58 protein-coding genes and 1 pseudogene (1 of these 59 running past the window's edge) are annotated in these 57671 nt (G+C 41.0%); 23 read left to right on the top strand and 36 right to left on the bottom strand.

What is annotated here, in order from left to right; translation table 11 throughout:
• The 8 genes from M8998_RS07235 to M8998_RS07200 all read left to right on the top strand — a co-directional run.
• On the top strand, positions 1 to 3059 hold the 3' portion of the coding sequence (locus tag M8998_RS07235; RefSeq protein ID WP_249991817.1) for a phage tail tape measure protein. The gene continues 1903 nt to the left of window position 1, outside the view; only the last 3059 of its 4962 coding nucleotides appear in the window; its start codon lies off the left edge, out of view; its stop codon occupies positions 3057 to 3059.
• Positions 3049 to 3561 (top strand): hypothetical protein, encoded by a 513-nt coding sequence (locus M8998_RS07230; RefSeq protein WP_249991815.1) that lies wholly within the window; start codon positions 3049 to 3051, stop codon positions 3559 to 3561. The genes M8998_RS07235 and M8998_RS07230 overlap by 11 nt, the downstream gene beginning before the upstream one ends.
• Positions 3561 to 6293: a phage tail family protein gene (locus M8998_RS07225; protein ID WP_249991812.1), complete on the top strand. Its 2733-nt coding sequence runs from the start codon at positions 3561 to 3563 to the stop codon at positions 6291 to 6293. The genes M8998_RS07230 and M8998_RS07225 overlap by 1 nt, the downstream gene beginning before the upstream one ends.
• 7 nt (positions 6294 to 6300) lie before the next feature.
• Complete coding sequence (locus tag M8998_RS07220; protein ID WP_249991810.1) at positions 6301 to 8802, top strand: alpha/beta hydrolase family protein; 2502 nt, start codon at positions 6301 to 6303, stop codon at positions 8800 to 8802.
• Between the two features lie 2 nt (positions 8803 to 8804).
• Entirely contained in the window at positions 8805 to 9326 is a 522-nt protein-coding gene (locus M8998_RS07215) for an N-acetylmuramoyl-L-alanine amidase (RefSeq protein WP_249991808.1), read from the top strand.
• Positions 9327 to 9336: 10 nt separating this feature from the next.
• Positions 9337 to 9666 (top strand): hypothetical protein, encoded by a 330-nt coding sequence (locus tag M8998_RS07210; RefSeq protein ID WP_249991806.1) that lies wholly within the window; start codon positions 9337 to 9339, stop codon positions 9664 to 9666.
• A 160-nt stretch (positions 9667 to 9826) separates the two neighbouring features.
• Positions 9827 to 10354 (top strand): hypothetical protein, encoded by a 528-nt coding sequence (locus M8998_RS07205; RefSeq protein WP_249991804.1) that lies wholly within the window; start codon positions 9827 to 9829, stop codon positions 10352 to 10354.
• A 400-nt stretch (positions 10355 to 10754) separates the two neighbouring features.
• A complete protein-coding gene (locus M8998_RS07200) occupies positions 10755 to 11759 on the top strand; it encodes a hypothetical protein (protein ID WP_249991802.1) in 1005 nt (334 codons plus the stop codon).
• A 1203-nt stretch (positions 11760 to 12962) separates the two neighbouring features.
• On the opposite strand, the gene M8998_RS07195 is transcribed toward M8998_RS07200, so the two are convergent.
• From M8998_RS07195 to M8998_RS07185, 3 genes are read right to left on the bottom strand one after another with little or no spacing between them, the layout of a single operon-like run.
• Positions 12963 to 13268 carry a hypothetical protein gene (locus tag M8998_RS07195; protein WP_249991800.1) on the bottom strand — a complete coding sequence of 102 codons (306 nt, stop codon included), beginning with the start codon at positions 13266 to 13268 and terminating at the stop codon, positions 12963 to 12965.
• Positions 13269 to 13322: 54 nt separating this feature from the next.
• A complete protein-coding gene (locus tag M8998_RS07190) occupies positions 13323 to 13532 on the bottom strand; it encodes a DUF6965 family protein (RefSeq protein ID WP_249991798.1) in 210 nt (69 codons plus the stop codon).
• Between the two features lie 12 nt (positions 13533 to 13544).
• Positions 13545 to 14024, bottom strand: coding sequence for a hypothetical protein (locus tag M8998_RS07185; protein ID WP_249991797.1), 480 nt, complete (start codon positions 14022 to 14024; stop codon positions 13545 to 13547).
• A 712-nt stretch (positions 14025 to 14736) separates the two neighbouring features.
• Here M8998_RS07185 and M8998_RS07180 point away from each other — a divergent pair.
• A complete protein-coding gene (locus M8998_RS07180; RefSeq protein ID WP_249991795.1) occupies positions 14737 to 16176 on the top strand; it encodes an MAC/perforin domain-containing protein in 1440 nt (479 codons plus the stop codon).
• Positions 16177 to 16479: 303 nt separating this feature from the next.
• Here M8998_RS07180 and M8998_RS07175 read toward each other — a convergent pair whose 3' ends face one another.
• From M8998_RS07175 to M8998_RS07135, 9 genes are all read right to left on the bottom strand, one after another.
• On the bottom strand, positions 16480 to 16845 hold the full coding sequence (locus tag M8998_RS07175; protein ID WP_249991793.1) for a hypothetical protein: 366 nt from the start codon (positions 16843 to 16845) through the stop codon (positions 16480 to 16482).
• 102 nt (positions 16846 to 16947) lie between these two features.
• Positions 16948 to 17457 carry a hypothetical protein gene (locus M8998_RS07170; protein ID WP_249991791.1) on the bottom strand — a complete coding sequence of 170 codons (510 nt, stop codon included), beginning with the start codon at positions 17455 to 17457 and terminating at the stop codon, positions 16948 to 16950.
• Positions 17458 to 17579: 122 nt separating this feature from the next.
• Positions 17580 to 18623 (bottom strand): hypothetical protein, encoded by a 1044-nt coding sequence (locus M8998_RS07165; protein ID WP_249991789.1) that lies wholly within the window; start codon positions 18621 to 18623, stop codon positions 17580 to 17582.
• 30 nt (positions 18624 to 18653) lie between these two features.
• The gene (locus M8998_RS07160; protein ID WP_249991787.1) at positions 18654 to 18875 is read right to left on the bottom strand and encodes a hypothetical protein; all 222 of its coding nucleotides are present in this window, start codon (positions 18873 to 18875) and stop codon (positions 18654 to 18656) included.
• 2 nt (positions 18876 to 18877) lie between these two features.
• A complete protein-coding gene (locus M8998_RS07155) occupies positions 18878 to 19891 on the bottom strand; it encodes a PcfJ domain-containing protein (RefSeq protein WP_249991785.1) in 1014 nt (337 codons plus the stop codon).
• Positions 19892 to 20154: 263 nt separating this feature from the next.
• On the bottom strand, positions 20155 to 20526 hold the full coding sequence (locus M8998_RS07150) for a PcfK-like family protein (RefSeq protein WP_249991783.1): 372 nt from the start codon (positions 20524 to 20526) through the stop codon (positions 20155 to 20157).
• Positions 20517 to 20762, bottom strand: coding sequence for a hypothetical protein (locus M8998_RS07145; RefSeq protein WP_249991782.1), 246 nt, complete (start codon positions 20760 to 20762; stop codon positions 20517 to 20519). Before M8998_RS07145 ends, M8998_RS07150 begins: the two co-directional genes overlap by 10 nt.
• Complete coding sequence (locus M8998_RS07140) at positions 20755 to 20922, bottom strand: hypothetical protein (protein ID WP_249991780.1); 168 nt, start codon at positions 20920 to 20922, stop codon at positions 20755 to 20757. The genes M8998_RS07145 and M8998_RS07140 overlap by 8 nt, the downstream gene beginning before the upstream one ends.
• Entirely contained in the window at positions 20919 to 21212 is a 294-nt protein-coding gene (locus M8998_RS07135; protein WP_249991779.1) for a hypothetical protein, read from the bottom strand. Before M8998_RS07135 ends, M8998_RS07140 begins: the two co-directional genes overlap by 4 nt.
• A 440-nt stretch (positions 21213 to 21652) precedes the next feature.
• On the opposite strand from M8998_RS07135, the gene M8998_RS07130 reads away from it, so the two are divergent.
• Positions 21653 to 22270, top strand: coding sequence for an IMPACT family protein (locus M8998_RS07130; protein WP_249991777.1), 618 nt, complete (start codon positions 21653 to 21655; stop codon positions 22268 to 22270).
• Positions 22267 to 23121 (top strand): nucleoside phosphorylase, encoded by an 855-nt coding sequence (locus tag M8998_RS07125; RefSeq protein WP_249991775.1) that lies wholly within the window; start codon positions 22267 to 22269, stop codon positions 23119 to 23121. The genes M8998_RS07130 and M8998_RS07125 overlap by 4 nt, the downstream gene beginning before the upstream one ends.
• A 34-nt stretch (positions 23122 to 23155) precedes the next feature.
• Here M8998_RS07125 and M8998_RS07120 read toward each other — a convergent pair whose 3' ends face one another.
• Positions 23156 to 24019 (bottom strand): universal stress protein, encoded by an 864-nt coding sequence (locus tag M8998_RS07120; RefSeq protein ID WP_249991773.1) that lies wholly within the window; start codon positions 24017 to 24019, stop codon positions 23156 to 23158.
• A 139-nt stretch (positions 24020 to 24158) separates the two neighbouring features.
• Between M8998_RS07120 and alaS the strand changes: the two genes are divergently transcribed.
• From alaS to M8998_RS07095, 5 genes are all read left to right on the top strand, one after another.
• Complete coding sequence (alaS, locus tag M8998_RS07115; protein ID WP_249991771.1) at positions 24159 to 26774, top strand: alanine--tRNA ligase; 2616 nt, start codon at positions 24159 to 24161, stop codon at positions 26772 to 26774.
• A 7-nt stretch (positions 26775 to 26781) separates the two neighbouring features.
• Positions 26782 to 27885: a TlpA family protein disulfide reductase gene (locus tag M8998_RS07110; RefSeq protein WP_249991768.1), complete on the top strand. Its 1104-nt coding sequence runs from the start codon at positions 26782 to 26784 to the stop codon at positions 27883 to 27885.
• Positions 27886 to 27987: 102 nt separating this feature from the next.
• The gene (locus tag M8998_RS07105) at positions 27988 to 28680 is read left to right on the top strand and encodes a response regulator transcription factor (protein WP_249991767.1); all 693 of its coding nucleotides are present in this window, start codon (positions 27988 to 27990) and stop codon (positions 28678 to 28680) included.
• Positions 28681 to 28861: 181 nt separating this feature from the next.
• On the top strand, positions 28862 to 30703 hold the full coding sequence (glmS, locus tag M8998_RS07100) for a glutamine--fructose-6-phosphate transaminase (isomerizing) (protein WP_249991766.1): 1842 nt from the start codon (positions 28862 to 28864) through the stop codon (positions 30701 to 30703).
• A gap of 6 nt (positions 30704 to 30709) precedes the next feature.
• Entirely contained in the window at positions 30710 to 32878 is a 2169-nt protein-coding gene (locus M8998_RS07095; protein ID WP_249991764.1) for a DUF4954 family protein, read from the top strand.
• Between the two features lie 112 nt (positions 32879 to 32990).
• On the opposite strand, the gene M8998_RS07090 is transcribed toward M8998_RS07095, so the two are convergent.
• The 4 genes from M8998_RS07090 to M8998_RS07075 form a co-directional block, all read right to left on the bottom strand.
• Entirely contained in the window at positions 32991 to 33197 is a 207-nt protein-coding gene (locus M8998_RS07090) for a heavy-metal-associated domain-containing protein (protein WP_349665651.1), read from the bottom strand.
• Between the two features lie 54 nt (positions 33198 to 33251).
• Positions 33252 to 35681: a heavy metal translocating P-type ATPase gene (locus M8998_RS07085; RefSeq protein ID WP_502957355.1), complete on the bottom strand. Its 2430-nt coding sequence runs from the start codon at positions 35679 to 35681 to the stop codon at positions 33252 to 33254.
• Positions 35682 to 35752: 71 nt separating this feature from the next.
• Positions 35753 to 36325 (bottom strand): helix-turn-helix domain-containing protein, encoded by a 573-nt coding sequence (locus tag M8998_RS07080; protein WP_249991759.1) that lies wholly within the window; start codon positions 36323 to 36325, stop codon positions 35753 to 35755.
• An 87-nt stretch (positions 36326 to 36412) separates the two neighbouring features.
• A complete protein-coding gene (locus tag M8998_RS07075; protein ID WP_249991757.1) occupies positions 36413 to 36739 on the bottom strand; it encodes a DUF4342 domain-containing protein in 327 nt (108 codons plus the stop codon).
• Positions 36740 to 36962: 223 nt separating this feature from the next.
• Here M8998_RS07075 and M8998_RS07070 point away from each other — a divergent pair, with 223 nt between their 5' ends.
• Positions 36963 to 37847: an OmpA family protein gene (locus tag M8998_RS07070; protein WP_249991755.1), complete on the top strand. Its 885-nt coding sequence runs from the start codon at positions 36963 to 36965 to the stop codon at positions 37845 to 37847.
• Positions 37848 to 37943: 96 nt separating this feature from the next.
• Positions 37944 to 39266 (top strand): mechanosensitive ion channel family protein, encoded by a 1323-nt coding sequence (locus M8998_RS07065; RefSeq protein ID WP_249991753.1) that lies wholly within the window; start codon positions 37944 to 37946, stop codon positions 39264 to 39266.
• A 35-nt stretch (positions 39267 to 39301) separates the two neighbouring features.
• Here the strand turns inward: M8998_RS07065 and M8998_RS07060 are convergent, their stop codons facing one another.
• The 4 genes and pseudogenes from M8998_RS07060 to M8998_RS07045 form a co-directional block, all read right to left on the bottom strand.
• Positions 39302 to 40537 carry a porin gene (locus M8998_RS07060; protein WP_249991751.1) on the bottom strand — a complete coding sequence of 412 codons (1236 nt, stop codon included), beginning with the start codon at positions 40535 to 40537 and terminating at the stop codon, positions 39302 to 39304.
• 141 nt (positions 40538 to 40678) lie between these two features.
• Complete coding sequence (locus tag M8998_RS07055) at positions 40679 to 41473, bottom strand: (Fe-S)-binding protein (RefSeq protein ID WP_249991749.1); 795 nt, start codon at positions 41471 to 41473, stop codon at positions 40679 to 40681.
• Positions 41474 to 41547: 74 nt separating this feature from the next.
• Positions 41548 to 42840: a 4Fe-4S dicluster domain-containing protein gene (locus M8998_RS07050; RefSeq protein ID WP_249991747.1), complete on the bottom strand. Its 1293-nt coding sequence runs from the start codon at positions 42838 to 42840 to the stop codon at positions 41548 to 41550.
• A 140-nt stretch (positions 42841 to 42980) separates the two neighbouring features.
• Positions 42981 to 44085, bottom strand: a pseudogene (locus M8998_RS07045) (IS3 family transposase).
• Positions 44086 to 44136: 51 nt separating this feature from the next.
• On the opposite strand from M8998_RS07045, the gene M8998_RS07040 reads away from it, so the two are divergent.
• Both M8998_RS07040 and M8998_RS07035 read left to right on the top strand, forming a co-directional pair.
• Positions 44137 to 44898, top strand: a complete 762-nt coding sequence (locus M8998_RS07040) for a hypothetical protein (RefSeq protein WP_249991745.1) — start codon at positions 44137 to 44139, stop codon at positions 44896 to 44898.
• Between the two features lie 101 nt (positions 44899 to 44999).
• Positions 45000 to 45197: a hypothetical protein gene (locus M8998_RS07035; protein ID WP_249991744.1), complete on the top strand. Its 198-nt coding sequence runs from the start codon at positions 45000 to 45002 to the stop codon at positions 45195 to 45197.
• 36 nt (positions 45198 to 45233) lie between these two features.
• On the opposite strand, the gene M8998_RS07030 is transcribed toward M8998_RS07035, so the two are convergent.
• From M8998_RS07030 to M8998_RS07005, 6 genes are all read right to left on the bottom strand, one after another.
• On the bottom strand, positions 45234 to 46664 hold the full coding sequence (locus M8998_RS07030) for an MAC/perforin domain-containing protein (RefSeq protein ID WP_249991742.1): 1431 nt from the start codon (positions 46662 to 46664) through the stop codon (positions 45234 to 45236).
• A gap of 160 nt (positions 46665 to 46824) precedes the next feature.
• The gene (locus tag M8998_RS07025) at positions 46825 to 47028 is read right to left on the bottom strand and encodes a hypothetical protein (protein ID WP_249991739.1); all 204 of its coding nucleotides are present in this window, start codon (positions 47026 to 47028) and stop codon (positions 46825 to 46827) included.
• 170 nt (positions 47029 to 47198) lie between these two features.
• Positions 47199 to 48641, bottom strand: a complete 1443-nt coding sequence (locus M8998_RS07020; protein WP_249991740.1) for an MAC/perforin domain-containing protein — start codon at positions 48639 to 48641, stop codon at positions 47199 to 47201.
• Positions 48642 to 48801: 160 nt separating this feature from the next.
• Positions 48802 to 49005, bottom strand: coding sequence for a hypothetical protein (locus M8998_RS07015; protein ID WP_249991739.1), 204 nt, complete (start codon positions 49003 to 49005; stop codon positions 48802 to 48804).
• 172 nt (positions 49006 to 49177) lie between these two features.
• A complete protein-coding gene (locus M8998_RS07010) occupies positions 49178 to 50173 on the bottom strand; it encodes a hypothetical protein (RefSeq protein WP_249991737.1) in 996 nt (331 codons plus the stop codon).
• Positions 50170 to 50451 (bottom strand): retrotransposon gag family protein, encoded by a 282-nt coding sequence (locus tag M8998_RS07005; RefSeq protein WP_249991735.1) that lies wholly within the window; start codon positions 50449 to 50451, stop codon positions 50170 to 50172. The genes M8998_RS07010 and M8998_RS07005 overlap by 4 nt, the downstream gene beginning before the upstream one ends.
• Positions 50452 to 50888: 437 nt before the next feature.
• Between M8998_RS07005 and M8998_RS07000 the strand changes: the two genes are divergently transcribed.
• Together M8998_RS07000 and M8998_RS06995 are read left to right on the top strand one after the other, a co-directional pair.
• Positions 50889 to 52250 (top strand): hypothetical protein, encoded by a 1362-nt coding sequence (locus M8998_RS07000; protein WP_249991733.1) that lies wholly within the window; start codon positions 50889 to 50891, stop codon positions 52248 to 52250.
• Entirely contained in the window at positions 52219 to 53145 is a 927-nt protein-coding gene (locus M8998_RS06995) for a hypothetical protein (RefSeq protein WP_249991731.1), read from the top strand. The genes M8998_RS07000 and M8998_RS06995 overlap by 32 nt, the downstream gene beginning before the upstream one ends.
• Positions 53146 to 53226: 81 nt before the next feature.
• Here M8998_RS06995 and M8998_RS06990 read toward each other — a convergent pair whose 3' ends face one another.
• Entirely contained in the window at positions 53227 to 53445 is a 219-nt protein-coding gene (locus tag M8998_RS06990; RefSeq protein WP_249991729.1) for a hypothetical protein, read from the bottom strand.
• Between the two features lie 20 nt (positions 53446 to 53465).
• On the opposite strand from M8998_RS06990, the gene M8998_RS06985 reads away from it, so the two are divergent.
• Positions 53466 to 53687, top strand: coding sequence for a hypothetical protein (locus M8998_RS06985; RefSeq protein WP_249991727.1), 222 nt, complete (start codon positions 53466 to 53468; stop codon positions 53685 to 53687).
• Between the two features lie 3 nt (positions 53688 to 53690).
• Here the strand turns inward: M8998_RS06985 and M8998_RS06980 are convergent, their stop codons facing one another.
• The 8 genes from M8998_RS06980 to M8998_RS06945 all read right to left on the bottom strand — a co-directional run bounded on the left by M8998_RS06980 (position 53691) and on the right by M8998_RS06945 (position 57442).
• The gene (locus M8998_RS06980) at positions 53691 to 54776 is read right to left on the bottom strand and encodes a PcfJ domain-containing protein (protein WP_249991726.1); all 1086 of its coding nucleotides are present in this window, start codon (positions 54774 to 54776) and stop codon (positions 53691 to 53693) included.
• 184 nt (positions 54777 to 54960) lie between these two features.
• The gene (locus tag M8998_RS06975; protein ID WP_249991724.1) at positions 54961 to 55332 is read right to left on the bottom strand and encodes a PcfK-like family protein; all 372 of its coding nucleotides are present in this window, start codon (positions 55330 to 55332) and stop codon (positions 54961 to 54963) included.
• Positions 55323 to 55565 carry a hypothetical protein gene (locus tag M8998_RS06970; RefSeq protein WP_249991722.1) on the bottom strand — a complete coding sequence of 81 codons (243 nt, stop codon included), beginning with the start codon at positions 55563 to 55565 and terminating at the stop codon, positions 55323 to 55325. Before M8998_RS06970 ends, M8998_RS06975 begins: the two co-directional genes overlap by 10 nt.
• Positions 55558 to 55992 carry a hypothetical protein gene (locus tag M8998_RS06965; RefSeq protein ID WP_249991720.1) on the bottom strand — a complete coding sequence of 145 codons (435 nt, stop codon included), beginning with the start codon at positions 55990 to 55992 and terminating at the stop codon, positions 55558 to 55560. The genes M8998_RS06970 and M8998_RS06965 overlap by 8 nt, the downstream gene beginning before the upstream one ends.
• The gene (locus tag M8998_RS06960) at positions 55985 to 56404 is read right to left on the bottom strand and encodes a hypothetical protein (RefSeq protein WP_249991718.1); all 420 of its coding nucleotides are present in this window, start codon (positions 56402 to 56404) and stop codon (positions 55985 to 55987) included. The genes M8998_RS06965 and M8998_RS06960 overlap by 8 nt, the downstream gene beginning before the upstream one ends.
• Positions 56397 to 56786: a YopX family protein gene (locus M8998_RS06955; RefSeq protein ID WP_249991716.1), complete on the bottom strand. Its 390-nt coding sequence runs from the start codon at positions 56784 to 56786 to the stop codon at positions 56397 to 56399. Before M8998_RS06955 ends, M8998_RS06960 begins: the two co-directional genes overlap by 8 nt.
• On the bottom strand, positions 56779 to 57045 hold the full coding sequence (locus tag M8998_RS06950) for a hypothetical protein (RefSeq protein WP_249991714.1): 267 nt from the start codon (positions 57043 to 57045) through the stop codon (positions 56779 to 56781). Before M8998_RS06950 ends, M8998_RS06955 begins: the two co-directional genes overlap by 8 nt.
• Before the next feature lie 103 nt (positions 57046 to 57148).
• A complete protein-coding gene (locus M8998_RS06945) occupies positions 57149 to 57442 on the bottom strand; it encodes a hypothetical protein (RefSeq protein ID WP_249991712.1) in 294 nt (97 codons plus the stop codon).
• Between the last annotated feature and the right edge of the window lie 229 nt (positions 57443 to 57671).

Below are 57671 nucleotides of genomic sequence, written 5' to 3'. Positions count from 1 at the left end.
TTGAAAATGGGCAGGGTGTTATCGGAAAATCCAGTGTAGCAGTGATAGGCTTTTTTGCTGATATCATAGAAGCGATTACACCAGCAGGTTCGGCAACTCAAGCTCTTACAGAGGAATACATCAAGCAACGTAATGAAGTGGCTGCTACAGAAGGTAAAATAAAGCCACTTTTAGAGCGATACGATGAGTTAAAGCATAGCGGTCACTTAAACACTAAGCAACAGCGAGAATTGAAAGATATTATTCAGCAAATCGCCGCTGTAATGCCGTCGGCCGTATCTGGATGGAACAGTTTGGGAGAAGCCTTGGATATTAATCGATCGAAGGTTCTAGGGCTTACAGAAGCGCATCGTGAGTTACTAAAGGAAATGAACCTGTCAACCACTCGTGAACTGAATCAGCAGTTCGAGCAGCAGGCTAAAATGGCCGATAGAGCATTTAAAATCCTAAACAATAACAAATTCGACGAACTTGGATTAGAAAGGCACCGAGAAAGATTTGCCACTGTTAAAAAGGAACTCCTGACAACTGCTGAAGAACTTCGAAGCATTGGAAACACACTTACTAGCGAGCAGCGTGATGTCCTAGATAGGTACGGATTCTTTAATGCTGGAATAATGGACGTCGAACTACCAGCACGTTTTAAGAAGGTAGATAATACAGTCGTTGGTGATGTAGATGAAGCGGCTCGTAAGAAAGCCGAAGATGCCGCTAAACGGGCCGAAGAGCAGCGCAGACAAGCATTCGAACGCCATCGTGCTTTACAACTCTCTATTGATGCGATGAATGAGCAGGCTTCGCGAAATGCCATGAGCCGTGATGAACAGGAGGTAGCTTCTATTCGTGATAAGTATGCTAAGATTAAAGAAGAGGTCCGCAAGTTCTATAACGATCCAAAGAATAAAGATTTCAAAGTCGATATGGGCGCATTACAGCGCTCTGAGGATTTTGAGGTGTCGGAGGCGACAACTAGACAGGGATCCGTCGAGCTTGCTAAATCACTCGACAAGCAAAAGACACTAGTTGACGAATATAACGCATATGTGGAGGCTACCTCTGTAGAAGCAGCGGATAAGCGTTTTGCTAAAGAGCTGGAACTCATCAAAAGTTACCGCCAGCGAATTGTGCAGGAGCGAGCTAAGATTGGTGCGGCACAAATGACTGCTTCAGCCTTTGGGATGTTCGGTGCTCCGGCCGCATTGACACTGGCGCAGCAAGAAGCTGATAAGGCTTTAAAAGAGAGAGGAGAGGCTTTTGATAAAGAAGAGCGTCAGCGTGGTAATCAACGATTGATTGAAGCCGTTAAACTAGCCGAAACGATTGGCGAAGCTGAATTGCGGATCCGTAAAAAGTATACTGATGCGTATGCGGAGCTAGGAAAGGATGCTAGTGAGGAGCAAAAGGAAAATCTGAAACGTGCTTACCTCAAAGATCTTGAAGCACTAGTCGACAATACACCTCAATTTAAGGAGGCTTTGGAAAACATAGAAAAATCATCTGAAGCTATGCTAGGCAATGCCTTCCGTAAAGGCAAAGAGGTGATTCTGTCAATGATCGACGGACTTAAGGAAGCAACTGATGATCAGAAAATGCAGCTCAAAAAGATTTTCGGAGACTTCTTCGATGAAGGGGCAAAGAATGCTGATCTAGGTAAATGGGACGCTATTTCTGGGGCTGCACGGGATTTTCAGGTATTGGTTGAAGCTAGTTTGCAGTTTGCAACCAACACAGGTGAAGCATTACAGTCATTGACATCGATGATAACTGCATCTACTAATATTGCAAGAACACTTGGAGATTTGTTTAATAGTAAGCAGATGCTCAACATATCTTCGAAGATTGGACTTTTTGCTCCACTGCTAGGTGTTGGGAATGCAATCAGTAATTTCTTTAATGAACGCAGAGAATCTAACAACCAACGAGTACAAGAACAAGTTGAACTTGCTAATCAGAGACAACTTAAGAGCACTGAAGCGGTAACCAGAATGCTTGAGGCGCAATTGAACCTTATCAATGAGATATATGGTGATAAGCGACTAGAAGAATATAGCAAGAGCTTAGGAGATATTGCATCGAATTATTCTAACATCAATAAGCAGCTTGATGGGATGTACAAGATGACTGGCGACGCTTTCACCGATAATATTCTGGAGAGGTTGAACCGTGGCGAAACAGCTAAAGAGATTGAAAACTCATTTCGCAAATTTGATGCTGAATGGTACAAGGCGAGGGACATTCTAAACAAAAAAAGCTTAGATAGGCAAGATCGATTTTCGTCACTTCCATCGGATATTGAGGATGCTCGAAAGGAGTTGATCACATTGAAAGCAGCAGCAGCTCTTACCGGTGATGCTAAAACACAAGAGTTGATTAATCAATTAGAGTCTCAGATTGATCTATACGAAAGAACAGCTAACCGCCTCCGCGAAGAAAACACCGGAAACGCTTTTTCCTCAATCTTAAGTAACGTAAAATCTATCTTCTTAAACAGTGGTGAAGATGCTGCGGACGCATGGTCCAAAGGATTCGATAAGATCATGGAAGATTACATGATGCAGAAGTTTTCTCGCGATTGGTTGGAGGAGAAGTTGCAAGTTTTTTACGAGCAGTTTGATCAACTGGCTGACAGCGGAGGTGAATTGACCGATAAAGAACGTGATCAGCTAAAGCAAAGTTGGGATGATATACAGAAGGAAGGCGAAAAGCGTTTGCAGAATTTACGTGATACTTTGAAGCTTGAAGCAGGAGATTCTTCCTCATCCCTTAAATCAGAATCGATTGGCAGGCAGCTAACCGAAGCGACAGGCAATGAGATCGTCGGCATGTACCGCGCTGGTTATGATATCGCCAAGCAGCAGCTAAACATTTTGCATAGTCAGCAAGCAACGCAAGTTAATCTTCTGGCGATTGCTCAAAATAAGTTGATTGCTTTGAATGCAATTCAGATTAATACCTACAACACCGCAAGTGAGGCTCTAAATATCGCCAATAATACGGCTAGCATGCTGAGCGAACTCAAAGCCGTAAACAGAAATTTAGGAGGTAAGTATGCCAACTAACCTGAACTCCCTCCGAGCAACATCGCTTGGCCTCTACTTTCGAAAGGGATCATTGTATAGCGAATTGCTAAAGCTGCCCAAACCGAAAGAGCGTTTTTTTAACGAGTGGCCCGATCAACATGGCAAAGAATACGACACCACCAGCCCTACAGTTTACGAGTCTATGCAGTATAGCATAGTATGTTACCTGGTAGCGGATAACGTGCAAGATCTTCAGGAGAAACGCACAGCAATTCTTCAGCTAATATCAGCGCCAACTGGATTCAGCTTTTTCAGCGAAACGTTAAGTCGGGGATACGCGCTGCGGTATGTCGAAAGTCCTTCATTCAACACGCTTACACCAATCTGGAGCAATGGCAAACTCTATTGTGAGTTTACGCTAACTCTAGAAAACAACTTCGCTGCTACAGAGCAACTAAATGTATTGCAGGATATCAACAGCATCGTGCTTACTGAAAGAGGAGAGCAAATTTTAGTCATGACTTATGCAAGGCAATTTTAATGAATATTCAAGTATACAGACGCAACGTGCCAACAATAGAACTACCTTTAAATGCAGCTACCTACACGCGCAAGCTGATGGCTGAGCATGAACTGGTATTTTCTTTTGCTACGCCGGTGAACCTTGATTTGCGTGTTGGTGATACCCTTACATACAAAGGTGAGTTAATGACGCTCAATAGCGATCCAGAGCGAACACTAACTCATCTAAAAGAATACAATCTAACATTTCAAGGACAGCGGCATACACTAGAACGGTTCATCCTGAAAGATGAAGGCAAAGCTACCTTTGATTATTTCGGCGAACTGGATGTATTCATGTTGATGTTTTTGGAGTACGTCAATAGCTTGGACGAAGGTTGGTCAATTGGTGAATTAGATGCAACCGAGCCAATATCACTACGTTTTGATAAGGTAGATTGCTATTCAGCGCTTAATGATATCGCCCAAGCATTTGCCTACGAGTGGCAGATCAAAGGAAAGGCCATCAGTATCAAAAAGACAATCGGAACAGCGACGACATTATCTTTCAGCTACGGCATGGGTAATGGCCTATATAGCCTTACTAGAAATCTGTTGGAGAATAGCCGCATAATCACCAGAGCATACGCGTATGGTGGCACGCAGAACCTGCCTAAGGATTACCCTTACGAGCAGTTAACGATGCCGGGTTTTTTGGAAGATCCGGCATTAGTTGAGCGTTATGGCCATCGCGAAGGATATGTAGAAGATTTGGAGATCTATCCGAACCGTACATCGACCGCTACTAACGTAGGCCAAATCAATGAAGGAACATTTGAGTTAATTGATACCGCTTTAGATTTTGATCTAAACGGGCAAAGGATTACTGGCGAAGATGCTTACATCGTTTTCAAGACTGGGATTCTATCAGGCATGCAATTCAAAATCCTGTCGTATAGTCCTAGCCGCAAATCGATCAGGTACGAAGCCAACAAGGAGACCAACGGCACATTAATGCCGAGATCGGGTTTAGTTGCAGAGATAGGTAATCAGTACACACTGATTGGCATTCGTATGCCTGAAACATACGTCACCGCTGCGCTCGCTAAACTGGAGGAGAAACGTACAGAGTATTTCGCAGACAATAGCGTGCCGCGCGTGGCTTACGATCTAGATATCGATGTTTTGCATTTGAAACGTCTAGCAGTTGAACCAGGAGAAGGCGATATCATCAACATCAAAGATGCAAGTGAAGGAATTGATGAGGATGTCCGAGTAACCTCTATTTCCTATCCAGCGCATTTTCCAGATGTACTAGAGCAAGGTATGAACTTCACATGCGAAGTGGGAAATGATGTTACCTACACTCGTGTTCAAAAGATCGAAAAGGATATTAAAGACACGCGAAACGTTGTGACGCAAGTCAGTCGCGAGAGCTGGGAGAATGATCGTCGCAACGTATTGGCGTTAAACGAATTTAAGAGCATGGTTTTCGATCCCGATGGCAATTTGGAGAACCCATTGATCCAAGCTATAGCAGGGCTTTTCGGTACAGATAGCCAGTATTATGATTTGGTTGATGTTTCCATGTCGGTAAATGCAGGTGGTGATCCAAATGCCTTTACAATGACTGGTGGCCGTTTGGTACACAAGCGCTATTCAATCGATGGGACTAACTTCATCTGGCAGCTTTCCCCTTTTTCCGTGTCTGATCTCGTGCCAACTCAAGCTTACTATCTAGCAGCGAAATGTAGCCGGACTTCGCTAACGGGAGAATGGGTGCTCAGTGAAACGCAAATTCCTACAGATGCAGAAAGCAACTTTTGGTACTTCAATCTAGGCGTACTATCCAGCGTGCTTGATGGTTCGAGGAGCTTCCGGCCGACTAAGATGTTTACGATGATCAGCGGCGGCAATATTGAGACGGATACCATAACTGCCTATTTTATCAATGTAGTGCGTTTGTTTGCTCAGGTCATTACTGTCGGTTCAGATGGGTTTGTCAATGCTGGGATATCCGGATTATCCGATAACGCAAATCAATCTGTGCGATTCTGGGCTGGGGCAGATGCTCAAGGTAAAGATGCGGCACCATTTAGGGTGCTCAATAATGGTAGCATGTATTCCACTCGAGGCTTTATTGGAGGTTTCGACATCAATCAGGATTCACTTCGCGCAGGAAGAGATGATACCTGGGAAGTGAACGGACAGTCTGTATTCATGACTCCAAACTATTTTCTGCTCAGAGACAATGGAACTATCAGAGGTCAACGAAGAGAGTTCGCGTGGAACTTATACAAAGAAGTTAGTGGGAGCAGAAGATCTGCAGCTGCATCCATTTTTAATACGGTTGCAACGGCTGATGCACAGTTTCCATACACTAACATAGCGCTAGAGCTTGAAGCAAGAAATGGTAACCACAACTATGCACTTGTAATCGCGAATGGAACATCTAAAATGCGCGCTATATGCCACGACTTTCAAACTATATCCGGGCAAAATCAAACGATTGATGATGGGGTGTCGATAGTATTGATTTCCGAATCAACGCATGCAGGGCGAGTGAATCTGCCTACGTTTCCCAAGTTGGGATATCAGGTCACAATAAAAAATCTAAGTCCTAACGATTTCGAGTTACATTCTACAAATGGATCAATCATACAAAGCGATGGATCACCTGCAATGAGTAATTTTTTCAGAAGGCGAGCAATCAAGACATTTTTTAATAATGGACAGTACTGGATTGAAATGTACAGCCAGACAACTCAATAAACAATATATGGCAAATGAAGGAAAAATATGGCCGGCAAGCTATAAGAAAATACAATCGAATAAGGTTGATAATTTCATGGTATCTAATAAAGACACTAAGGAGATCGGTTACATTGATCGGAATGAGTTGGTTAATAGCATTGAAATAACTGGTGAACTTATAGATCCAATAGTACCAGGAACACAGACTAATCCAGCTGCTATACCGGCTGGGCCAACAGGGCAAAGGCGTAAATTCACTCCGCAGCCGGGTTTCTATCTAGTAGGTGGTCAGACGAGAGAAGTCACTTCTGATAAGAGGTGGGATTTTTTTTGGAACACCAACTCCTGGCAGTTGATTGATTTAGGGCCACTACCGAAAATACCCATAGATCAACCTAAAGGAGCTGCTAGTTATGAGAGTGTGAAGGATCTAGAAAATATTGTCGGTGATGTTAAGGGTTACGGGGATACCGCTCATAATGCAACTCAAACATTGCGGTTACATAGTGCAAAGTACATAGTGCAAAATATTGAGTCAAAAGTTTCGGGACAATTGGTTGATATATCGATACGTCATGGTGATGTTGCTTTGGGAACTCCGATCACTTTCGTCCAATTAAGGAAGTTGCAGAGCGGTCAATTTTCTGTTATAAAATCTGTAACAAAAAATACAACTGCTCGTAATGGGGTATCCAGGTACTCTTTTGATAGCTTCGAAATTTCTGCTGGAGACTATATCGGATTCGTAGGTGATGTTGCAGGATTGTGCACCTATAGCGCAGATGGCTTAGATGTCGGCTTCTTACTATTGAATGAGGATGGATCTGTCAATTCTGGATCTGCTCAATTTTCAGATAATAATTTGTCGTTATCCTACTCGGTATCCGTTGCAGAAGGATATATGTCTAAGGAAGTAAAAGAGATAGGAAAGGGGCAAATTACCATCAATGATAAGTTAGGTGATCTTAAACTTTCTGAAGATGTTATTAAAGAAATTGGTGACAGCAGAGTGGGTTCTGTCGAAGTTTTGCAATCCAGTGCAGGCAACAGGTTCTACGTTAATAATTACACAAGCTCCCGCAATGGGCTTATAAGCTCTATAAGGATCAGGCATGCGAGTGCAGCGGTGGGTACAGACTTTGTGATTTCACAATTGAGATTCGATAGCGAAGGGCAGCTATGGAGAGAGATTAATACGATATCCCTTAAGTCGACTGTTCGTCAAAACTGGGCGACTTACCCATTGCCCAATTGGAATTTCAGAGCTGGTGACGTTATCGCTATTGCGGCTGACATGCCGATCACTGGGATAGGCACTAGGAATACAGAAAACGGTGCCGGAATCATTGTTGTATCTCCTACCATGTCCACTGCTTCAACGCAAGCTACCGCTTCCGTATCGATGACATTCACTCTGAACTACAGAGTAGAAGAAAAAACAGTAGCTGAACGATTATCAACACTAGAGAGTGGTGGGGGCGAAAACAAATTCAAGCCACGGCCATCCAATGGTGTTGTGAATTTTCAAGTTCCAATTAACGTAGACTTTGCTGACGTTAGTTCAGAAACGTTGAATAAGCAAGATTCTAATAGAATCCTAAATGATTGGGGTTTGCTACTCCTTCCAGAAAATTATAGCCAATCAGGCAAGCCGTTGCAACTTATTATTGCATGTCACGGCACCGGTACGTACATCGACGGAATCAGCAATGCTATAACGGCATCTGCCTTTTGGTTAAGTCAGGGATATGCCATTATGGACATGAATGGTCTGCCCAACGGTGTGATTGGCGACGGTAGCACCAATAATCAAATTAGACATTACGGATCACCAATAGCGTTACAAAGCTACCTAAAGGGATATCATCATGTTGTAGATAATTATAACCTACAAAAAGAGGTTTTTCTATGGGGTATATCTATGGGCGGTTTAGCTTCCTTCATGCTTGCTCAGAGTGGGAGCATTCCTATTAAAGCGCAAGCTGGATTTTGTCCGTGCATAGATCTATATAAGCAAGCATATTCGATGCCTTGGAATGGTGCAAACCAAAGGATATACATCAGGCGGCTTTTTGGATTCACAGGAGCTTTACCAGCATTCACAAATCAAGTTCCACCAACGGCAGCGGAGCAGAATTATTTCAAAAGTAATCGCTCGAAGGTCATTGGATTTGAGAACATGTTGAAAAATGTCTCTAATGTAGACGACTTGGAAACACTTTATAGCGTTTTCTCGGGAGAGCAGGAACAGTCACAATATTTGAATTTAAGAAAGTATCACCCTATACCGCTGAAGATATGGCATAACATCGACGATACTGTCGTTGCCTTACGATACTCACAGTATTACGTCAGAATGATTAATAACAATGGAGGTTTAGCTCAACTAAGAACGTTTCCTTCTGGCGGTCACAATGCATGGCTTAACGGGGAGATGGTTAACGATATACCAACGATATCAGGTGGTGTGACAAGTATAGAAGCTAGTATGTACGAATGTATGCTATGGTTTAATAGGTTTCAATAAATATGAGAAAGATTAACAGAATAGTCCTGCATACTACTGCAGGTTGGGCGCATGAGACGCCAGAATCAATACAGCGGATGTGGCGTGTAAACCTGGGATGGAAAAACCCAGGTTACCATATCCTAATCCCGACCGATGGCAATCTCGTTCATTTAGCCGACATCATTAAAGTGACTAATGGAGTGGCTGGCTATAATTCGGATAGCGTGCATGTATCATACATCGGTGGATTGGTGGAAATCAAGAATGGCAAGTATATCTATGGAGACACGCGTACATCAGAACAGAAGGATGGATTTTGGTCGGCAATTGAGTATTTCTACAAAGAAATCAAGAAACACCAGGACATCGGCCACATCACCATAGTTGGCCATCGTGATCTTTCACCTGATTTGAATGGTAACGGCATTATTGAGCAGCGCGAATGGATTAAAGTATGTCCAACATTCAACGCAATGGAAGAGTATGGATGGATTGCCGGTCATAAGGCGTTGGAGCGAATGAGGCACAGGAAAACATATTGACATAAGAGTAATGAAACAAGAAGAGCAAGGCTGTAAGCAACAGGACCAGGGAAAGCAGAAGCCATCCTTCATGCAGGTTGTCAATCATCCGGTGACGTATGCACTAATCACCATCGTGTCTGTATTCTGGTATGTTCTTTACTACGTTACCGATCGTAGTGATACACACACTAAGCAAATGACAGAGATGCAAGATAAGCTGTACAAGCAGATGATCGAGGAAGTCCGCAAGCAAGTAACGCCTGCAGTAGACAAAGTGAAGGAGGCGGCCATCAAAGTAGATAGCGCAGCGGTAAAGGTGGATAGCGTTGCTCAACAACAGAAAGGAGCTAAAAAATGAAATGGTTAATTCTAATTGTACTCATCGTCACAGTTGGCGATGAGCCGCAAAGCCGGCCTGTACCGACGCAGAGCATTGCCCAGCCACTCGACGAGCTGGTGCCATTACTGGATTCGCTGTCTATCAAATTAACAGATGTATCAACTAAGATTGAAAAGTTATGAGTAGGATAATATTAATCGTGTCGGCTTGCCTAGTGTTATCGAGTTGTGGCATCTTCCGGAAATCCAAGAGATCGGAAAAGTCTTTGGAGAAAGTTGAGTCTACCAAGGATGTCCAGGTGAAAACTGATTTGACGGTAAAGGAGACCGGGCGCATCGAGGAGAATGCACGCACGGTGACTTCCAGTGATGGCCAGACAAAAGTATTTCCATCCAAAGGTGCGCCTGTCGTAATAGCGCCAGACGGGACCATAACCACCGAAGCGGATAGCGTAGTGCAGAATACTAAACGGCAAACGGATGCAGCTCGGAATATGGTTGGTGAAGTGGCGCGCGATCTCAATCAAAAAAAAGATAGTGTCGAGCAGGAAGGGAAGAAGCAGGAACAGCGGAAGGAAGAGAAAATGAGCGAGAGCAAACCTTCATTCTGGGCTATCTGGGGAATGTGGATAGGGATAGCGTGCGCGGTGGTTATTGTAATTGGATTTTCGATGTGGAGGTTTCGTAATTCTATCCCACGAAGTTAATAGTGTTTATTACAACTCTTTAATAGTGTAACCTCGTAAAAATCACACAAAAAATATTTTTCACATATTTTTTCCTATGTTTGCACAAAAATTTAAAAAAACTATCCAAATTCAAATGAAAAAACATTTATTAAAGTTATTAACACCACTATTTTTCGTCTTATTAGTTTCGTGCAATAAAGAATATTCAGAAAATGATGATATTGCAAGTAATGATAAAATAGAGATTAAGGGTTCTTTTTATTCTAGAGATTCCATACGGAGAGAAATGAGTAAGGCTCTGAATGTCAATGAAAATAAGCTTATTTTCAACGTTGAATCTAACGATTTCACTCATGTCGACTATAATTTTATTTATTCCCCTGAACAAATCCTAAACATTAAGTAATCCTAATAAATTATGTCGTCATTTAAAATAACATCAAGTATATTATTATTGCTGCTAACGATCAGCGGATCGTTCGCTCAATTAAGGAACATTTCAGGTTTAGAGTATGAACTTGGGAATACTACTATTTTTTATCAAGGTAAAGTTGCTTTGAAAAACGATAATCTTGCAGAGTACATGAAAGTAGGATTACATGCTATAAAATTTTCAGGAACTTCTAACATCAATTGCACAGCACAATTTTTTCTGGAAATGGATAATGGATCAAGATACCCTTTATCAAGTGAGATTAAAATAAGCGATGCTAATTTTAGTTGGGGAATAAGATCACAATTAATAGAAGTGGACTTGATGTTCTTGGGATCATCAAAAAAGGGGAAAATAATTTTAACACACACTGAAAGAAAACCAGATGGGAGCAATCATCCAATCGTAGTTAATGATAGGACTTATTTAACAACTACCGACGCACCTACGCCATCTTTAATAAACCAGCCTATAGCCTGGGCAAATATGAATCCAGGTAAATTTGTCCAAATCAATGGCAGGGAACTTTCGACATATACAGTTATTAGGCCTAGTGATAATCATTTTTTAAATTCCCACACGAATTCTCAGATTCGATCAAGCGGAGGTAAAATTTCCATGACTATGCAATTAGATGGAAACTTAGTAATTTCCGAAGTTGCAACAGGCAGAGTTGTATGGGCATCTAATTCTGACGATAAAAACAGGAGACCGGGGGATAGATTCGCTGCCATTTTCCAATTGGATGGAAATATAGTTGTTTATCGAAGTGATAGCACTGGTAGGTTTACGATTCCCATTTGGTCAAGCCAAACTACCGCCACGGGATCTGGTCGTTCTGAAAATGTGATATATGGTTTTCTTGCTTTACAAGATGATGGTAATTTTGTTCTATACTTTCCAAGATATAACACAATTGATCACTATAATGTAATACGTAGTACTAATTCATATGGTATTGTATCTCCACATTTTGGTCAGATGAAGTAGCGTTACAGATATCATCAGGTAATACAACAAAATATATCTTCAAAATAGTTGATATATTAAATTGGAGGTTGAGGGTCGCTTTTGTCGTTTCCTAAACCTCCAATTATTATTTTTGGCCAGCTTGATCTCCGAACCAAATTAAAATCTTCTGAATGTATGTTTCCTATATTAAGCCCGTATCTGGTTTTAGTTGAATCTAGTAAATTTAACATTTTGATTTTGCATTTGCGGAAACAATTGATCTATATTTGCTAATAATATTAGTTTTTACCTTTGATAGCGATCTACCAACTATCAAGCTCCAGCGCATAAAATTGCCCTACATCTACCAGGTCGTAAGTGTTTTACCTCTCCCGAAACAGATTTCAAAGCGATAGATAAGTAGAAGGCAAATAAGTTGTATTTTTGCAGATGTTTTTGAAAAGCCAGTATCTAATTGATAATGATGTATTAATCAACCGTTATTTACCAGAGGAGATTAGTATTATTAAGAAATCAATTTCTGAAGCTGCTGAATTCGTTGACGATGAGTTAGTGACTGTAGATTTAATTGCTTATCCCTCCGCAAATTTCATAGGAATACGTCCCTTTAGTGTGGACTTAAAAAATTTAGAAGAATTTTTATCTATGGTCCTTCGACAGGAAAACAAAATGAGTAAATAATAGTTAAATAGACATAGTAGTAACAGTAAATATGCAGTTTTTACTCTGCCCTTATCCAGCAATGGTTAGGGGCTTTTCTTTATATCGCATCTTAAATTAGTGGTACATTTGTATCAGTGTTGAGGATGTTTATAACTTCTACTTTTCGATGGCCGACCAGCTTTTTGCTGTATAGGGTCGAAATTTGATCTACCTTGCTACCGAAGTACAAAAGGGCCATGGAAAGGTGCGCCTGTAGTAATTGCTCCAGATGGAACTATCACTACTGAAGCAGATAGTGTGGTCCAAAATACCAAACGGATGAAGCTAGGAATATCGTAGAGGAGATATCTCGGTCTCTGGATCAGAAGAAGGACAGTGTAGCCAAAGAAGAGGATAAGGGTAAAAAGCGAGATGAGTAGAAGGAAAATGAAAACAAGCCCTCATTCTGGGGGATATGGGGCATGTGGGTAGGTGTAGGGTGGGCGGTTGTTATAGTATTGGCTTTCGTGTTTCGACGTTTTGGTTTTGGGAAGAGAATTAAAGCAATGTACGGTTGCCCTAATTTCTTTCCAATAGTCCTAAATGAATTAGTAAACCTAATGAAGGTGAGTGAGTGCGGGATACAACATATGGTGCAAAATTCTTAGTTGTAAAGTTGTCTAGCTTACGATAAGCATTCCACACTCCCTCAAGATTCATTGGCGAAGGTTTGCCTGTGTGCTCACGAATAATATGCATCATGCTTCCCTCGACAGTTACTACTTCGTAGCTTTTGCCAGTTTTACTTTTGAATGCTTTCACTTTCTTTGCTTCCTTTAAAAACTCTTCCAAAGAGATATCTGGTCTTTTTTTTACGTATGACATATTATTAGAAACTGGTTGCAATTTCTGTAATAACAAACAGCTATATAAGTTGTGTTAAAGTTTCTTCACTGCTTCCCTAAATTCCTTCAACCTTTGCCAGGCAGCACATCTTTTCAAATCGCCCTTATGTCTTTTGACCATATCAAACTGAACAATTAAAAATGCTTGCGCATCTATTACTACTGTGGCGGAGTTAATTCTAATGTTCGCCGGATATTCTTTATTCATTAGCTCATCATAGAGCTGATCAGGTTTATGTTCCATATTGTATGTTGATTAATAGTTTTGCTTTGTTGCTTCATTCCTAATCCGACCATCTTTGATCATCTCCATAAACAATTCCATGTGTCGCGGACGTATCCACCCACCTTCATTATGGATATGCCATGAGTATGCTCCAGATTCGAAATTGCGAGAGACAAAACCTATATAGTATCTGTTGATCATTACATTCCAGGTGCCAGAATTACCTTTGACCTCACTTACGGTTACAATTTGTCTTTCGCCTTTGTACATGAAGGTCTTTACGACATCGTCGTGAAATCTAAGTATAAGTGCATCCAAAATGCACTCGCGCAACTCATCAAATAGACTACCATATACAAATCTCCATTTACTTGATTCGCGTCGAAAAATAAATAATTGGTGTCCGTCTTTACCGTGTAAATGATATTCTGTGAACGACATGTGTTTCTGAATAATTTCCATTTTAGCGGAAATCTGTTTATTTCGGTAGGTAAATGTTAACGTTTCCACGACTCAATATTACTAAAAATATTAGTAAAATAGCCGTATTTTACATTCTTAAAAGTAATATTTTCGCAAATTTGAATTTATTATTACTAATAATGAGAGTAAAAATATATCTCAGAAAAGCCTGAATTCATACCATTATGGCGGCGTGAAAAGCCAAAGAGGATTGAAGTACCTAGCCATATCTTTGCTACCTATAAGAATGCACACGTAAATGGTTGTTGGATATATGATTCGACAGACCGTAAATTCTATACTCCATTAGAATTCATTGATAACTGGAAAAAGATCTATTCGGGTTTAGATCATGATAAGCCGAATCCCAATTTAAAGACAATGAATCCAATGGCCGCAGTTCGTCAGCGTGCGCAATGGGTCAAGCGAGCAAGCGAAGGGTTACAGGCTGTACTTAAGAAGCTTGAAAAGTATAATGCCTCGTTTGAGAGGAAGACTAAATAAAGTTCTTAAACTAGTAAATGTCTGACTACAAAAATTATTAACTGAATTTACACTTATGTTATTATTGTCCCTATAATAAGGATTTTTATAAGCATATAATTCTTATTCTAATTTTTTAACAAATCTTTTTAGGATTGTTTAGAGACTATTAAAGTCTAAACAATTCGATCGTTATTGTAGCTTCAAAAGTAAATGTTAAATTAAATTTAATTATACTGGTAAAATTAAGTAGCTTTGCCCAACTTAACTAACTAAAATGAAATTAAAATTCATCGGAGCGTTTTCCCTCCTAATTACCATTGTTGGATGTTCAGTATCTGAAATTGAGGGCTTGGGTAACGAGGGTCAAGACCAGAGCGAAATCCAAAAAAGAAAGGCAACAATCAGCAGAAGTGTTATGGCTGCTTCTGATAATGGACCTACGAATTTGATAGGTCACGGGTATGATGCTACTGGATACTATGCAAATAGGTTATCTGCTAAGTTAGCAGTCATCGATGTGCCGAGATATGTAGCTAATAACAGATCTAGATTTGTAGATAACGTCGGTGTAGATGATGATTTCAGATTTATCATAGCTAACAATGCCGAAAGCTATTCTGATTCATTGTCAATAAGTATAAATAGCGGGTTTGGAATTAAGAAGTTATTCAGAGCAGAGATTAATGCCTCATTTGGTGGTAGTTCAGCCTATCATGGAAGTAATTCTTTAGCGAGTGCCAATAAAAGGATTTATATGAGAACCTTAAGATTAGCTACTACAACTGATGAACTTAGAAATAATTTCTTAAGTGAAACATTTAAGCAAGATATTGTAAGGTATACCCCTAAGGATTTAGTTGAATTTTATGGTACTCACGTATTAACACATATACATTTGGGGGCTAAATTTAGTTTGGGATACAAAACTGCGACCAGAGCACAAAATAAAAATCAATCAGTAGCAGCAGGACTGGCACTTAATGGGTTAGCGAAAATTTGGAGCGTCAATGTTGATTATGCATATAATTCATCTGAAGCTAAGTATAACTCTGAACAACGTATTAATTACAGGTCGATTGGCGGCGACGGCAGTAAAGGATTAATTGGTGAAATCATATTGGATGGAAAAACCCCTCAGAGAATAAATATTAATGATTGGCAGTCTACGGTAAATGTTCAAAATGCGGTCTTGATTGAGTATGGTGATAATGGAATGATCCCACTATATGAGTTTATTTCAGACCCAACAAAAAAGGCTCAGGTAAGAGATTACTTGGAAAAATATATAAATGATAACTCAACCAAAATTACTCTGAATAAGATTCCGATCTACAGATATTACTTCTCTGGTTGGATGGATCACATCTACGATCCTCAAGCCAACGTTAGAGACTATGATCCTGTATGGCAAAAAGAACATATTCCTTTTTACGCGTATAATTACCCAGCCCCCAATAGTATTCCTGTTTACAAATATTTTATAAGGACAATGCTCTCACATGTTTATTATACAGATCCGATAGCACACTTAAAGTATCCCGATCTTGACAACGAAGGAATAATTTTTTATGTACCTCGTGCATCTGCAACAGGTGCAGTGCCGATCCATGCACACTTCAGTCCTGATATGAATAATCATATTTTCGAACAAGGTACATACTATTCTGGTTGGAGGCGAGAAGATACAGTGTTTTGGGCATACCCAAGTATGTAACGAGTAATTTTTTTTGCTTGAAAAACCTTTTCTAATTTAATTAGAAAAGGTTTTTACATTTAATAGGATTTGTATTGTAAAGTTTCAAGTTCCATTAATAAAGTGCGCGACATGACGATACCAAAGGGTATGGCATAACTTTTTATAATAGATATTTTCGGTTTAAGATTATTTTGACTAGAAAAGCATCTGCTAATTATTCAGGATGCAATGGATAATATTCGCGAAGAGGATTTGACTGGAGAGGTGTGGGTATAATAAACACGCCAAATCAAAATTTCGAACAGATACAGATTTTAAACACTAGTAATAGTCTATAATTTTACTTTCTTCACTAATTGTAAAAACTTCGGGAATTGTCAAATTCAAAATTTCCTTCCCTTGACTGTCCATAGTTTTTGATATTAAAGAGTCATCTATAACTGCCATGGAGTCTATTTCGGATGTAATTAATGTAAACATTACACTTAAATCTTTTTGGTCATCTACTTCCACAACACCACTCAATTGAATTATACCGAACGTGGACCATTTCTTTTTAATTTCAATGTCTCGATCATCCAAAGTATCTAAATCAGCTTGCCTAATTTCTGATCTTTCGAGGTGTAACTTACAGTGGCCAACTATTTTTTTGTCGATAACAAAGTCTTTTGCATTTAGTATATCCAATACGTGTAAGACTAGTTTATCTTTGTTAAGAGTCTCGGCGTTTATTGTCACTCCAATTTTATGCTTTAGTGAATCAATAGATTTAATAAAATCTCTTACAATTTACTCAGCATCAATTTCAGAACCTGGGGCAAGTAGACCAATACACTCACTCACTAAAGTCAGATTCTTTGAAGTACAAAAATCTTTATTTAGTTTTCCTTGAACATTATCAGGCAATAATTTCTTAAAGATATTACACGCTTGGTCTCTAGTTATTCCCAATTTTGAATTTACATTTTCATAGATTGATCTCCTTTTTAACGCAAGAGTTAAAAATTTTTTGAAATAATAAGGAAAAATTGTATCTTCTGATAAAGCAGGAGAATCTTCCATTTGATAATTCGTGAAGAATAACATTCGATAAAACATGTATGCAATTGCATCATGTAGAGTACCTTTTGTTTTTCCCTCAGAGTGGTTTATAAAGTCACCAAGCTCCCTTGTAAATGTGTCATGACCAACATAAAATCTTAAGTTAGTGAGTAAAAGTTCTAGATCTTCGGTTCCATAGTTCCCATTGTTAATTTTATTTACGGCTGATTCGATTTTTAATACAGTTCTTTTATTCATTAGTAATTATAAGGCCATTGGTTTGTACCTGCCTGCAAAATACATATTTTCAATCGTTAATTACATTGAGAACGACTTGCTAATAGATTATTATAATAATACCAAACAACCGAAAAATTAATTTAATCCGTACACGACCCAGCATCGCAGCTCGCGTAATCAATAAATTCCATTTGCATCTGTAAGGGTAAATCTTTGATCCATTCCATCGAAGCTGGATAAGTGCGCTTACCAACTTGTCTGCGCTTGAATGTATTCCCTTTCGCTTTCTCAGCATCATCTGCCCACATCATACGATTCAAATTTACAGGATCTTTCCATTGCTGTTGTAGCTGTTGTATGGTATGGTGAAAACACATTACGCAATTGGATATTGGAGGGAAGACATGCTCCGGCCTGCCTTTCCAATATTTTACAACCTCTGCTTTTGTAATTCCATGCTCAATCAATGGGAATGATGGCACGCGGTAATAATCCTTCTTATAGTAGTTAAACGGCGTCGGTTTTAATTTTCGCTCACCTTTGCGCACCATATCTTCCACACCCATGATATCCCACCAGCGGACAAGGTACGCTGGGATTTGCATTTGATTGATTACGGTTTGCAAATCGAAAGACGGATCTGGTGCGCGATCTTTTATTTCAACTAGACGAAAGAACATATTTACTGTTCTGTCTAGTTCGTCCAACCGGAAACCGATGCGACATTCTACTGGATCAAGTTTTGATATCCTGTGCCGAATGTAATTGTACATTGGTTCTACTTTTAGTACTTCCGTACATAACCGCTTACCACTGTTTGGTAAAAAATCCTTGGCGATATCATCATAGGTTTTGTATTTAGTTCTTCCCCAATTATGAGCAAACACAACTTCAATACCACCCATTGACTTAAGTTGCCAAGGCTGTTGCAATTCCTGAGAAAGCTTGTGCATTACAACTAATGTCCTATCATCCTCTGCACTCATCCAGAAGCCGGGATGAAACATACGTAGCCATGATTGTGCTGCCAGAAGACCATGCACTTCGCCACGTGCCCGATTCGATTCTGCTGTGTATTTGTATGCCTCCTGTTCTACGCATGCAAAGATGTTATGATCAGCAAAAAAATGGATGCCCATGAATGAAGATGTTTGTCCACCGGAAAGGCTATTTACTGTTATCATCGTATCTACTGATATTACGTGTTATCTACTTTAATTACTAATTCTAGCCAATTCCTCTGGCCAGTTCATTTTGCTTTGCCGCGTCAATGTTATGTTGTTATTCTGCCAGTTGTCCCATTTGAACGACATCACTTTTACAGACAGTTGCTCCAGCTCCCTTACTGTGCATCCGCACAAGCTTGCTACCTCATAGTGGGACATGCCCACACCGTGGAGTAGTTCTAGTACGGATGCTGCTTCTTGTTTGGTCATTGCTAATTTGCGCTCTGCAGCTGATCGTATATCCTCCGTACCTGACTGATGTTCCGATCGACAAGCTTTTTGATATCCTCGTTGTATTCCGAAGCTTTGTTGTGCAAGCCGCGAGATTGGATGATCTGCATTTCTTTTAGTGATAACTCCACCGTCTCAACTGGAACGCCTTTCACAATCGCGCTAAAGATTAAAGAATCCTGCTTTTTAAAGTAATCCCCTGTAAATACGCAATGTTTGTGAGCAATGCTTTCCTGGACGAATTCTTGTACTGATTCCAGCACCTTTACTGTCACGTCACCACTTACGAAACACAAACCAAAGAACGCCTGCTTATCTTTCAAGTATTGCTCTTCATTGTCCCTTGCACGTCGTATCTTCTCTGCTTCGGATCTTTTTCGATCCATTTCTCGTACCTTCTTTACGTAGCGGTCGTGTTCTTTGGTAAGATTTTTAGGGCAAACATATTTTGGACTTCGCAGATCCTTCCGGCATCTCGCAAGTAATCCCAGGTAATCGTAATACATCTGCGCGTCTTTGACCTTGTATTTATTTCGGATGCAGATCTTGATTGAATCCCAAAAGCGATAGGCACCATTGCTCCAACCTGTGATTTCAAAACGAAACATAGATCCTTGGCCAGCTTTCAAAAGCGTCTCTGCTCTGTTATCATATTGAATTTTGGTAAAGAAGGTATAGGGTGATACCCAATGGAAGTTCCCCTTGAAGCCTAATTTCTTGAACATCGGTAAAACTTTGGAACCATTGCAAACCTTGTCTACACTATATCGATAGCAATCTGCATCAGCATTTCTTCGCACTTCGAGATCACCGGTAAAGGAGTCTCCAAACATATTGCGAGCGCGTGCCACTACGTGATTTTTCCTTTCGACATTGAAGAAGTGCTGATAAATCTCATATATGAAGTGACGGACACGTTCTCCAGCACGGTGATGGCCATATACTTCGACAGTTCGAGATACTTGGATGCCGTCAACAATATCTAAAATAGCCATAAGCTTACGCTGAGTGAACTTTCGTTTCCTGGTTACTTCTATTTGAAGCTTCGTATTACAATGTGGGCATGTGCACCGCTTGTGTGTAGTGTGATCCTCGAAAAATTCTCCGCAATCCATACAGGTAATACCTTTCTTTGATCGATGGCCAATATGGTCCAGCACTTTGCTGTAAGCGAATTTTTCTTGCTTCTTACTGATAGGGGGAAGTTCTTTGCTTAATCCCCAAATACGATGTTGTATTTTCGTTCTTGGTTGCATAGCTAAAACATGGTTAATTGATTCTTAGAAATTATTGTTTCGTCCTTTTTGATCGGCTTTTTGGCTTTCGCTTGTTGCACCGGCTTTTCCGAAGTTGCAGGCTTTTCAATACTGCGATTGACGATCACCTTGCCGCTGATAGGCTTTCCTATATCAATGGTTTCCTCATCGTAATAGTGCATGGCCATGCCGAAGATCTCGTCATCTGCAAAGCCCATTTTGCCCGAGGACTTCACGGTATTTAGGATGTAGGTGATGCAGTCTTCGATTTTCTTTTTAGGATTGGCGAAGGACTTTGCAAAGTTGCCGTCGGTGTTGGCCACACCAGTCAGGTGATTCTGGATGATATCTTTGAAAGCGTCTGTTACTTGCATGATGAACCTCCTTTCACCAATTCTAAAACCTCCTCCGACACTTCCACTTCTTCCAGCCAGTGAGTGTAGCCAATTTCCATGAGGTGCTGCCGATCTTCAAGCTCTATAAGACGTAGTGGTATTGCATGTCTAACGTTGCAATTATCGACGAATACCACTTTATCCAATGGATGCTGCTTCTCGCCAACAACCGGCATACGCTCAGCGATTGGTACTTCTATGTATATTTTAGGCATTGTCACTTCCTCCTTTCCCCTTCACTGGCTTAGCCAGATAAGGTGATGTAAATGATTCTACTTCCTCACGTTCCGGGGCGATATCGTAGATACCTGGTGCCAATTCGATAGCCGGCGCTTCGATCTGATCGAGCGCGTCTATAATTTCCTGATCTCTCATGATAGCATTTCGATGAAAAGGGTTAGCATTCTTACGCTGTTAATGCGATGGAGGTGATCTTCCTTGTTGCCGTTAAGGAGAAAGACTTTTGAAAAACCCACCACGCACAGCGTGCCAAGTTGAGTATCTAAGGAATGATAATGCTCATTGGCATTTGACCAAGCCAGACCATTATCTGTAAAGCCAAGTTCGCGAAGCGCGTATGGATGAAAGGTGTTATTCGATACTTTACCAGTAGCTTCTACCGGCTGCGGTATTTTTTGAAGTGTGTAATTGTTTGCTGTGTTCATTTCTTAAAGTTTTGAAATGGTCACTCGCAAAATCGGGGAGGTCTAATCGGCGAATGGCAGAATAATCATTTGAGAATTCATATTCACACCACCCTGATCGGATAAGCCGCTTAACTCCCAAAGTAAATCCATCTGGATCTTTCGGGGCAAGGCTGCTTATGGCAATCGTATCGCCTATATTAATCGTCATCAATTTTTTGAGAACCAGTTTGTCAAAGTCAAGCCTCATAACATTTTAATTGTGACGTACTGATGCAAATGTATAAACATGTCACGACATGTCAAAATATAATTTTCAAAAAAATAGTAAGTTTGCATTCAGGAGGGTGGGATGTGATGTAATTATATGAGTATTCTTATGGATAAAATATACTAATAATTTACAATTACATCATTATTTTTCATTAATTACTTGTATATCAGTATTTAACATATTTTATTTGAGTCTATTTGAAGATACATACCGTACGATAGGGAAATCATACGAAGGCCTGTTTAGAGATAAGGGCAGTAAGTTTATAGCATATGCTTTTCCGTTTGAAGACGAGGTACAATTAAAAGATATTATAGCAGAGTTGAAGCTGTTGCACCCAAAAGCGCGGCACCATTGCTACGCGTATCGGCTATCGCCAGATCGCTCTGTGTTTCGTATTAATGATGATGGCGAACCGTCGGGCACTGCCGGCCGCCCAATCCTCAATGTACTGCTATCTTTGGATGTTACCAACATCTTAGTGGTAGTCGTTCGCTATTTTGGAGGAACACTGTTGGGTGTTTCCGGGTTGATCAATGCGTATAAAACCGCGACTCAACTTGCATTGGAAGAGGCGGAAATCCTGGAAAAAACTACGGATGACATCTATGAAGTTCAATTCCCATATTTGCAGATGAATGATATTATGCGTATCATTAAGGAAGAGAATGCCACGATTCAGGAGCAACAGTTTGATAATAATTGTGTGATTCGGATCGCGATCCGAAAGATGCAAGTAAATGCAGTTATCGGACGGCTGGAGAAAGTTGGCCAAACAAACCTTCGTTATCTGAAAACCATATGATCAATGATTCTGAGCTAATACTCAACCAAGATGGTAGCGTGTATCATCTTAACTTACTGCCTGAAGATATTGCAGATACCATCATTTTTGTAGGAGATCAGGAGCGTGTGCCGCTGGTATCCCGGCATTTTGACGATATCGAAATCGTTAAGGGAAAGCGAGAATTTATTACCCATACCGGCCATCTGCGAGGCAAGCGTATATCGGTTGTTTCTACCGGTATCGGCACCGACAATATTGATATTGTCATCAACGAGATTGACGCTCTTTTTAATGTTGATTTGCAAACTAAGGTATTAAATTCGAAGATTAAATCAGTCGATATTATTCGTATCGGTACCAGTGGATCTATGCGCCGCGATATAGAAATTGATCAAATTATCGTCAGTGAATTTGCAGTAGGATTTGATAGCTTGATGCAATTTTATAAAAAGCAGTATACCGACGAAGAAATTCGAATTCGGGAAGTGGTGACCGAAGCATTCGCAACCTTGGACATCAGGCCTTATGTTGGTAAGGCCAATGAGTCTCTGTTAGAAAAATATGCACACGATCTTCCTAGAGGAATCACCGTAACAGCCCCAGGATTTTATGGTCCGCAAGGTCGCAAAGTGCGTACACAGGAAACAGCTCCTCAATTTATAGAAGTTGCTGGCAACCTAGCTATTGATGGTCGGCATATTACCAATCTGGAGATGGAAACTGCTGGTATTTATGCGCTATCTAACATGTTTGGACACAGAGCTATCTCAATCAACGCCATTCTAGCCAGTCGGGTAGATACACGTTTCAGTGAGCAGCCGCAAGCAGTCATCGAGCGCGCTATAGAATTAGTTTTGGAGCGCTTCTAACCACTCTGTAGGTTACTATAGTAGTAAGTGCTTTTTAATCTTCATCAATACGGTCAAAGAAGGTTGGTTTTCTGAGCTCTAACGCTATTGCTTTGGATACCGAAGATTTAAATAACCTTTCGAAGAAAGATTTTCGCGTTTTTGTGACCAAAATTACATCAGGATTTCCTTTCTCAATCATACTGTTTACCACCTCTGGTACGGTATCCAAATCTACGTCATTTTTTGATATAGGGGCGCTTTCGATATCAACTTGTTTGATAAGATCCATCTCACGGATATTAAATGCCCACGATTGTAAATGCTCCTGCATGGCATCTAGATCACTTTCTTCACGGTACACATGTGTTAAGGAAAGTTGCTCAGGCTTACCCATTGTTTCTATAAAGGAACGCAACGTTTCCAATTCTTCGGGTTTGAACTTCGTGAGTAAACTGATATGTTGCAAGGCAAAAGTGCTTTGACCTTCTGGTACTGCAACAACCGGAATAGGTGATTTGGCAGTGATCGCCACGGTAGTGCTGCCGTAATAAATCGATTTTTTTGCAGAGGATCCCGTGGCACCCATCACAATAAGTGCGTACCGGCTGTCACCTGCTTCCACAGGTAATTTTTCATCAATCAATCCCCGCACGCATACCGAGGTAATGGTTAATTCTGGAAAAGAAATCATCAACTCGTCTTTAAGCTCCTTCATCAACACATCTGCTTTCAATAAAGAGCTGTCTTCCAAAAGCGCTTCGTTATTTGATTCGCTGGCGAAATTAGCGGTATTGCTGGTATAAAAATGTAGTAAATGCACGTCGTAGCCTTTATGTTTTGCCAATTGGCAGGCATACCGTACAGCACTGATAGAATTTTTAGAAAAGTCTGTGGGAACCAGAATAGTATTTCGCATAGTGTTGCTAATAGTCGTGTCTTTGTTTGGTTAAATATAGAGAATTAATTTGATTTCTTATCCAAAACCTGTGCCATTAGCGCCATTTCCTCATCAAATTTCAGTAAATTTGCGATTCAAATTTTAGGCACATTTTTAAATGACTAGTAGAGAAATTCGCGAAGCATTCTTAACCTTTTTTCAAGAAAAGGGACACCAAATTGTACCATCGGCACCTGTTGTCGTCAAAAATGATCCCACACTGATGTTTACCAACGCCGGTATGAATCAGTTTAAGGAGTTGTTTTTGGGAGAGAGTGACGCCACTTATTCCCGTGTTACGGATAGCCAACGCTGCTTGCGGGTGTCTGGAAAGCATAATGACTTAGAAGAAGTAGGTATCGACACCTACCATCATACACTATTTGAAATGTTGGGCAATTGGTCTTTTGGAGATTACTTTAAGAAAGAAGCGATAGCCTGGGCTTGGGAATTATTGACAAGAATATATAAACTGGATGTTGATCGATTGTATGTCACCATCTTTGAGGGCGACGAACGCGATGGGTTGGCCAAGGATACAGAAGCATACGATTTATGGAAAAGCTTTATTGCAGAGGATCGTATTCTATTAGGTAATAAAAAAGATAATTTTTGGGAGATGGGCGATACAGGTCCTTGTGGTCCATGCTCAGAAATCCATTATGATATGCGTCCAGATTCCGAGCGCGCATCTGTACCGGGTAAAGATTTAGTGAATAATGATGATCCACAGGTCATCGAGATCTGGAACCTCGTATTCATGCAGTATAATCGGTTGAAGTCGGGTACACTAGAATCTTTGCCTGCACAGCATGTGGATACCGGAATGGGGTTTGAGCGTTTGGTACGCGCGATTCAGGGAAAGGTATCCAATTACGATACCGATGTTTTTCAACCTTTGATCAGCTACACTTCTCAGCGATCAGGAATACCCTATGGTCGTGAAGAGCAGACCGACATTGCGATGCGTGTCTTGGCCGATCACGTACGTGCAGTAAGTTTCACGATTGCCGATGGGCAATTGCCGTCCAACAACAAAGCTGGATATGTAATCCGTAGGATTTTGCGTCGTGCTGTGCGTTATGCCTATACATTTCTAGGTTTTAAAGAACCTTTTTTGAATGAATTGGTGCCCTTATTGGCGCAACAATTCAAGGGAGTATTCGATGTGCTGTCTGATCAGGAAGCATTCGTGCAAAAGGTGGTCTTGGAAGAAGAATTATCCTTCCTTCGTACATTGACTACCGGGATCCAACGTTTCGAAAGTTATGACAACAAGGCCACACAGATCGATGGCGATTTTGCTTTTGAGTTGTTTGATACCTTTGGTTTTCCAATTGATTTAACCGAGCTATTGGCACGCGAAAAAGGTCTAACCGTAGATATGGAAGGTTTTCAAGTGGCACTAAACCGCCAAAAAGAACGTTCCAGAGCGGCGACTACGTTAGATACTTCCGATTGGACTGTATTGCAGGAAGATGTACAAACTGAATTTGTAGGTTATGATACGTTGACAGCACAGGCGCACATGGTGAAATACCGTAAGGTGACTGCCAAAGGCAAAGACCAATATCAATTGATTTTGGATGTTACACCTTTCTACCCCGAGGGTGGTGGTCAAGTAGGCGATGTAGGTACATTGATTAACATGACTACGCAAGAAAAAATTCAGATCGTCGCTACCAAGAAAGAAAATGCGCTGATTGTGCATTTTGTCGATAAGTTACCGACGTCGCTAGAAGGAGAATTTGCGGCTACTGTAGATGCCGGAAAGCGAGCCGATTCAGAAGCCAATCACTCTGCGACACATTTGTTGCATGCCGCGCTGCGCGAAGTGTTGGGCACGCATGTGCAGCAGAAGGGTTCGCTAGTATCTCCTGATGTATTGCGCTTTGATATCACGCATTTCTCTAAAATTACGGAGGAGGAAATCAGACGAGTAGAAGATATCGTCAATACAAAAATACGGGCCAATATTGCACTGAAAGAAGAGCGTAATATACCTTATCAAGAGGCGATCGCATCTGGCGTTACGGCATTATTTGGTGAAAAATACGGTGAATACGTCCGCGTGATTACCTTTGACGACAATTTCTCCAAAGAGCTATGTGGCGGCACACATGTATCAGCTACGGGTAAGATCGGCTTCTTTAAGATTGTCAGTGAATCTGCTGTCGCGGCAGGGGTGCGTCGTATAGAGGCTGTGACAGGAAGCCGCTCCGCTACGTTGATAAGAGAACAGTTTGATGTGGTGAATAACATGAAGGAATTACTCCATAATCCAAAAGACTTCGTCGGCGCATTGTCGAAGATGCTTGAGGAGAATGGTGCTTTGAAGAAAGAGGTACAGCAAGCCATCACTGCTCGCTCGCTAGCATTGAAGGCGGAGCTATTGAATAAGGTGGAAGCGATAGGAGACGCACACTATCTGTCGGCTCGTGTGGAGATTCCAAATGCCGATGCAGTAAAGGGATTGGCGTATGCCCTTCGCGATGCCGTTCCAAACTTATTTTTGGTATTGGCTACGGTGATCGACGATAAGCCGTTCTTGTTAGTGATGATTGCCGAAGATCTTGCCAAGTCGAAAGGATGGAATGCGGGTGGTATTATTCGCGAACTGGCCAAAGAGGTGCAGGGTGGAGGTGGCGGTCAGCCGTTTTTTGCCACAGCAGGCGGTAAGGATGTAACTGGGATTGAACGCTCTTTACAGCGTGCTCGTGAATTTGTAGTTTAATATGAAAATGATCAAGATCTGCTATCGACTATGTGTAGCAACGCTATTTTTTGCAGCAATACAGGCCTGCGATTCTAAGGAAAATATTGCCATCTCCGGTACGATCGAAAATCCAGGTAATATTAAAGTAGTTTCCTTTTATGAAGGAGAACGTAAACTGGATTCCGTGTTTATCGCCGATGGCAATCGTTTTCGTTTCGAGCGTGGTAGTACGCAGCCGCGCTTGCTCACCTTAGCGGTCGGCAAGAATCGTTATCCAATCATCTTAGAGCCCGGACAGCCGGTAAAGTTTGAGACAGATCTACAACAGCCAGAGCAGTATCAAGTATCCGGATCTGAACTCTCTGAAGTACTCAAAGCATTTGCGCCAGCAAAAAATCGTATCGAATTTGTACAGGACTCCCTGCAAACAGTGTTTACCAAAGCTACTGCCGACAAATCTTCCGAGCAGATTCAAAATCTTCGAAGTGAAATGTTGCAGGCATTTGAACCGCATATGCAACGCTATATAAAACAAGCAGTCGCTTTTGCTAATGAGCAGCCTAATCTGGCAGGATTCTATGCGATGAGTACATTGGAGCCGGAAATGGCGGAGGTAGAATTGATTGCCTATGGTGATAAAATTAAAAACCAATTTACAGACAATAGGTATGTCAGCGAGTTTAAAGCAGAGGTCGATAAATTGCGGGCATTGGCCATTGGACAAGAGGCGCCTTATTTTGAGGCATACACGCCGCAAAATAAGCTCGTTAAACTAACGGATTACCAAGGTAAATATACCTTGGTTGATTTTTGGGCTTCTTGGTGCATGCCTTGTCGTGAGGAAAATCCGAATATTGTGAAGCAATACGAAGCATTTAAGGATAGAGGATTTGAAGTATTGGGAGTATCTCTTGATGATAATCCTGGGCCATGGATGGGTGCGATCGAGGCCGACGGATTAACGTGGACAAATATCTCAGATCTGAAAGCCTGGAGCTCTCACCTGATTATCGATTATCGCATTAGAGCGATACCCACATCCTATCTATTAGATCCGGAAGGAAAGATTATTGCGAAGAATCTGCGGGGCAAAGCGCTTGAAGATTTTCTTAAGAAAACCTTAAATTAATAGTGATCGGATGTTATTACATCTTGCATTGGTTAACAATATCATAACATTTGTGTAACTTTATCTTACCATTAAGTACATACTTTAGTAGAAAAAATGAGTATGAGCAATCCCAAACCAAAAATTTTGGTTGTCGATGACGAACAAGATATTGTAGACATCATATCCTATAACCTCAGCAAAGAGGGCTTCCAGGTATCTACTGCCAATAATGGCAAAGAAGCGATACGGGTGGCCAAAGAAATTAATCCAGATTTAATTATTCTGGATGTGATGATGCCTGAGATGGACGGAATCGAAGCTTGTCGACTCATGCGGTCTATGCCAGAGTTCAAAAATACTTTTGTGATCTTTTTGACGGCACGTAGCGAAGAATACTCAGAGATTGCTGGTTTCCATGTTGGTGCAGATGATTATATCGCCAAGCCGATCAAACCTCGTGCTTTGATCAGTCGGATTAATGCTATCTTGCGTAGGAATGCGCACGATGCCAGCGATGATCAGACGGATAAACTGGAGATCATGGATTTGGTGATTGACCGCGATTCTTTCTTGGTTTTCAGAGGGGAGGAAAAATTTGTGCTCGCCAAGAAGGAATTTGAACTCTTGTATTTATTAGCTTCCAAACCGAACAAAGTATTTACACGGGAACAGATTTTAAAAGCGATCTGGGAAGATTCTGTCGTTGTGACAAACCGCACGATCGATGTACATATTCGTAAATTAAGAGAAAAGATTGGAGAGCTTTATGTCACCACGGTAAAAGGGGTTGGCTATAAGTTCGAATTAAACTAATACGTTTTAGTTTTTAATCGGTATTATATATAGCGCCTGCTTCCAATTGGAAGCAGGCGCTATGTATTTACAACCTGCCGAAAAAACGGAATTGACCCGGCCGAATGTCTACGATAATTGATATATTCGAACGATTTTATCGGTTTTAGGAAATAAAAATTAAATTTTACAAGTAGCATATATGTGCGGAATAGTAGGTTATACAGGGGGCAAGCAAGCGTATCCAATCCTGATTGATGGGTTGAAAAAATTAGAATATAGGGGTTATGATAGTTCGGGTATTGCTTTACTACAAGATCGGGGTGTCTCCGTATTTAAAAAAGAAGGAAAAGTTGCTCGTTTAGAGGAGCATGTTGGCGTTAGCGATGTCGCGTCGCATACGGGTATAGGGCATACACGTTGGGCTACGCACGGCGAGCCCTGTGATCGCAATGCACATCCGCATTTGTCGAGATCTGGCCGTATCGCCATGATTCATAATGGAATTATTGAAAATTATGCTCAGCTTAAAACAGAATTGCTGAAGGATGGCTACGTCTTCCATAGTGATACCGATTCAGAAGTACTCCTGAACTTCATTGAAGATATCCAGATTAAAAATGAGTGTTCGCTCGAAGAAGCCATTCGCATTGCATTAAAGCGGGTGACGGGAGCGTATGTGATCTTGCTGATTGATCAGGCCCATCCAGATACGATTATTGCGGCTCGGAAGGGAAGCCCGTTGGTCATCGGTATTGGCCAGAATGAGCACTTTCTGGGGTCGGATGCATCACCTATGTTGGCTTATACTAAAGAAGTGGTGTACATCAATGACTACGAGTTAGCCATTGTGAAACCGGATGAATTGATCCTCAAAAACCTGGGTAACGAGGTCATTACACCGTTCGTGCAAAAATTAGACATGGAATTGGCGGCCATAGAAAAAAATGGTTATGACCACTTCATGCTGAAGGAAATTTTTGAACAGCCTCAAACTATTTTTGATTCCCTACGTGGCCGCATGGATGCACAGAAGAATCAAATTACCTTGAGTGGTATTGACGCCATTGCAGACAAGATTATGGCAGCTCGTCGCATCATTATCGTTGCCTGTGGCACCAGCTGGCATTCGGCTTTAGTGGCCGAATACGTGATCGAGGAATTGTGTCGGATTAACGTGGAGGTAGAGTACGCTTCCGAATTCCGCTATCGGAATCCAATTATTTCCAGCGAAGATGTTATTATCGCCATCTCTCAAAGTGGGGAAACGGCAGATACCTTAGTGGCGCTCGAAAACGCAAAAGAACAAGGAGCCACCATCTTCGGGTTGGTGAATGTCGTCGGTTCATCGATCGCGCGTATTTCGAATGCAGGCTCGTACACGCATGCTGGTCCAGAGATCGGTGTGGCGAGTACTAAGGCCTACACCGCTCAGTTGGCGGTACTGCAATTGATCGCCTTAAAAATTGCAAAATTAAAAGGCACAATCGACGATCAGAGATTCACCTATTTCATCCAGCAACTGGATGCGGTGCCCGAAAAGGTACAGTGGATTCTGGACAATCAGGTAGAAGAGATCCAGCGTATTGCGAAGAAATACAGCGATGCCAATGACGTCTTATACCTTGGTCGCGGTTACAATTTTCCAACGGCGTTGGAAGGAGCATTAAAACTCAAGGAAATCTCCTATATCCATGCAGAAGGATATCCTGCTGCAGAGATGAAGCATGGCCCGATTGCTTTGGTCGACGAAACACTTCCGGTTATTTTTGTGGCTACTAAGGATAGTTACCACGAAAAAATAGTAAGCAACATACAAGAAATTAAAGCGCGTAAAGGAAAAATTATTGCGATTGTCAGTGAAGGAGATAACAGAGTGGAAGACTTGGCAGAAGACATTATGGTGGTGCCTAATTGCGATGAGATCATTGCGCCACTGTTGGCCGCGATACCGTTGCAATTATTAGCCTACTACATTGGAGTGGAGCGTGGTTTGGATGTAGATCAACCTCGAAACCTAGCCAAATCGGTGACCGTCGAATAAGCGCTTATGGCCTATATTAACAAGAGACCACTTCGTTCTTTGGGTTACAATTTCGTGCCCAAAGAATACTTGCCGGCAGGACAAAACGAGTACTATCTGCGTTTTCAGCAAAACCCGATAGCACCCGACCAATACCGTCCATTGACTCCCGAAGAAATCGATCAGTTGATTAAACTGGGAAACGAGTCGACGAATTGGGATGATGTGCTGGTGAGTAAAGCCGGGTTTATTCCCGATCAGATACAGCATTCTAAATTTTATGGTCTGGTACGCATCGGTAAGATGGACGAGATCTATGTAGAATACCGTGATCTACGCCTGCCCTCTGGGATTTACCATTCACAGATAGTTAGTGCAGATATCGGTGATTATTGCGCGATACATCATGTTCGGTACATGGCACATTACATCGTCGGCAATGAAGTAATCCTGACGAATATCGATGAAATGGAAACCAGCTCCAATGCAAAATTTGGGAATGGCGTGTTGAAAGATGGAGATGATCCCGAGAGTCGTATTTACCTGGAGTTGTGCAATGAGAATGGCGGACGGTCGGTATTGCCTTTCAATGGTATGCAGGCTGGAGATGTTTATCTTTGGACGCGCCACCGCGACGATGCCGATTTTCAGCGTCGGCTACATGAAATTACAGATTTGCAGTTTTCTTCTAAACGCGGTTACTACAGCGTGATCGGTGATCGCACAGTGATCAAGAATTGCCATACCATTAAAAACGTTCAAATTGGTTCAGATGCCTACATTAAAGGCGTCAATAAAATCAAAAATGTCACAGTAAACTCCATCTCTTCGGCCTACACACAGATCGGAGAAGGTTGTGAATTGGTGAATGGAATTGTAGGCTACGGATGTCGTATCTTTTATGGTGTGAAAGCCGTCAGGTTTATCCTGTCATCTTTCTCGCAATTGAAATATGGAGCCCGTCTTATCAACTCTTTTTTGGGCGACAACTCTACCATATCATGTTGTGAAGTGCTTAATTCGCTGTTGTTTCCAGCGCACGAGCAGCATCATAACAATTCATTTCTGTGCGCATCCCTAATTATGGGGCAAAGCAATATGGCGGCAGGAGCGACTGTAGGATCCAATCATAATTCCCGCGCAGCGGATGGAGAGCTGATGGCTGGTCGGGGATTCTGGCCGGGACTTTGCGTTAGTTTGAAGCACAATTCACGCTTCGCTTCGTATTCGCTGATTGTAAAAGGAGATTTTCTACATGAACTAGATATTCGCATTCCCTTTTCCCTGATCAGCAATGATGTGCAAAATGATCGTTTGGTCATCATTCCCGGCTACTGGTTTATGTACAATATGTACGCGCTAATGCGCAATACCAGTAAATTTACAGCACGCGACAACCGCAAGTTGAAAAATCAACATTTTGAATACGATGTTATCGCGCCAGATACCATTAACGAAATGTTTCACACATTTTCAGAAATCGAAGAAGCGGTGGGGTCATTAGGTGATCAGGCGCTGCAGGCACTAAAAGATCCAGCAGCAGATTTTCAGCAAGAAGTATTGCTTTCTAATGTAGAAAACTCTCGCAGAAAGGTAGTTTTAAAGAAGCCAAAGGAAGTATACCATCTGTTCCAACGTTTGATACGGTATTATGCGGCGACGCAAATGCTGGCCTACACGGAATCAAATTCGGTCGAGGATCTTTGGCAACTCTTGCAAAGTCAACCTTTCGAGCGTAAAGCATTTACTAATGTGGGCAGTCAGCTCATACCAGATAAAGATCTACGACAGCTGATAGATGATGTAAAATCGGGAATACTCAACTCTTGGTTGGAGATTCATCAACGGTATCATCAATTAAGTAGCGCATATCTCCGCGAAAAACTAGCACATAGTATCGCTTCCTTAGAAGAACTTACGGGCGTATCCGCATCTGATTGGGATGTATCTTTTTTACAAGGCTTGATAGAAGAAGCTTTGGATACAAAGCGCTGGATTCGTGATGAAATTGAACGCACGAGAGCGAAGGATTACGAAAGTGAATTTCGAAAAATGTTGTATAATTCGGATGAAGAAATGGATGTTGTGGTCGGTAAACTGTCGGACAATAGCTTCATTTTGTCTCAGAATAAGGAACTCATCGTATTTGAATCACGCGTCGAAAATCTGCTAGAGCTGCTCGCGAAAGCATCATGATATAGAAATTCAATAGCTACAGTTTACGGGGTATATAAATAAAAAAATCCTCCATTTCCTTTGTGTGAAATGGAGGATTTGTGATTCATTAAACTTTACTTTAATCTGATGGTTAGCGCTTCGTTTCTGTAGCTGTAAAGCCTGCTTTCTGTACAGCCGCAAGCACTTCGTCAGCCGTAGCCCCCGAACTCTGAACGGTCAGGATTTTTTCGGGATTATCGGTGTCCACCCCCCATTGATTTATGCCTGTCACTTGCTCCAAAAAGGGTGTCACCGCTTTGATACAGCTGCCGCAATTAATGCTGGTCTTAAATGTCAATACGTTATTTTCCATGATTATGTTGATTAATTGATGCCTAAATGATGTAATATATTATTTTGCGCTTCCTATGTTTTTCCATTTCAGACGCAGACTATTGGATACGACTGATACGCTACTCAAAGCCATGGCCGCGCTGGCGATCATCGGGCTGAGTAAAAATCCAAAACTAGGGTACAAGATTCCTGCCGCAATCGGGATGCCTACGAGATTGTAAATAAATGCCCAGAAAAGATTCTGTCGTATCGTTTTGACCGTCAATTGCGATAGCCTAATCGCGATTGGGATTTTCTGCAAATCCGAAGAGATGATGGTCATCTTCGCTACGTCCATGGCCATGTCACTTCCTTTGCCCATGGCTATGCTCACATCGGCCTGCGCCAATGCGGCACTGTCATTGATACCATCGCCCACCATACCCACGATTTTGCCTTGCGCTTGCAATTTTTTAATGTAATTCGCTTTATCTTCTGGGAGCATCTCCGATTCGAAATGCTGTATACCGGCTTGCTGTGCAATCGCTGCTGCTGTGGCTCCATTATCGCCCGTTAGCATATACGTTTTGATTCCGGCCTGGTGTAGCTGCGTAATGGCCGCCGCAGTGGTCTCTTTGATGGGATCGGAAATGGCAATTAATGCCAGCACCTGCTGCTGGTTAGCAAACCAAATCACCGTTCTGCCAGACCGTGCGTATTCCGCCGCTTTCTGCAAAAGTGATTCAGAAAGCGATATTTCATGTAGCATCATTAATTTCTGGTTTCCTGCCAGATAAAATATACCGTCATGCTCTGCCGTGATGCCTTTACCGGTAATGCTTTCAAAATTTTGCAATGCTAGGGTTTCCGTCTTTTGCCATGCCGATACGATGGCATCAGCCAACGGATGTTCTGAAAGGCGTTCCATCGCGACAAGCACCTGCCGATGCACCGTATTTTCATCCAGCCAATAACTATCTGTTACCTGCGGACGTCCCACGGTTAGCGTGCCGGTTTTATCAAATACGAGCACATCCAAATCCTTAGCCCGTTCTATACTCTCCGCATCTTTGATCAGAATTCCAGCCGCTGCTGCACGACCCACACCGACCATAATTGCCGTAGGCGTTGCCAGTCCTAAAGCACAAGGGCAGGCGATCACGAGCACCGTAACAAATGCCATGATGCCTTGCGTAAGCCAGTGTTCACCGCTAAATACGAACCAAACTACCATACTCAGCAGCGCAATACCGATCACGATTGGTACAAAAATACTGGCAATGTTATCCACTAATTTTTGTACCGGAGCTTTGCTTCCCTGAGCATGGCGCACCAGCGCAATAATTTGTGCTAAGACCGTTTCTTGACCTATTTTTTGTGCACGAAACTGAAAGCTTCCTCGATGATTTACGGTACCAGCGTAGACTGATTCTCCTGTTTTCTTCAGCACAGGTACAGACTCTCCGCTCAGCATGCTTTCATCCACGTAGGATTCTCCACCCACGACCAAGCCATCTACCGGAATCTTTTCTCCCGGCCGCACCAACAGAAGATCTTCTATTAATACGTCCGAGATATTTATTTCCTGCTGCTCACCTTGCTCATTCAAGCGAATAACCGTCTTGGGTTGCATCCCCATCAAGGTATTGATCGCATCGGAAGTGTGGCTCTTCGCACGTTCTTCCAATAATTTGCCAAGTAGTACGAAGGCAATGATCACTGCTGCTGCCTCGAAATAAACATGGGCTTCTAAGCCACTTTCCAACCAAAATTCAGGGAAAAATAAGGTGAAAACACTAAAGATATAAGCCGTACCCGTGCTTAAGGCGACCAGTGTATCCATGTTGACGGCACGATACTTTGCTTGTTTCCAGGCATGCACAAAAAAATCTCGTCCGACCCAAAACACCAATGGCGTAGTACCCATAAACATGATCCAGTTGGCATAAGGAGCATGCATCAAAAACATGCCGTACACCAATACCGGTAGCGCTAACAATAGGGCGAAGAAAGTTTTACGCTTTAATTTGTAGTACTGCTCTTGTTGTATCGCGTCCCGCTTTTCTTCACGGGATGCTGCAGGTGCCAATAGTAAATCAAAGCCAATAGAGCGAACTACTTTTTGCATATCCTGTTCCTGAATCAGGTTAGGCAGATACTCCACGCGCGCACTGGTATTCGCAAAGTTTACATCGGCTTGCAGTATACCCGGTTGTGCCAATAGCATACTTTGAATGCTGCCAGCGCAAGAAGCACAGCTCATATCTAATACGGGTATCTCTTGCTTTTCCGTCTGTGGAGCGAACCCTTGTTGCTTAAGTAAGGCGACTGTGCGAGCTAGCAGTTCCCTATCTGCGCTATCCACCGTGAGACGCTGTTTCTGTAGTTTTACATTTGCCGCAATGCCGGCACGCTCCAGCGCTTGCTGTATAGTATCCTCATCCGCCGGGGCAAGACGATCTTTATTTAATAAAATGATTGTGCTTACGATCTTATCTTCCATCATCATGTAAACCAATAGCGGTTGTCTACACAAAGATCGTTACTAGAAAGGGGTGGATGCTTACGTTTTATTGTTTATTACTTGTAAGATTTCACAGCATCTAATGGCATTCTGGCATTTATGGCAGATTGTTTATATTGGGAAGGGGATAAGCCCGTCACTTTTTTGAACTGGTTACTTAAGTAGGCCACGCTAGAATAATGCAGTTGATCGGCAATCTGCGTTAATGTCAGCTCCTCATAGTGTAATAATTCTTTAACGCGTTCGATCTTCTGCGCAATGAAGAACTTTTCTATGGTAGTCGATTCGACTTCTGAAAACCAGGCAGACAAGTGGGCATAGTCTTGGTTTAAATGTTCGGATAGCCAGTTCGATAGGTTGATGCGTTGAGAAAGCTCTTTTTGATAGATCAATTCGATGATAGCATTCTTGATACGCTCTACGGTTTGCTGGCGCTTATCGTCGATCAGGCCGAAACCCAGTTCTTCCAATTCTTTTCTGATGGTGCTTAACAGGTTAGGGGAGATGGAAGCCGGAGTACTTACTTCACCTAAAGCAATATGTGCTACTGGTAAACCCCATTTATTCATGTGTTCCTGTACGACCATGATACAACGGTTGCATACCATATTCTTAATGTGAAGAGTCATAGCCATAGTATTTCAGAACTTGATCTGTACGAAATTAGGAAAAGCCCCTGGTATAATGCACGGGCTTTTCTCAATTTGCTGTCAAAATTAATACAAGGGCGACTGTGGCTCATCGGTTTGATGATGTGGTTCTGCCGAATCCGCAGATACGGATGAAGACGATTCTTCTGCAGCAGTTTCCGTGCGCTCTACCGTAATCTTGCATTCTGTCAGAATCGCGGCAAGTGTACCTACTGCGGCGAAGATAGGCGCTAAAACGATTCCTACTACGCCAATCGTAACCGGAAAGCTGATAATCTCCTTGTTGTGCTTATCCGCAATAGTGATCTTGCGGACATTGCCTTCTGCAATAAGATCCTTGATCTTTTTGAGTAGGTTTTCTCCGTTAATGCTAAATGTTTCTTTAATAGACATGATATTCGTTTTTTATTTTAATGACTTATTTCTTATTATCAAAAGTAGTGGGACTATATTATGTTTGATAGTTCTTTTAGGTGAATGCCTGCAGATTGTCGGTGAAAACTCCTGGACGATCGGTTATGCACTGCTGATTGTGATAAATATTTTAATGTTTTTTAGCATTTTGGCACGATCTAAGTGTTTACTTTCGTAATAAAGTCATTTAATACAAACCACTATGAAAAAACAGATGATATGGCCTTATGCATTGGTAGTAATCGGAACGATGCTTTTCAGTGCCTGCGGCGTCAGCAAAAAAGTACATCGGGCATTAGAAGCGGAACATCGTACCCTGGGAGAACGCTATCAGCAGAGCCAGGTAGAACTGGCGGAATCACGTGCACGTGTAAAAAGCTTAGAAGATCAGTTGGAGTCGGAACGGCGTAACAACGCTTCGCTGAAAGAGGCTTTGGCGAGATTGCAAGGCACGTTGGATAATAGTATCAGTCAAAATACACAAGGCAACGTGAATATATCAAAATTGGTAGACGAAATTAATGCCTCCAATCGTTACATTCAGCACTTGGTAAACACCAAAAATAAGAGTGATTCGTTGAACATGGTGCTCACCAATAATTTAACCCGCTCATTGAGCCGCGAAGAATTGAAGGATGTAGATGTTCAAGTGTTGAAGGGCGTGGTCTATATTTCTCTAGCAGACAATATGCTGTATAGATCGGGTAGTTATGAGATTTCAGATCAAGCCGGTGCAACGCTGAGCAAAATCGCCAAAATCATTCAGGATTACAGAGATTACGATGTATTAATTGAGGGTAATACGGATCCAGATCCGATCACGCAGAAGAATATTCGAAACAATTGGGATTTAAGTACGCTACGTGCATCGTCTGTAGTACAAGCTTTGCAGAATACGTACGGCGTAGATCCTAAACGCATGACAGCTGGTGGTCGTGGTGAATACAACCCGATTGCCGATAACGCTACTGCACAAGGTAAAGCGAGAAATCGTCGTACACAAATTATCATTACACCAAAACTGGATCAGTTTATGGAGCTAATTGATAAAGCTCCTGCAACAGATAGTACTCCAGACGAAGAGTAAGCAGAAAGTAGTATAAAAAAGAAACCCATCTTCTGGCTCATCTCCGCTAGAAGATGGGTTTTTTGTTATCCAGAGATGGATTCCTATTTTTGCAGGATGAAGGATTCGATTGAACAATTTTTGGCAGACGAACAGGTCAACACACAAATTTACAATACGACGTATCAGCAAGTAGCCCAACTGAAGCTCAATACTCAACTCACCCATATCTTCACCACAGCATCGTTACTCATTGCAATGGCTATCGTGCTATTTGCGGTGGACTATATTGTGCGAAACATCTTTATACGTGTTTTCTCCAAGATGATGCGACTTTCGCAGAAAAATGTCAATGAGCGATTAATACAAAATAAGTTCTTTTCCAACCTGAGTTTGTTGATTTTACTGACCATTACACAAGCGTTTTTGCCCTTAGTGTTTCGCGGTTTTCCAGGCACCATGTCTTTTTTGGAAGCGACGCTTAATCTAATTATCGCCTTTGTGGCCCTTCGCTTGGTCAATTCCGTGCTCAAAACAGGGCGCGATGTATTTAAAAATAAACCCGGTTTTGTAGATAAACCCTTAGATAGTTACTTACAGGTATTGCAGATTGTACTTTACTTTATCGGAGGAACGATATTATTCACGGTGATTACTGGAAAGTCGCCTGGGGATTTTCTAATCTCTATGGGAGCCGCATCTGCTATCCTTATGTTGGTTTTTAAGGATACTATCTTAGGTTTTGTAGCCAGTATTCAGGTCTCTGCTAATGATTCGGTACGAGTAGGGGACTGGATTGAAATGAAGAAGTATAACGCGGACGGCGACGTATTACAGATTAACCTGAATAACATCCGGATTCGGAACTTTGACCGTACCATTGTCACTATACCGACACATACCTTGCTGACAGAGTCATTTACTAATTATCGGGGCATGCAACAGTCTGGTGGTCGGCGCATTAAACGAGCGGTCAATGTCAAGATTTCCTCCATTCGTTACGTCAGTGATGAAGAAATAACGCAATTAAGACAAATCCGTTTGTTGAAGGATTTCATTGATCAGCGGCTCGACGATATTCAAACCTATAACAATGAGTTTCTTCCAGACGAAAGTATGCCTGTCAATGGGCGTAGGATGACCAATATAGGTCTATTTCGTGCCTATCTTTCTGCTTACGCAAAGGCACATCCTCGTATTCAGCAAAGTTCCATGGTGATGGTACGCCAGTTGGCTCCTACAGAGCATGGTCTTCCTTTGGAGCTATATATGTTTACAGATGGCACAGCTTGGAGTTTCTATGAAGAAGCATTGGCAGATATTTTCGACCACCTATTTGCAGCGATTAAATTCTTTGATTTGGAGGTCTTTGAAGCACCCGCATCGGATGATTTGCGTAAGTTGAAGCAATCCTTGTCAAAAGAAATGCTCTCCAATTAAAGTACGCTGTAGGGAGGCGTTTGGAGTGCCTATTTTTAAATCCCCAGCTCCACTTGGAATGTGCCGCCCCATGTTCCTTTTCCATTGCTGTTGTTGAAAACACCGTCTCGAAACAGGTACGAGGCATTAGCCTGAAATTTCAGACGGTGTGCCTTGAAGTATTTTGTGGCACCGATTTCAATGACTTCTGTTTGTAATTCCACTGCTTGTATATCGTGATGTGGCTTCACATAGGTATAGCGACTTGCAATCTCATATCCATCCTGTAGCAAATAGGATAATTGCTGATTAATGCCCCAGCCTTTGTAGGCATGAATCGCTTGTAGTGGATCGCTTTCTAAAAAGTTAAGCGGGTTATCCACATCACGGCGCATGTACTCTGCCATGTAAGCCCAGCCGGTATATTTAAACATCATATCCGCATATCCTGTCTTCAGCGTAAAAGGATTGACAACTGATTTGCCAGTCTGCCCACCAGATCTTCTTGTACGATCATTATAACTATAACCAGCAGCAAGGGATAGCTTGGGAGTAGGTTCGCGTTCGAGATCACCCTCCGAATAGTCTCCATCATTGGTGAAATCTCCTAAAGGCAAAAACTCTAATCGACCGGTGTAAGCCAAGCCATCGTCGGTCGTGACCGCGACTCGTCCTTCCCCGGTAGAAACGGCAAATTTTGCATGAATCGGCATATCGGAAATATGTTTGTTGAGATGCAGCGTCAGGTTAAAATCTCGATCAATGTTGAATGCCGCATTTACTAAGGAACGTTCTGCAAATTGCAATTGGCCAGAAGAATTTACCCGCTGACGGTTTCCGGGAAGCTTGTTTTGCCCGAATGAAATATAGAAATCGTCCGAGAAGTTGTAAAACATCACAGCATCACGTACAATGTTAGGAACTCCGGTATCATCAAAATCCTGATCGCCACGGGTGAAAGCTAGTTGCACACTATACGAAATCTTCGGCGTGTATATAAAGCCATCCATTCGCAATCGTAATCTTCGTACACGAGCTTCCCATTCATTGTTACTTTCTCCATCCAGTACGTTTGTGTATCTGAGCCGATTTTGCATCCGAAAACGGAAATTGGTGTAGAACAGGCTGTCACTGCTCATAAATTGTATTCCCTTAAAGTTTCCGAGAGTTGCGCGGTCATCTCTTTCCTGCCCATGACTTACCTGCTGTAGCAGGAACATAAGTGGCAGAAATACAAAAGGGATTAGGTAGCGGAATTTCGTTGTAGGAGAGGAGATTGAATGGTGCCACATGTTCTTCGCTAATAGGAGCTTATACTTGATTGTACAGCGACAAAACTACAGCAAAATTTTCAAATAAAACAGACCGCAGTCTTGTTTTAAAACAACAGAAATGCCACTCCCTTTTCGGGTACTTATCTGGTATACCTCGGCTTAAATGTTATTTGCTCTAACGGTGATCTCGGCGATGTCAAGTACTTGAATGCTATCTTCTTTTTCTTTAATTTTTACGCCATCGCGTAACATCGTCATACAAAAAGGACAAGCAGCAGCAACAACATCTGCCTTGGATTCGATGACATCTTCGATACGTTCCAAGTTAATATCTTTCTTGCCTGGCTCTGGTTCTTTAAACATCTGCGCACCACCCGCACCACAGCACAATCCATTGCTTCGACACCGCTTCAGCTCTACCAAGTCGGCATCTAGCGTCTCTAATACTTTTCGCGGAGCTTCATATACATCATTGGCTCGACCGAGATAACAAGGATCGTGGTACGTGATTTTCTTCCCTTTAAAGACATTCCCATCGTTGGGTTTGAGTTTTCCCTCATCGATCAACGACTGAATCAACTCCGTATGGTGAATCACTTCATAATGTCCGCCCAACTCCGGATATTCATTCTTCAACGTGTTGAAACAATGTGGACAAGCCGTTACAATCTTTTTGATTTCGTAACCATCCAGCACTTGGATATTCATCATCGCTTGCATTTGGAAGAGAAATTCATTTCCAGATCGTTTCGCGGGATCTCCTGTACAACTTTCTTCTGTACCTAGAATAGCGTACTTAATACCCACATGTTGTAAAATCTTACAAATATCCCGCGTAATACGTTGCGCGCGTTCATCGAAACTGCCGGCACAGCCTACCCAAAAAAGTAAGTCCGGAGATTCGCCTTTGGCTAATAGTTCTGCTGCAGTGGGGATATGAAGTTGATTTTCCATGTAGTGCTGTATCGTTAAAGATTGAATGGCCGTTAGGCTGCGTCTGTATTTCTGATCGCTATTAATTTCAAATACTAATTAGTCCAGTTGGCACGGTCGGCTTGTGCATATTTCCAAGGTGCACCGTTGTTTTCCATATTACCGAGCATGTTATTGATACTGGCCGGTCCTTTGGATTCTTCCATAATCGCATACTGCCGTAAACCCATAATAATCTGGAGGGGATCGATATTTACCGGACAAGCTTCTACACAAGCATTGCAGGTGGTACAAGCCCAAATTTCCTCTCTGGTAATGTGATTATCAAGTAAAGATTGGCCGTCGTCTACGAATTCTCCTTTGTTGTTATCCATGTTTTTACCCACTATCGCAAGACGATCGCGGGTGTCCATCATGATTTTACGTGGAGACAATAATTTGCCTGTGATATTGGCAGGACAGGAAGCAGTGCATCGTCCGCACTCGGTGCACGTATATGCATCCAGCAAATTTTTCCAGGTCAAGTCATGCACGTCTTTTACGCCAAATCGTGTCACCTCTCCCTCTGGTGGTGGCAATGATGGGTCCAGCATCGCTTTCACCTCAGCAGTTACAGTCGGCATATTGTCAAACTGTCCTTTTTGTTTCAAGTTACTGAAGTAGGTATTTGGGAAGGCCAATAAAATGTGCAAATGTTTGGAAAGTGGCAAGTAGTTTAAAAATGCCAAAACGCCTAAAATATGAAACCACCAAAAGAAGCGTTCCATGATAATCAGCGTGCCCACATCAGACGGTAGGATGCCGGTAAGAAACTGGCTTATTGGAAAGCTTCCTGCAGCTATATAATGTTCTGCTCCTAATCCTTGAAGTTTGTAATCGGCAGCATTCATAAAAAGAAACGCAGCCATCAACAGAATTTCTGCAACCAATATCAGGTTAGCATCTGTTTTAGGCCAGTTGTCTAATTCTTTTTGATTAAGTCGCTTTACCTTTAAAATATTACGACGGACCAAAAATAGGGCACAAGCAGTGAGTACTGAAAAAGCAAGAATCTCAAAACTGTAAATCAGAAAGCTATAGAAACCTCCCATAAATGCAAAAACGCGATGTGTGCCAAAGACGCCATCGGTAATGATTTCCAACATCTCTATATTGATGATCACAAAACCTACATATACAAATAGGTGCAATAGGGCAGGGATTGGTCTTTTGAACATCTTCTTTTGTCCAAAAGCAACCAATAACATGGTCTTTGCCCGTTCTGCTGCTGAATCAAATCGATTGACAGAGCGACCTAAACGAATGTTACGGTATATCTTTGACGCATTTTTGTAGAATAACCATCCCGCAAAAACTAATAACATCGCAAATAGGAGTTGAGCTATCATTGTTTTATAATCAGTATAACACAAATATATCAAATACTATAATACTATGCGTGCATAACATCCTATTTAGAAGAAATAAAAATTAGCATAAATTTGTAAGTACCCCGTTTTTCAGACAGCAAAATCTGCTATTTTCTAATTTATTTTAGTACTTCTTCAGCTTCGTTTTTGGATATTTTTCTGGCCGCTTCAATCGGCGTACGATTACCCAGCCCTTCGTGTGGCCTATGATTGTTATACTCCTGAATCCATTCATCGGTAAGATCTCTTACATCAGACAGGTTAAAGAACAGGTGTGCATCCAATATTTCTCTACGGTAGCTCCGGTTGAATCGCTCAATGTATCCATTTTGAGTTGGCTTCCCTGGTTGAGTATATTGAATAGTGATACCTTGTTTTTTGCACCACAAGTCGAAATGATGACTTGTGAATTCAGGGCCATTATCCACTCTGATGCTACAAGGCTTGCCTCTCCAATCCATTATCCTCTTAAAGTGCGGGTTACTCTTTGGGAACAAATAGAAGTACCTATTTCAATAGCAAGGGCTTCACGCGAACAGTCGTCCATAACATTGAAGGTTCTAAATCGGTTGCCAGAAGCTAAACTGTCACTCATAAAGTCCATACTCCATTTTTTATTGATGCTGATTTGCTGTTCTAAAGGTATTCGTTCTCGTGTAGGCAATCTGCGTTTACCGCGTCGCTTTATATTCATCTTAAGCAGCTTGTATACCCTATAAACCTTCTTGTGATTCCAAGGCTTTCCGTCTCGTCGAAGATAGGCGTAAAGCTTACGAAAGCCGTAAATTGGATGTTTTGAAGACAACGTTTCCAAAGCAGCGATAACAGCACTATAATCTCTCTTGCTGACGTAATAATATTGCGAACGACACATGCCGGTCATAGCGCAGGCTCCGGTAACGCTTAAACTATAATCCAAGATTAGTTCCTGAGTTAACTGTTTTTGTTCCCGGAGCCCCAGCCTTTTTTTGTGATGACCTCCTTTAAAATCTCATGACTAACGCTCAAATCAGCAAACATCTTTTTAAGGCGAGAATTCTCTTCTTCCAGTTCCTTTAAACGCTGCACATCCGATACTTCCATGCCTCCATAACGGCTTTTCCAGTTATAAAAAGTGCCTTTGCTTATGCCTAGTTCCCGACAGATATCTTCTGCTCTACGTCCTTCTTCACCCTCTTTAAGGGCACGGACAATCTGGGTTTCTGTAAAACGTGTCTTCTTCATTTTTCAACTTAAATTTAAACATTGTAGTTCAGTTTTAAGCTGTCTGTTTTTTTGGGACACTTACACACTTATAATGTAATATTTGCTGAAAACGAAAATAATTATGAACGCATTGTATTGGTTTCAATCCTTCCTGATTATGATACAGGAGAGCAGTGGAGTGAGGTCGACACTTTAAATGAAAAATTTCAAGAAGTGTCACTGACAGATCTTCAATCATTATTCGTGTCTAATGTTGGTTATGTAAATGAAAATATGACCAACATAGAGAGGAAGTACTACAATGAATATCACGTTATAGTGGAAAATAATGGAAAGCTATATAAAAGCAATAATTGTTTACTCGAGTTATTTGATATTAAATCTGTCGACCCTATAATACCCTCGACTTATGGACAACTCAACCTTAAGGATTCGGAATTGAAAATATCAGAGTACCTCGACTTTTTTAGCAAGTATTATCCAAATTATAATCCAGCATTATCTGGATATATCGATAATTCCAAAAAATTGAATTATCGTGAGTGGTGGCGCTTTTGGAGGGACTACTTAAGTAGTATCCTTAGAATAAATAATGACATAGGCTACAAGTTTTGGACAACTAGTTTTAATAATTCAAATCATAATCTTGATTTTAGTCGTGGAGTAGAAAGGTTAATTTACATTCCAGGCAAAGGGATTGTGGCAGGGTCATACGATTTTTATTTTAGGCCTTTATTTGAAACGAATGGAGATGGAGATGTTTTTAACAATCTGTTTTACAAGAATATGGTTGAAGAAAAAGTAGCGTTAGCTTCAGAATTGAGTTTTTAGACTTTAGTTTGACAACTCTTGCAAATTCTGTTTGAATAATATTTATGCTAAACTAGCAAAAGCGTCAGATAAAGCTTTAGCAAGGTGCTGGCTACAATATTTTGAGGTCGACTTCACTACTAAGCAGCGAAAATACTTCATGGTATCCAGACATCGTGAATTTAGACGACTTCATGAACTGGGAGAATGACGAATTTCGATTGTTGAAAATGCCATTTGAAGAAAAGCACCTTCTGGTTATAGTAGATGCTCTGGAAAATATCAGGGAAGAGGACTTGATTGGTGAGGTGTGGATATGAAAAAAGCCCCTCGCTGGGAGGGGCTATCTTTATCATCTATTCGTTGTGTGCGTAGAACTCAATCTTTTCATAGTTGTAGCCAGTCGCATGTGGCCCGCGTACTCTACTATAGAAATGATTAAAAGTAGGGGTATTCATAAATCTGTAAACAGGCACCGTAGGTGTGCCATTTGTTTGTGTAGGAGATTTATAAGCGTAAAATGCAATTAATTCATAATTGTAGCCTTCCAGTCTTTCGGCAGCCGGATTAGTCGTGTAAAAATGATCGTTCCATCTTTGATGATAGTATCTATAAACAGGTACTGTGTTAGGGGCTTGATAGTCGAATGCGTAAAAAGCAATACCATGATACTCCAAATGAGTTCCTGCAATATTTGGATCAAGATCTAATATGTGATTTTCATTGGTATTCCTATTTCCTCTAAAGTATTTTGAATGTACAGGTACCCTTTTGTAAAGATTTTGAATCTCTTTATTTCTAACATAATCCTCTACATATTTTTTTACTTGCTGCTTTTTATTAGGGTCGGAGATAAATTCATAAATAGGAACTAGGCCATCTGACCCAAAGTCAATGAGTTTTGAGTTTTCTTTAGTTATACTATTCTGCCAATTAGTTTTATTAAAAACTGTATTTGTAATTTCAAGGTTGATCTCTCCGACAAGTTGATGCCTAGTATCTCCTCCAATGGTACTATATGCAAGTGTTCTATTGTAATTATGAGATGCATCTGTTTCGCTTACATCGCTGGAAGTTCCAACTTCAACATTAAATTTAGATGCTGTCACTTTTGCACCAGCGCGAGCGGCAGCTGTTCTATTTGAGTGCCGCGTTTCGGCTTGATACGATATATTCAATCTACCGCCAGTGTAAATATGAGTCATTACATGTGTTCCGTAAAACCTCACTAATTCCTGAGGAGTATAAGTTAGGACATCACTCTTGAAATTATCGTCTAGATGTGGCATCAAAGTCGCAGCGGTCCCATTCATATTTATGCTCCGTTTTGTAACGGTGAAATAGTATGTGCTATAAATATATTTTGCATCAAAATAATTAGAAGAAGTATCTAGTCTGCTGAAAGATGCGCTCAATTCGATGCCGAAAATTTTGAAACCAGCTCCAGCATTTACTCTTCTTGACATTTTTTGACTATAGCTAGATGCATTTTCACCGTATTCTTCCCAACTATCTGTTCCAGATGGTTCAGTATCTTGCAGGCGGCCTGCAGCTTTAACTTTTCTCGGATCAATAACAGGGCCTTTGGCAGATTTTTCATTAGAGTAACGACCTGTAATGTCGTAGCCAAACCCAGAGACGTTATACTGGTTGTAGGTTACTGATCTAGGAGTGGTAGCTCTTTTCCCCGACTCGGTACCGTCAGTGATTACGGATTTCTGACAGCCAATTGCAAATAAGACCACAGTTGAAATTGTTGCCAATTTGGCAAACAGATTGATTTTCATAAAATATTAAGTTAAAATTTCATAATGCAATTGCGTATAATTATTTTAATTATACCAATGGCGGCAAAAATATAAAAATTAGTGGCATTAATAGCTAATTAGGTGTTATCTCAATATGATATTTTTACCCAGCATGAGTAAATAATTGGTGTGTAGTTATTTACACCGGTCCCACCAGAACCTCCAAATGAAACATCATCTTAGCTCCAAACTTTGCACGTATTGCGACAAGATGTTTTTCTATTGAACTAAGGCTGTGCGGTTTGATGCCTTCAGCATAGAACTCTTCGGAGATATATCTTTGTGTTTGTCCTTGCTTCAATTTATTGATAAGTAGTATTTCGAATTTGGTTAATGTGGGCATGGTGTGAAGGTAGGGAGAAAAAGTAAATTCAGAATGTTCTAAATTTGCAAAAGAGCACCTGTTGCTTATATCAGGTGCTTTGGAGAATATTGGGGGAGAGGATTTGATTCGGGAAGTATGGGTAAAAAAAGCCCCTCGCTGGGAGGGGCTTAAAAAATGATGTTTATTTACTAATTATTAGGTACATAAAACGATATTCCCAAATTCCTATAGTCGCGCTCTCTCATGTTTGCATTAGTTCCGAAGACGTGATCTAACATTTGATTACTCCAATAACAATATACAGCGGAAGTACTTTTTCCTATAGTGTTTGTGGAGTTTGGAAACGCGTAAAATGCTACACCTTCATATGTGAAACCTGTCATACCTTGGCTACTAGGATTGCCAGTTGTGTAGAAATGATTAAAGTTAGCGTGGTGATTATACCGGTGAACGGGTACTGTACCGGGAACTTGATAGTCATACGCGTAAAAATATGGCCCTTCGTTTATACCTGTGCCCCACTCGCCATTTGGGTTTAAAGTCAAAACATGATTGACTCCTTTGCGGTTTCCGTTCTGATTTCCGTAATATAACATTCCATAGACTGGAACTCGATTGTATGAGTTTTGAATCTCTCTACTTCTAATATATTGCTCAACATAAACTCTTACTTGCTGCTTTTTGGCAGGATCTGATATGAATTCATAAATAGGAACTAAGCCGTCTGATCCAAAGTCAATTAGTTTTGAGTTTTCTTTAGTTATACTATTCTGCCAATTAGTTTTATTAAAAACTGTATTTGTAATTTCAAGGTTGATCTCTCCGACAAGTTGATGCCTAGTATCTCCTCCAATGGTACTATATGCAAGTGTTCTATTGTAATTATGAGATGCATCTGTTTCGCTTACATCGCTGGAAGTTCCAACTTCAACATTAAATTTAGATGCTGTCACTTTTGCACCAGCGCGAGCGGCAGCTGTTCTATTTGAGTGCCGCGTTTCGGCTTGATACGATATATTCAATCTACCGCCAGTGTAAATATGAGTCATTACATGTGTTCCGTAAAACCTCACTAATTCCTGAGGAGTATAAGTTAGGACATCACTCTTGAAATTATCGTCTAGATGTGGCATCAAAGTCGCAGCGGTCCCATTCATATTTATGCTCCGTTTTGTAACGGTGAAATAGTATGTGCTATAAATATATTTTGCATCAAAATAATTAGAAGAAGTATCTAGTCTGCTGAAAGATGCGCTCAATTCGATGCCGAAAATTTTGAAACCAGCTCCAGCATTTACTCTTCTTGACATTTTTTGACTATAGCTAGATGCATTTTCACCGTATTCTTCCCAACTATCTGTTCCAGATGGTTCAGTATCTTGCAGGCGGCCTGCAGCTTTAACTTTTCTCGGATCAATAACAGGGCCTTTGGCAGATTTTTCATTAGAGTAACGACCTGTAATGTCGTAGCCAAACCCAGAGACGTTATACTGGTTGTAGGTTACTGATCTAGGAGTGGTAGCTCTTTTCCCCGACTCGGTACCGTCAGTGATTACGGATTTCTGACAGCCAATTGCAAATAAGACCACAGTTGAAATTGTTGCCAATTTGGCAAACAGATTGATTTTCATAAAATATTAAGTTAAAATTTCATAATGCAATTGCGTATAATTATTTTAATTATACCAATGGCGGCAAAAATATAAAAATTAGTGGCATTAATAGCTAATTAGGTGTTATCTCAATATGATATTTTTACCCAGCATGAGTAAATAATTGGTGTGTAGTTATTTACACCGGTCCCACCAGAACCTCCAAATGAAACATCATCTTAGCTCCAAACTTTGCACGTATTGCGACAAGATGTTTTTCTATTGAACTAAGGCTGTGCGGTTTGATGCCTTCAGCATAGAACTCTTCGGAGATATATCTTTGTGTTTGTCCTTGCTTCAATTTATTGATAAGTAGTATTTCGAATTTGGTTAATGTGGGCATGGTGTGAAGGTAGGGAGAAAAAGTAAATTCAGAATGTTCTAAATTTGCAAAAGAGCACCTGTTGCTTATATCAGGTGCTTTGGAGAATATTAGGGAAGAGGATTTGATTGGTGAGGTGTGGGTATAAAAAAACCCCTTGCTACGAAGGGGCTTATATGGCATATAGATCCTGTTAAGAATCTTCTAAATCACCGCCTGGTCCTGCGCCGAACTGTTTTGTAAATGTATAGGTCTGCCCACATGTAGTTGTAACTACAGCCGTAACAGTAATCATTTTATTTACATACGGATCCCAACTCGTTACATTAAGTACAGCATATTGCTTTTCTTTGGTCGTAAAGATCGAAGACGTATTTGAATTAGTCACTGTCCAATCGACAGATTGTATAGCTGATAAGGGCGCTCCAACTTGTCCATCAGCAATCAATGAAAATGTGAAGCTTCCTGCTCCATTAACATTTTCCCACTGCACGCCAGTTATTTGTGAGCCAATTAAGATATTCTTGTATACGCTCGTATTTGCTGCATTGGTATTTTGCGCATGTATTGTCAGTGTTCCGGATTGTGAACCAGTTCGTTGAACTCTATAAGTAGTTTCACTTAACTTGGTGATAGTTGCGATCCCCGGTGTTCCACCCAAAGTGACACTATTAGCATTCGCTACTTCAAATATTGCATTGCTGCATATAACATCTGGTCCGCTGATTGTGGCCTGTGGAGCTTGGTATACTACCTCCCAACCACCTGCGGATTGGTTAGCCGACCATTTTGCCCCATCAAGTCCATAGTAGCGATATCTTAGAAAGAGTCGACCGTCTTTGTTATTTGGTTGAAGTCGTATGGTGTATGCTTTTGGTGTGCTTAATTGTGATGAAAATTCATTTGCCGCAACACGAATGGAATCACTTACAAGAACCTCTGCACCATTAGGTCTGCGAAGTACAAATATGGCCTGAACCATTGGATTAACGCTGACTCCAATATCTTTACCAAATGTGACCATGCCAGTTATTTGTGTAATAGTGGATGGGTCAGTATAACGGATCTGACCATTCGTTACATGGCTGGATCCTATGATATCCCCGCGAGTCGTGACCTGACCACTTTGAGCTTGAACTTTTATTATAGATAAAAGTAAGATTGTAGTAATAAAGATTATTTTTCTCATTTCTGCTCAAAGTGTAAAAGTGTAGGTAAAATTTCTTCAATATTCCATTTATTTTCATATCCATGGATATAAAATGCCCTTGATTCTTCGTCATATCCTATTTCAGATATATCACGTTGAAACCAAGTTACAGCAAGACCTTTCAAATGGTTAATTTGGTAAGATTTACCGTCTATGGTAATTTCACTCTTATCCGTAGGTTCACTCACAGATTCTTTCTGACAGGAGCTTAGTGCTAGGCAAAGCCCAACACATAAGGTTAACAGTTGTTTATTCATAATGATCAAGTTAGTACGTTCTCAATATAGGGAATAATTACTCAATAGGAAGTTGTGTAGATGTAACTTTACGGTTACCCTAGTTTTAATTGCCCTACCATCACCCCCCAAATGAAACATCGTCTTAACACCAAACTTTGAACGGATTGCGACAAGATGTTTTTCGACCGAACTGAGGATGTGGGGTTTGATACCCTTGGCAAAGAACTCTTCGGAGATCTCTCTTTGAGATTTTCCTTCGCTCAATTTTAATAAGTAGCTTTTCGAATCTTGTAAGTGTGGGAATAATGCGAAGGTACAAGGGGTTTAGATGAAATGCAAATATTAATTCTATGCAGATTTAAACACTGTACCACTTTTTTGGTGATATTTATACTTAATGGTTTTTTTAAAATAATAAATTCTATATTAGGGGAATAATTAACACTTCACCTATTATGAAATTTTATAATTATATAACCATTTTTGCACTAATTGTTTTGTCTAGCAGCGTTATTTTATCGTGCACAAAAGAAAGTTATGTAGACGATAGAGAGTTGTCCCTTGAGGATAGTGTTTTGGTAAAAGCAAAACAGTGGTTTAACAGAGGGGCAAGGAGTGCTACCAGCAATTCTGATATAAATCTTTTAGGGCTAATTCCGAAATGGGATAGTCATAAGTTGCGAAAAAACACATATGGCCAATCAATTGTATCTGTACCTTTAGGAAATAAAGGTAATGCAAGAGCATATCTCTATCAGTTAGTAGTTGTCATAGATGGTCAGGGTCAACCTCATGGGATTATAAAAGAGTTTGAAAAAAACCCTTTTATTGGAAATTCACCAATGAAAATATATACGGGTGACGGGAAATTGTATATGGAGGGATTATATGTTTTAGAAACGAAAAGTCTACGAGTTTTAGATGCCAATAAAATTCCTAATTTGAATATAAGTACAGCGAGTAAAAAAAGTTCTGTAGAGCGAAGAACGAATGGAGGGTATTTCCCTGATGATCCGGATTGGCAGATCGACATAGATGAAATACCTATTCCTCCGCCAACAGCACCTACACCACCACCACCACCATCCCCAAATCCCCCTGGTAACGGCGGAGGAGGTGGTGGATGCAGCGGATGCGGTGGCGGAGGTGCTGGTGGACATTACCAGCCTGATCCCTACGCTCCGGTTGAGCCCGATTACGGTGAGAATCCTAATGAACCAGAGCCGCCAGAAGAACACTTTGAAATACTTGATTCTTTACAGGGGTACCCTTGTGCACAAAATATTTTAAATCAATTGCCAAACCTGAAGAATCAAATATCGGAATGGCTCGTTAACGAATTTGGCGGAATTGAAAATGATTTGGTGTTTAGAGCAGTCACAACACTACCGGATAATGTAGATGGCTATTGGAACACAAATAATCAGATAGGCACGATGCAAACTATTACTTTAAATGGAAATATGTTGAATACTGCTTCTAAAGAATATATATTAGTTACTATGTATCATGAAGCATTGCACGCATATATTTATCTTGAAAAGACCAGGCTTAGTCCAGAATTATTCTTCGCTAAATATAGTGAATGGTCTGAAATTAATTTGCAAGGTGTCCCAAAGTACGTAACCACACATTCGCAATTTAGAGACCTTATGACACATCTTGTATCTGCAATAAAAGCATATAATCCAAATATTTCCGATTACGATGCGGAAGTGCTAGCAAAAACCGGGGTGGTGAGTAGCATGAGTGATCTCGACATTAATAAAAACAAATCTTATAAAAATGGAAATTCTGGAACGAAATGCCTTAATTAAAGCTGCTATTACCTTCATTTGTTTTCTCGTTCCTATTTATTTCTGCGAAGCGCAAGAAAAGTATTTTGTACTGGACGAAGAGCATTCATCGTATAATATTAAGAGTTATACGCTTGACACTGAAGATCTTTATGCATTCAATTCGCAAGTCGAAATATTTAATATATTTCCAAAATATAAAACTAATACAAGGGATGACAGAGAGATAATATTGTTTAGTGTATTGCCAGACGTCACATCATTAAAATTGTGGAATAAAGTTGACTTATCTGAAATAGTTGTCGATACAATTAGTTTTAAAGACTTATTGGCACTAAAACAATTATCATTGTATGAGTTATATTCTGGAACATACAATGAGCACAACAAATTCTTCAACAAATACAAAGTTGTTGTAAAACGAAATGGAGAATATTATATGGCTTGCAATACATTGCTTCAGTTTTTCGCATTACGGGATAAGCCTGATATGTTCAATGCAGTTTGGGGTACAATAAATAAGGATCAAACTCCAGTTACATTGAAGTCGGTTGCAGGATATTATAAAAGTATTAAGAGCGATTTTCCTTTAGTAAGTTATTCCGACGGCTATTCTGCTTTTGATCGGTTGAGAGATCGAAAAGAGTTTCTTTCCAAAAAATTTAAAATTGGGAAGTTAAATGCGTATCAGTTCTGGTCTTTAACAGATTGGCATATGCCATCTCATGCTTATGAGGTTGACAGAGGTATTGATAGGTTTGTCTATATTCCAGGAAAAGGTATTGTAGGAGGATCATTTGACTTCTATTTTTATTATCACCGGAACATTATAAATTTGAACATGGCAAAATTCAGGGACAATATCTACTCTGAAAGGGTTATGATCGCTAATGGCATATCAGATTGGTCAGATTAAGTCTCGACTATTTTAGAAAAGTAAAAATGGCTCGATTTGCTCTGAAGTAAGTTTAATCACTTGTTATATATTGAGTGTTATTTAACTGACACTAGCCAATTCCTCTGGCCAGTTTATTTTGCTTTGCCGCGTCAAGGTGATATTGCTATTCTGCCAGTTAGCTTGTTTGAACGACATCACTTTTATAGACAATTGCTCCAGCTCTCTTACTGTGCATCCGCACAAGCTTGCTACCTCATAGTAGGACATTCCCATACCGTGGAGTAGTTCTAGTGCGGATGCTGCTTCTTGTTTGGTCATTTTTATCGTATCTTGCTGATATGAAGGATTTAAAACCACACAAGCAAGATCCTGAAAAATTGGATAATCATCCCTACAATTGTGAAGATGAAGAGCCATATAAATGGGATAAATACCTAAAGTATGCGGTCAAAATATTGTTCATCTACTTTCTGGTTTCCGTTGCTTACCGCCTTTACCAAGGAGAAAACTTCTTTGATATCGTAGGAGGATTTCTTAAGCATGCCGGGTTTGGTTGGTAGGTATTAATTTGCGCTCTGCAGCTGATCGTAAATCTTCCGAACCTGACCGATATTGCTATCGACAAGCTTCTTGATGTCCTCATTGTATTCCGAAGCTTTATTGTGTAATCCGCGAGATTGGATGATCTGCATTTCTTTCAGTGATAATTCCACTGTCTCAACCGGTACGCCTTTCACGAGCGCGCTGAAGATTAAAGAATCCTGCTTTTTAAAGTAATCACCAGTAAATACACAATGCTTATGGATCTCACTTTCTCGGACGAATTCCTTTACAGATTCCAAAACCTTCACTGTCACGTCACCTCTTACGAAACACAAACCAAAGAAAGCCTGCTTATCTTTTAAGTATTGCTCTTCATTGTCCCTTGCGCGTCGCATCTTCTCTGCTTCCGATCGTTTTCGGTCCATTTCACGAACTTTTTTGACGTAGCGATCGTGTTCTTTGGTAAGATTTTTAGGGCAAACATATTTTGGACTTCGCAGATCCTTCCGGCATCTCGTAAGTAATCCCAGGTAATCGTAATACATCTGCGCATCTTTGACCTTGTATTTATTGCGAATGCAGATCTTGATTGAATCCCAGAATCTATAGGCACCGCCATTGCCTCTTTTTATCTCCTGAAAGAACATAGAATACTGACCGACTTTGAGTAGAGTCTCCGCGCGGTTATTGTTTTCAAGTAGCGTGAAGAATGTATAAGGAGAAATCCAGTGCAGATTACCTTTAAACCCAAGCTTTTTGAATATTGGCAATATCTTGTAACCTGCACAGACTTTGTCTACACTGTATTGATAGCAATAGGAATACGCATTCCGTCTCACTTCTAGATCACCAGCGAATGATTCACCAAACATATTGCGAGCGCGTGCCACAATGTGATTTTTCCCTTCAACATTGAAGAAGTGCTGGTAAATCTCATATACAAAGTGCCGGACAGGTTCGCCGGCTCGATGATGGCCATAAACTTCAATAGTCCGAGATACTTGCACTCCATCAACAACATCTAGAATCGCCATCAGCTTACGCTGTGTAAACTTTCGTTTCCGGGTTACTTCTATTTGAAGCTTCGTGTTGCAATGTGGACACATGCACCGCTTGTGTGTAGTGTGATCCTCGAAAAATTCTCCGCAATCCATACAGGTAATACCTTTCTTTGATCGATGGGCAATATGGTCCAGCACTTTGCTATAAGCGAATTCTTCTTGCTTCTTACTGATAGGGGGAAGTTCTTTGCTTAATCCCCAAATCCGATGCTGTATCTTGGTTGCATAGCTAAAACATGGTTAATTGATTCTTAGAAATTATCGTTTCGTCCTTTTTGATCGGCTTTTTGGTTTTTACCTGTTGTACGGGCTTTTCCGTAGATGCAGGCTTTTCAATACTGCGATTGATGATCACTTTACCGCTAATAGGCTTTCCAACTTCGATCTGTTCCTCATCGTAGTAATGCATGGCCATGCCGAAGATCTCGTCATCTGCAAAGCCCATTTTGCCCGAGGACTTCACTGTATTTAGAATGTAAGTAATGCAGTCCTCAATCTTCTTTTCAGGATTGGCGAAAGTCTTTGCGAAGTTGCTGTCGGTGGCAGCCATACCAGTCAGATGACTTTGGATGATGTCTTTGAATGCGTCTGTTACTTGCATGATGCACCTCCTTTCAGCATTTCCACTACATCCTCTGATACTTCCACTTCTTCCAGCCAGTGAGTGTAGCCAATTTCCATGAGGTGCTGCCGATCTTCAAGCTCTATGAGACGTAGTGGTATTGCATGCTTAACGTTGCAATTATCGATGAATATCAATTTTTCCAATGGATGCTGATTCCCAATCACCGGCATACGCTCAGCGATTGGTACTGGTATATATAGTTTAGGCATGGCTTTCTCCTTTCAAAGTGTTAATGTCAATAGCTAGTCCGGCATCGATTAGGCCGAATACGTCAATATTATCTTTAAAAAATAGTCGATACTCTTCGTAGGATATCGCAGTCCATCCGATAACCTTATCACAAACTTCTACTGAAAAGTGGTTTTTATCTGGCTCGCAGTTGATCCTAAAACCTTCTAAATCTTGATCTATGTTTTCTTTGAACCAATCAATTGTTAGATCGGATAGGGGGCGAAGTATGGGTTTGCATTTGATGTGCGGTAATGTAATTTTTTTAGAATCTTGAAAGTAGGTTATCCCAAAAAAATGGTCGGTGCCTATTTCCAATCTTTTTAATTTCCTTATGCCTAGTACGGCTTTTACTTTTAACCCATACGGCAAGTAAGGCGCGAGATGTTCTAGTGTTAGCTTATCCATTAGATACCTCGCTTTCCAATACAGCCCAACCTTTGTCTACTTGCTCCTCAACTGATACTCCGTTCCATTCCCAAGCGTATCCGTTACGACGTAGAAAATCGACGACGTTAATCCACTGTTGGCCTGTTAGCTTGCTTGTTTTCTCGTAATAGGTGAATATCTGCTTTACCATATTTGGGTTCATGTAACCTCTCATGTATGAGGTTTCCTCAACTAATGGCAATAACTCTTTTAAATGCTGTTCGCTTATTGCTGATAGGGGTTTGAGTTGTAAATGATAGTTTTTAAACTCTTCTATAAACGTTTCGCATACTTTGCATGAAGGGGAATTGGGGTATTTGCTTTCTTTTAGCGCTATTTGCCCCCAATAAACGGTAAAGAACTTCGCTTTATTTTCTAGTGTGTTATCCATTGCTTACCTCTCTTTCTTGGTGTATGTTGCCGATGACTACAAATCTGGGAGAGAAGGACAATAATATACCTTGCGATCTATCCATACTGACTAAAGTGAAGTTTGTATTCATGTACTCTACAATTCTTCGGCTTTCTCCATGCAATCCAGTGTCGCCTTCAAATATTTCTACCCCTGCACTATCCAATCTACCGGTGAACTGGCCGACTGATTCGGGTATGACTTGAAACGTGTCATAGGTTAATCCGTACTTTTTTATTTGCTGTATGCAATGCTTTAGACCTATTTCAAAAGCGGTGTTATGTGTTGTCATAAACAAAAAGCCATACACCCACCCTTTACCATCTGTCCGCAGGCCGCGGAACTTTATTTCTCTAGTCATTGCTTCCTCCTTTCCCCTTCACCGGCTTAGCCAGATAAGGTGATGTGAATGATTTATATTCTTTTGCTTTTCTCTCTGCCCAGGTACGTTTGATCTCATCGTCTGTTCTGGGATCATCCGAATTGACATACACTGACATACTCATGAAGGGTATGTCGACTTTACGCTGCTGGCTAGGATCATACTCGCGTGTGGTATACACCCTGGCACGGCCACTCACCTTAACTTCGCCCTTTTGCATGTGTGGTGCCTCTCTCATGATTCCACCTCCTCACGTTCTGGTGCGATATCGTAGACGCCAGTGGCAACCTGTATAGCCGACGCTTCTATCTGATCGAGCGCTGAAATGGTTCCTTGATTCCTCATGATAGCATTTCGATGAAAAGGGTTAGCATTCGGACGATGTTAATCCGATCGAGATGATCTTCCTTATTGCCGTGAAGTAGGATGACTTTGGAAAATCCAACAACGCATAGCGTACCGAGTTGAGTTTCTAAGGAGTGGTAATGCTCATTGGAATTTGCCCAAGCCAGACCATTATCTGTAAAGCCAAGTTCGCGAAGCGCGTATGGATGAAAGGTGTTATTCGATACTTTACCAGTAGCTTCTACCGGCTGCGGTATTTTTTGAAGTGTGTAATTGTTTGCTGTGTTCATTTCTTAAAGTTTTGAAATGGTCACTCGCAAAATCGGGGAGGTCTAATCGGCGAATGGCAGAATAATCATTTGAGAATTCATATTCACACCACCCTGATCGGATAAGCCGCTTAACTCCCAAAGTAAATCCATCTGGATCTTTCGGGGCAAGGCTGCTTATGGCAATCGTATCGCCTATATTAATCGTCATCAATTTTTTGAGAACCAGTTTGTCAAAGTCAAGCCTCAT

Origin of the sequence: Sphingobacterium sp. lm-10, assembly GCF_023554555.1 — a bacterium.
In the GTDB taxonomy this organism is placed as follows: Bacteria; Bacteroidota; Bacteroidia; order Sphingobacteriales; family Sphingobacteriaceae; genus Sphingobacterium.
Note: the sequence above shows the minus strand (reverse complement) of the source record. Positions and strands in the feature narration are given on the sequence as shown.

What these genes read in the sequence shown, in the direction of transcription:
- M8998_RS07230 (WP_249991815.1), top strand. Translation starts at nt 3,049, where the DNA reads ATGCCAACTAACCTGAACTCCCTCCGAGCAACATCGCTTGGCCTCTAC.
- M8998_RS07225 (WP_249991812.1), top strand. Translation starts at nt 3,561, where the DNA reads ATGAATATTCAAGTATACAGACGCAACGTGCCAACAATAGAACTACCT.
- M8998_RS07220 (WP_249991810.1), top strand. Translation starts at nt 6,301, where the DNA reads ATGGCAAATGAAGGAAAAATATGGCCGGCAAGCTATAAGAAAATACAA.
- M8998_RS07215 (WP_249991808.1), top strand. Translation starts at nt 8,805, where the DNA reads ATGAGAAAGATTAACAGAATAGTCCTGCATACTACTGCAGGTTGGGCG.
- M8998_RS07210 (WP_249991806.1), top strand. Translation starts at nt 9,337, where the DNA reads ATGAAACAAGAAGAGCAAGGCTGTAAGCAACAGGACCAGGGAAAGCAG.
- M8998_RS07205 (WP_249991804.1), top strand. Translation starts at nt 9,827, where the DNA reads ATGAGTAGGATAATATTAATCGTGTCGGCTTGCCTAGTGTTATCGAGT.
- M8998_RS07200 (WP_249991802.1), top strand. Translation starts at nt 10,755, where the DNA reads ATGTCGTCATTTAAAATAACATCAAGTATATTATTATTGCTGCTAACG.
- M8998_RS07195 (WP_249991800.1), bottom strand. Translation starts at nt 13,268, where the DNA reads ATGTCATACGTAAAAAAAAGACCAGATATCTCTTTGGAAGAGTTTTTA.
- M8998_RS07190 (WP_249991798.1), bottom strand. Translation starts at nt 13,532, where the DNA reads ATGGAACATAAACCTGATCAGCTCTATGATGAGCTAATGAATAAAGAA.
- M8998_RS07180 (WP_249991795.1), top strand. Translation starts at nt 14,737, where the DNA reads ATGAAATTAAAATTCATCGGAGCGTTTTCCCTCCTAATTACCATTGTT.
- M8998_RS07170 (WP_249991791.1), bottom strand. Translation starts at nt 17,457, where the DNA reads ATGAATAAAAGAACTGTATTAAAAATCGAATCAGCCGTAAATAAAATT.
- M8998_RS07165 (WP_249991789.1), bottom strand. Translation starts at nt 18,623, where the DNA reads ATGATAACAGTAAATAGCCTTTCCGGTGGACAAACATCTTCATTCATG.
- M8998_RS07160 (WP_249991787.1), bottom strand. Translation starts at nt 18,875, where the DNA reads ATGACCAAACAAGAAGCAGCATCCGTACTAGAACTACTCCACGGTGTG.
- M8998_RS07155 (WP_249991785.1), bottom strand. Translation starts at nt 19,891, where the DNA reads ATGGCTATTTTAGATATTGTTGACGGCATCCAAGTATCTCGAACTGTC.
- M8998_RS07150 (WP_249991783.1), bottom strand. Translation starts at nt 20,526, where the DNA reads ATGCAAGTAACAGACGCTTTCAAAGATATCATCCAGAATCACCTGACT.
- M8998_RS07145 (WP_249991782.1), bottom strand. Translation starts at nt 20,762, where the DNA reads ATGCCTAAAATATACATAGAAGTACCAATCGCTGAGCGTATGCCGGTT.
- M8998_RS07140 (WP_249991780.1), bottom strand. Translation starts at nt 20,922, where the DNA reads ATGAGAGATCAGGAAATTATAGACGCGCTCGATCAGATCGAAGCGCCG.
- M8998_RS07135 (WP_249991779.1), bottom strand. Translation starts at nt 21,212, where the DNA reads ATGAACACAGCAAACAATTACACACTTCAAAAAATACCGCAGCCGGTA.
- M8998_RS07125 (WP_249991775.1), top strand. Translation starts at nt 22,267, where the DNA reads ATGATCAATGATTCTGAGCTAATACTCAACCAAGATGGTAGCGTGTAT.
- M8998_RS07120 (WP_249991773.1), bottom strand. Translation starts at nt 24,019, where the DNA reads ATGCGAAATACTATTCTGGTTCCCACAGACTTTTCTAAAAATTCTATC.
- alaS (WP_249991771.1), top strand. Translation starts at nt 24,159, where the DNA reads ATGACTAGTAGAGAAATTCGCGAAGCATTCTTAACCTTTTTTCAAGAA.
- M8998_RS07110 (WP_249991768.1), top strand. Translation starts at nt 26,782, where the DNA reads ATGATCAAGATCTGCTATCGACTATGTGTAGCAACGCTATTTTTTGCA.
- M8998_RS07105 (WP_249991767.1), top strand. Translation starts at nt 27,988, where the DNA reads ATGAGCAATCCCAAACCAAAAATTTTGGTTGTCGATGACGAACAAGAT.
- glmS (WP_249991766.1), top strand. Translation starts at nt 28,862, where the DNA reads ATGTGCGGAATAGTAGGTTATACAGGGGGCAAGCAAGCGTATCCAATC.
- M8998_RS07095 (WP_249991764.1), top strand. Translation starts at nt 30,710, where the DNA reads ATGGCCTATATTAACAAGAGACCACTTCGTTCTTTGGGTTACAATTTC.
- M8998_RS07085 (WP_502957355.1), bottom strand. Translation starts at nt 35,681, where the DNA reads ATGATGATGGAAGATAAGATCGTAAGCACAATCATTTTATTAAATAAA.
- M8998_RS07080 (WP_249991759.1), bottom strand. Translation starts at nt 36,325, where the DNA reads ATGACTCTTCACATTAAGAATATGGTATGCAACCGTTGTATCATGGTC.
- M8998_RS07075 (WP_249991757.1), bottom strand. Translation starts at nt 36,739, where the DNA reads ATGTCTATTAAAGAAACATTTAGCATTAACGGAGAAAACCTACTCAAA.
- M8998_RS07070 (WP_249991755.1), top strand. Translation starts at nt 36,963, where the DNA reads ATGAAAAAACAGATGATATGGCCTTATGCATTGGTAGTAATCGGAACG.
- M8998_RS07065 (WP_249991753.1), top strand. Translation starts at nt 37,944, where the DNA reads ATGAAGGATTCGATTGAACAATTTTTGGCAGACGAACAGGTCAACACA.
- M8998_RS07060 (WP_249991751.1), bottom strand. Translation starts at nt 40,537, where the DNA reads ATGTGGCACCATTCAATCTCCTCTCCTACAACGAAATTCCGCTACCTA.
- M8998_RS07055 (WP_249991749.1), bottom strand. Translation starts at nt 41,473, where the DNA reads ATGGAAAATCAACTTCATATCCCCACTGCAGCAGAACTATTAGCCAAA.
- M8998_RS07050 (WP_249991747.1), bottom strand. Translation starts at nt 42,840, where the DNA reads ATGATAGCTCAACTCCTATTTGCGATGTTATTAGTTTTTGCGGGATGG.
- M8998_RS07030 (WP_249991742.1), bottom strand. Translation starts at nt 46,664, where the DNA reads ATGAAAATCAATCTGTTTGCCAAATTGGCAACAATTTCAACTGTGGTC.
- M8998_RS07025 (WP_249991739.1), bottom strand. Translation starts at nt 47,028, where the DNA reads ATGCCCACATTAACCAAATTCGAAATACTACTTATCAATAAATTGAAG.
- M8998_RS07020 (WP_249991740.1), bottom strand. Translation starts at nt 48,641, where the DNA reads ATGAAAATCAATCTGTTTGCCAAATTGGCAACAATTTCAACTGTGGTC.
- M8998_RS07015 (WP_249991739.1), bottom strand. Translation starts at nt 49,005, where the DNA reads ATGCCCACATTAACCAAATTCGAAATACTACTTATCAATAAATTGAAG.
- M8998_RS07010 (WP_249991737.1), bottom strand. Translation starts at nt 50,173, where the DNA reads ATGAGAAAAATAATCTTTATTACTACAATCTTACTTTTATCTATAATA.
- M8998_RS07005 (WP_249991735.1), bottom strand. Translation starts at nt 50,451, where the DNA reads ATGAATAAACAACTGTTAACCTTATGTGTTGGGCTTTGCCTAGCACTA.
- M8998_RS07000 (WP_249991733.1), top strand. Translation starts at nt 50,889, where the DNA reads ATGAAATTTTATAATTATATAACCATTTTTGCACTAATTGTTTTGTCT.
- M8998_RS06995 (WP_249991731.1), top strand. Translation starts at nt 52,219, where the DNA reads ATGGAAATTCTGGAACGAAATGCCTTAATTAAAGCTGCTATTACCTTC.
- M8998_RS06990 (WP_249991729.1), bottom strand. Translation starts at nt 53,445, where the DNA reads ATGACCAAACAAGAAGCAGCATCCGCACTAGAACTACTCCACGGTATG.
- M8998_RS06985 (WP_249991727.1), top strand. Translation starts at nt 53,466, where the DNA reads ATGAAGGATTTAAAACCACACAAGCAAGATCCTGAAAAATTGGATAAT.
- M8998_RS06980 (WP_249991726.1), bottom strand. Translation starts at nt 54,776, where the DNA reads ATGTGTCCACATTGCAACACGAAGCTTCAAATAGAAGTAACCCGGAAA.
- M8998_RS06975 (WP_249991724.1), bottom strand. Translation starts at nt 55,332, where the DNA reads ATGCAAGTAACAGACGCATTCAAAGACATCATCCAAAGTCATCTGACT.
- M8998_RS06970 (WP_249991722.1), bottom strand. Translation starts at nt 55,565, where the DNA reads ATGCCTAAACTATATATACCAGTACCAATCGCTGAGCGTATGCCGGTG.
- M8998_RS06965 (WP_249991720.1), bottom strand. Translation starts at nt 55,992, where the DNA reads ATGGATAAGCTAACACTAGAACATCTCGCGCCTTACTTGCCGTATGGG.
- M8998_RS06960 (WP_249991718.1), bottom strand. Translation starts at nt 56,404, where the DNA reads ATGGATAACACACTAGAAAATAAAGCGAAGTTCTTTACCGTTTATTGG.
- M8998_RS06955 (WP_249991716.1), bottom strand. Translation starts at nt 56,786, where the DNA reads ATGACTAGAGAAATAAAGTTCCGCGGCCTGCGGACAGATGGTAAAGGG.
- M8998_RS06950 (WP_249991714.1), bottom strand. Translation starts at nt 57,045, where the DNA reads ATGAGAGAGGCACCACACATGCAAAAGGGCGAAGTTAAGGTGAGTGGC.
- M8998_RS06945 (WP_249991712.1), bottom strand. Translation starts at nt 57,442, where the DNA reads ATGAACACAGCAAACAATTACACACTTCAAAAAATACCGCAGCCGGTA.